Origin of the sequence: Aristaeella lactis, assembly GCF_018118585.1 — a bacterium.
Lineage (GTDB): Bacteria > Bacillota > Clostridia > Christensenellales > Aristaeellaceae > Aristaeella > Aristaeella lactis.
The window spans coordinates 3,337,604-3,395,274 of the sequence record NZ_CP069421.1 but is presented as its reverse complement, the minus strand read 5'-3'; the positions used below and the strand labels follow the sequence as shown (position 1 = coordinate 3,395,274).

Sequence of the window (57,671 nt, the reverse complement as noted above, 5' to 3'; positions counted from 1 at the left end):
ACGGACAGAACGTGGGCGCCGAAGTGGCCGCCGCAGCCCGGATCGAAACCAAGAGCGCCAAGCACGATGAGATCCTGAAGAAGGTTCGCACCATGTACGCCGAAGCGCTGGAGATCAGCGAAAGCGAGATCACCGATAACGCCAACTTCATTGAGGACCTCCAGGGCGACAGCCTGCAGGTGCTGTCCATCGCGCTGAAAGCCGAAGAGGAATGGGGTATCACCATTCCCGCGGAAGAATACGGCTCCTGCGCTACCGTGGCCGGCATGGCCCAGGTGGTGGAAACCCTGCTGGAAGGCCCCGCTGAAAGCGACAAGCCGAAGGAACGCGTTCCTGTGCGGCCCATCACCCGCTTCGAAGACACGCCTGAATACAAGCATTTCCTGGAGCGCCAGGAAGCGCTGGTCGGCAAGGGTGACAATCCCTACTTCGTAGCCCATGAATCTCCCCTTCTGGACACCGGCATCATTGACGGCAAGGAAGTGCTGGAGTTCGGTTCCTACAACTACGTCGGTATGTCCGGCCGCAAGGAAGTCAAGGACGCCGCCAAGGCCGCCATTGACAAATACGGCACCAGTGCCAGCGGCAGCCGCCTTCTGGCCGGTGAAAAGCAGATCCACAAGGACCTGGAAAAAGAGATTGCTGACTGGAAGCACACCGAAGACGCCATCGTCTGCGTCGGCGGTCACTCCACCAACGTCACCTTCGTGGGCAACTTCTGCGGCAAGAATGACCTGATCCTGTACGACGCCCTGGCCCACAACTCCATTGAGCAGGGCTGCAAGCTGTCTGACGCGACCTCCAGGCCGTTCCCCCACAGCGACACCGCTGCCCTGGAAACCATCCTGAAGAGCCAGCGCGCTTACTATGAAAAGGTCCTGATCGTCATCGAAGGTGCTTACAGCATGGACGGCGACATCGCTCCCGTGCCGGACTTTGTGCGGATCAAGAAGGAATACGGCTGCTTCCTCATGGTGGACGAAGCTCACAGCGCCTGTGTTATCGGCAAGACAGGCGGCGGTGTGGATGAATACTTCGGCCTCAACGGCGATGATATCGACATCAAGTATGGTACCCTGTCCAAGGGCCTGGGCACCTGCGGCGGCTACCTGGCCGGCAAGAAGTGCCTGATCGACTACCTGCGCTACAACATGCCCGGTTTCGTCTTCAGCGTTGGTATCTCTCCCGCGCTGGCGGCCGGTTCCCTGGAAGCCATCCGCACCCTGCGGACCCATCCGGAGATCATGGAGCACCTGCGCACCGCCATCAAGGCCTTTGCGGACAGTGCGCGGCGCCGTCACCTGGATATCTGCCTGGCCGGTGAAACCGCGGTTCTGCCGGTGCTGGTCGGCAAGGATGAGGACGCCTGGTTCCTCTCCAACGAGCTGAAAAAGCGGGGCGTCAGCGTACCGCCCGCCATGTATCCCGCCGTTCCCAAGGGCAAGGCAAGGCTGCGCTTCTGTGTCATCAGCGAGCACAAGCCCGAGCAGATTGAAAAGGCGCTGGATATCCTGGAAGCCACTGCCCGCGAATATGGTATCGAGCTTCCCCGCCGCAACTATGACAAGGCGGAAGATCCGACTCCGGTGCTGTAATTCTACAAATGTAAAACCAAACGAGGCTGCTGTATAGCAGCCTCGTCCTTTTTGCGCTTTCTTTCGCATCCGTCGCAACGGATAATTCTGAATTAGGTTCACTTTTCCTGATTATGCTTATGCAGCCATACCTGCAGCACCGCCACATCCGCGGGATTCACGCCGGGAATCCGTCCCGCCGCTCCCAGAGAAACCGGCTTCTGCTTGTCCAGCTTCTGTCGCGCTTCCAGCCGCAGGTGTTCGATCTCCGCATAGCAGATATCCTTCGGCAGCAGGGTTTCTTCCATCAGGCGCGCCTGGCGGATCATGTGCGCTTCCTTTTCCAGGTAACCCGCGTACTTTACGGATATCTCCGCCTGCTCCGCAACAGCGGAAGATACCTCCTCCCACTCCGGCTGGAGTTCTGTCAGATCCTTCAGAGTGATCTCCGGCCGTTTCAGCAGATCTTCCGCCTTCAGGGATCCGGCCGCCTCCGGCTGGCCCTTTTCCGTCAGGAAGCTGTTCAGCTTCTCTCCGGGGGCAAACCGGGTTGTTTCCAGCTGCCGGATCAGTTCCGCCGTTTCCTCCCGCTTCCTGATGGTCCTCTCCAGTCGTTCCTCTGAAGCGAGTCCGACCTTGTAGCCGATCTCCGTCAACCGCAGGTCCGCATTGTCCTGCCGCAGGTACAGCCGGTGTTCCGCCCGGGAAGTCATCATCCGGTAGGGCTCATCCGTTCCCTTGGTTGTCAGGTCATCCGTCAGTACGCCGATGTACGCCATATCCCGGGTCAGGATGATCTGTTCCCTGCCCTGCAGTTCCAAGGCCGCGTTCATCCCCGCCAGCAGGCCCTGGCAGGCCGCCTCCTCATAGCCGCTGGTGCCGTTGATCTGTCCGGCAAAGAACAGGCCGCCGATGCGCAGGCTTTCCAGTGTCGGGCGCAGTTCCAGCGAGTCAATGCAGTCGTATTCAATGGCATAGCCCAGGCGGGTAAACTCGCAGTGACGCAGGCCAGGAAGTGTCCGGTACATAAGCCACTGCACATCCTCCGGCATGGAGGTGCTCATGCCCTGCACATACCATTCGCGGCTTTCCTTTCCTTCCGGTTCCAGGAAGATCTGATGCCGGTCCTTATCGGCAAACCGGACCACCTTGTCCTCAATGCTCGGGCAGTACCGCGGACCGATACCGTGGATCTTTCCGCTGTACAGCGGCGCCCGGTGGAGGTTATCCAGGATGATCTTATGGGTTTCAGGCGTAGTCCAGGTCAGGTAGCAGCTGTAGGTGTTCTCCAGCTTCCGGTCTGTCAGGAAGGAGAACGGCGTCACCGGGTCATCGCCCTTCTGCTCCTGCATCTCGTCAAAATCGATGGTTCGCACGTCTACCCGCGCCGGGGTGCCGGTCTTGTATCTGCGCAGCTGGAAACCCAACTCCGTCAGGCTGGCGGAAAGCTCGGAGGCGTTCATCAGGCCCTGGGGACCGCCGTCATGCCGGTGCTCACCGATGATGATGCTGCCCTTCAGGTATACGCCGGTTGCCACCACCACCGCCCTGCAGGGGATCCTTGCGCCTGTGACTGTTGTCACCGCTGTTACCCTGCCGTTTTCGGTTTCAATGGAAGCCGCTTCTCCCTGCCGTACCGTCAGCCGGTCCTGGGTCATGAGGGCCCGGCGCATCCGGTTCTGGTACTGCTGCTTGTCCGCCTGTGCCCGCAGGGAATGAACCGCGGGGCCTTTGCCCGTATTCAGCATACGGCTCTGCAGGAAGGTATCGTCAATGGCAAGGCCCATTTCCCCACCAAGGGCATCCAGTTCACGAACCAGATGCCCCTTGGCGGATCCGCCGATGACCGGGTTACAGGCCATCAGCGCGATACCATCCATATTCAAAGTTAAGAGAATTGTGTCAATACCCATTCGCGCGGCGGCAAGCGCTGCCTCGCATCCCGCGTGCCCCGCGCCGATAACTACCAGTTCTGCCATGTCTTATCCCACACCCTGATCCGGATTATTGTAATAGTTGTACCTTGTCCACTGCGTCCGGATCTGTTCACTTTCCGGAATGTACCAGGTGATTCCCTCGGAATCCCGCCAGCTGGTGATGGTCAGCAGCACCATGCCCAGTTCCTGGTCGATCACGTAATCGTGGAACCGGAACCCGCCGTGGACCGACCGCTCCAGCGGCTGCAGTACGAAGGGATAATCCGCTTCGAAATACGTGCTCTGTCCGTCCTTGTTGCAGATCATGGGATTGCCGCTCTTGTCGTAGCATTCGATCTTGCAGTGGACGTTCTCGATCGTGATATCCTGGCTCATGTTCCGCATGGTGATCTTGATCTGGTTGTTCGCGTTCACATCCAGTTCTTCGGTCATCACCGCTTCGTTGAAGTTGTCCACCCTGATCCGGGTCGATGCGGAGAAGCCACCGTCCTCGGTATAGGTGTAAACCGTGGTCACGCCGTTATTGACGCCCTCAACCCGTCCGGTGCTGGTGCCGTTGGAACGCACCGTCGCGATCCACTCGTTTTCAGAGGACCAGTACACCGCCTGGTTGTTGGCGTTCTTCGGTTCGATGACCGCCTTGATGGAGGTTCCGTCTCCCTTCTGCACATAGTACAGGTCTTTCTGGACCGATACGCCGGTCACAGGCTGGATGACGTTCACCCGTATGGTTGCCTGCCGCTTGGACGCGTCCTTGGCCGTCACGGTAATGGAAGCCGTGCCGCGGCTCAGGCCCGTCACAAGGCCGTTCTCATCCACCGACGCGATCTTCGACTGCAGGCTCTTGAAGATCACACTCTTGTCCGTGGCATCCTCGGGAAGCACGTTCACTCTCAGCTGTACGGTCTCACCGGTCTTGATGCTCAGTTCATCCTTCGAATTCAGGCCTTCGATCCTGGTAACCAGCTGGCTGACGGTCACCGTTGCGGAAGCCGACACAGAGGGGTTGGAGTTGCTCGTGCAGGTGATTGTGCAGGTACCCGCTTTCTTGCCGGTTACCTGGCCGCCCCGCACTGTGGCGATCGACTCATCGGAGGAAGACCAGGTCACCGACCGGTCGTTTGCCTCTGCCGGGAGGATCTGGATCTTCGCCTGCACAGTCCGTCCGGCCACCACCGGGATATTGTCCTGCGCAAAAGTAATGGAGGTTACCGACTGGGTAACGGTCAGGAAAGCCGTCGCGGAGATCTTGGATCCGTCCGCTGCCGTGGCGACAATGTTCGCGCTTCCCTTTTTCAGGCCGGTTACCACACCATATTCATCCACCGTGGCGATGTTCGGGTTCTTGGATGTCCAGGTAACGTTGGTGATGGACGCGTTATCCGGGGAACAGTTTGCGGTCAGCTGAAGCGTAGAGCCCGCAGCGACCTTTTTGGAGCCTGCGTCGATCGTGATCTTCTTGACGGGCTGGATTACCAGCACCCGGAAGGTCTCCGTAACCTCGGGATTCTGCACGCTCGCGACAGTCAGGTCGCACTCGCCGCGCTGCACAGCCCGCAGGGAAGTGTTCGTCACCTTTGCGACGCCCGCGTCAGATGAAGTATAAGCAATCTGGCGGTTGCTGGCGTCCTCGGGGGTGCAGGTTGTGGACAGATTGACGCTTGTGCCGGCCGGAATCACCAGCACCTGGTGATCTGTCGCCTCCCGCAGCAGGGAGGTGACAGCCGGATCATCCGGGTTGTATACGGAAAGCCTTGTCGTGTTCAACGTCACCTTCTGAACCGCGCGCAGCACCTTGACCGTGGCGCGTGCCTGTCCGACCCGCTTGCCGTTGCGCATCAGGGAGGCGGTGATTTCAGTCTGGCCCTTATTCACGCCGGTGATCGTTCCGTCTTCGGCAACGGTCGCCACGTTCGTCCGTGCGCTGGAGTAAGTGATCTCACCGTCGCCGGCATAGTTTCCTTCCCGGCGGAGCGCGGTCTGGACAGACGCACCTTCGAACACGGTGATATTCTTTTCAGTGAATAAAAAAACATTAGCCGCCAGTGCCGGAGCAACCGTGCTCAGGCATAAAGCCAATACCAGCGACCAGATCAGGCACTTTTTTCTCATCGTTGACTCCTCTCTCCGGTTCGTTCTCCGGTTTCACAGTTTCTTCCCCTGTCTATAGAACGAAAGACGCAGGCTGCTCCCTGCATGTTTTCCCGCAGCATATGAAAACGGTGCCGTTACACGACACCGTACATCACCGGATTAATGCGTGTCCAGGTAGGACCGGACCAGCTCTTCCAGTATTTCATCTCTTTCCAGGCGGCAGATAAGGCTCCGGGCGGAATTGTAACTGGTGATGTATGTCGGTTCTCCGGTCACAAGATAACCCACCAGCTGGGTGATCGGATCGTAGCCCTTTGTCTGCAGGGCTTTATATACATACATCAGGATATCATGCGCCTCATTGCCTGTTCCGACGATAGGGTCCATTTTATGGGTATTGAACAGTTCTTCCACAATGTATCCCCCTTTACCTGCTCTGTTTAAAGTATTATACAACATCCTGTATCTGAAAGACAATACTTTCCTTTATACTACAGTAAGGAACTTTTTCTTGCTTAACCCTTGTAATTTCATATATAATGGAACATACATTCGCAATGCGAATTGTTCTGAATTCTGAATCCTGAATTCCGGATCGACTAGAAGGAGTCTTTATCATGGAAGAAACAAATGCCCGCAGCAATTTTATCTGGGACGCGATCGAGAAGGACCTGGAGGAAGGCCGGTACACGGAGATCCATACCCGGTTTCCCCCGGAACCCAACGGCTACATGCACATCGGTCACTGCAAGGCCCTGATCATGGACTTCCTGACCGCGGAGAAATTCGGCGGCAAATGCAACCTGCGTTTTGACGACACGAATCCCGCGAAGGAAGATACCGAATATGTGGAGGCCATCAAGCGCGATATTCACTGGCTTGGTTTCCACTGGACCGGCGGGGAATTCTATGCTTCCGACTATTATGATAAATGCTATGAGATCGCCGAGGAGTGGATCCGCCGCGGCCTGGCCTACGTGGACGAGCTCAGCAAGGATGAGATGCGGGAATACCGCGGCACCCTGACCGAGCCCGGAAAGAACAGCCCCTGGCGCGACCGTCCTGCAGAGGAAAGTCTGGATCTCTTCCGCCGCATGAAGGCCGGCGAATTCCCGGAAGGCAGCAAAACCCTCCGGATGAAGATCGACATGGCTTCCCCGAACATTGTCATGCGCGATCCCGCCATGTACCGCATCCTGTACAAGGAACACTGGCGTACAGGCACCAAATGGTGCATCTATCCCATGTATGACTTCTCCCACCCCATCGGCGATGCGCTGGAAGGCATCAGCCATTCCATGTGCTCCCTGGAGTATGAAATCCACCGTCCCCTGTATGACTGGGTGGTGGAAAAGAGCGCGGATATGCTTCCCGCCCGTCCACGCCAGATCGAGTTCTCCCGCCTCAACATGACCGGCACGGTCATGAGCAAGCGCTACCTCCGCCAGCTGGTGGAGGGCGGTTATGTGGCAGGCTGGGACGATCCCCGGATGCCCACCCTGTCCGCCATGCGCCGCCGCGGCTATCCCGCCATGGCCATCCGCAATTTCGTGGATACCATCGGCATGAGCAAGGCGGATTCCACCGTGGATTATGCCGTGCTGGAGCACTGTGTCCGCGATGTCCTGGGTGAAACCTCCCTCCGCGCCATGGCTGTGCTCAATCCCCTCAAGGTGGTCCTGACCAACTGGCCGGAAGGCGAAACAAAGACCGTGACCCTGGAGAACCATCCGGATCATCCCGAGATGGGCGAACGCACCCTCACCTTCGGCCGGGAGCTGTACATCGAGCAGGATGACTTCATGGAAGTCCCCGTGAAGAAATACCAGCGGATGTTCCCCGGCAATGAAGTCCGCCTGAAGGGCGCCTACATTGTCCGCTGCGATGACTGCATCAAGGATGCCGACGGCAACATCGTTGAAGTGCACTGCACCGTGGATATGGATTCCTTCTCCGGCAGCGCCGGCGCCGACCGGAAGATCAAGGGCAAGACCCTGCACTGGGTGCCCGTGAACGACTGCATTCCCTTTGAAGCCCGCCTGTATGAGCCCCTGCTCAATGACGATGTGGCCGATGAGGAAGAGGAAGAGGTCGACAAGAAGGACTTCATCTCCCGCCTGAATCCCGAAAGCCTGAAGGTCTGCCGCGGCTATGCCGAGAATGTCATCGCCCAGGCGGAAACCGGAACCAGCTTCCAGTTCCTGCGCACCGGTTACTTCTGCAAGGATCCCGACTCCACTGTCGGCCTGCCGGTGTATAACAGGACCGTAGGACTGCGTGATACCTTCGCGAAGCAGGCGACCCAGCAGGCATGATGACCAGGATGCCATTCCGGGTAAAACCGGAGGATTTCCTTTCAGTCAAAGGACGGTCCCCCGTCCGCAGACGGTTATCATTATTCAGTATTAAATTTTCCGTTTTTAGTTTTCATTATTATTTCCGGAGGAAGATACCAATGACTGTACGCACTCGTTTTGCCCCGTCTCCCACGGGCTTCATGCACCTGGGCGGCGTACGCACCGCCCTCTATGCCTATCTTTTTGCCAAACAGAATAACGGCCAGTTCATTCTGCGCATCGAAGATACGGACCAGGAGCGTTTTGTTCCGGGTGCTACCGAGGTTATTTATGACACGCTCCGTGCCTGCGGCCTGAATTGGGACGAGGGTCCCGATGTGGGCGGCCCCTGCGGCCCCTATATCCAGTCCCAGCGCAAGGACACCTACCTTCCCTACGCGAAGCAGTTGGTCGAGTCCGGCCATGCCTATTACTGCTTCTGCTCCAAAGAGGAGATTGACGCGCGGAAAAAGGCAGTGGAGGATGCAGGCGGCACCTGGAAATACGACAAGCACTGCCTGAGCCTGACCAAAGAGGAAGTGCAGCAGAAACTGGACGCCGGCATTCCGTGGACCATCCGCATGAACGCACCCACCGAGGGCGAGACCAGCTATACCGACGCGGTCTTCGGCGAGATGACCTTCCAGAATTCAGAGGCCATGGACGACATGGTTCTGATCAAGCAGGACGGAATGCCCACCTATAACTTCGCCAACGTCATCGATGACCACCTCATGGGCATCACCCATGTTATGCGCGGTATGGAGTATCTTTCCTCCACGCCCCGCTATAACTACCTGTACACTGCCCTGGGCTGGGACATCCCGACCTACATCCACCTACCCACCGTTATGCGGGACGCCACCCACAAGCTTTCCAAGCGTGATGGCGACGCCTATTATTCCGACTATATCGGAAAGGGCTTCCTGACTGAGGCGCTGATCAATTACCTGGCGCTGGTTGGCTGGAATCCCGGCACAGACCAGGAGTTCTTCACTCTGCCGGAGCTGGTGGACGCCTTTGATATCCACCGCATCAACAAGTCTCCCGGCATCTTCGACGTCAACAAGCTGGAGTGGATGAACACCCAGTATGTGGCGAAGATGGATTTCGACAAGTACCTGGCCATGGCTACCCCGTGGTTTGATAAGGTCCTTGCCGGAAAGAACGTGGATTACCGCCGCCTGGCGGAGCTCATGCAGAGCCGCACGGATATCTTCAGCCGCATCCCGGAGAAGATTGCCTTCCTGGCGGAGCTGCCGGACTATGACACTGCCATCTTCTTCAACAAGAAGCAGAAGAGCGATGAGGCTGTAGCCAAAGAGGTCCTTCCCCAGCTGATTCCCGTCCTGGACGGCATCAGCGACTGGACCGAAGCCAACATCCACGATGTGGTCATGGAGAAGATCCAGGCCTGGGAGCGCAAAACCGGCTCCGTTCTCTGGCCCATGCGCATCGCTATTTCCGGCCAGGAATCCACTCCCGGCGGCGCCTTCGAGATCGCTTACCTGCTCGGCAAGGACGAGACTCTCCGCCGTATGCAGGCCTCTCTGGCCAGGCTCTCCTGAACATCAACCATAACCCTTCCCGGCTGAATCTTTTCAGCCGGGATTTCCTTTTTTTGAACAGCCGTCAGTTGCCTTCACATTCGACGAAGTCGAATATTTCACATCTGCGCAGCAGATATTTCACATTGGCCATCGGCCAATATTTCACGTTGACGAAGTCAACATTTCATTCAAGCACAATTTCTGAAAACAATTCAGAAATTGTGCTTGACACGCCCCCTGCCCTCTGTTATAATACCGCTTGCGGCTAACGCCGATGGGGAATGGTGTAACGGCAGCACCTACGACTCTGACTCGTATTGTCTAGGTTCGAATCCTAGTTCCCCAGCTTTCTTTTTTCTGGCTCCGTTGTCTAGAGGCCTAGGACGCGGCCCTCTCAAGGCTGAAACACGGGTTCGAATCCCGTCGGAGCTGCTTTTTTATGTCCTTGCACATGAATGGTTGCAGGGTTATTTTTTTGCCCAAAAACAGGGCTATACCTCAATTGTACCGCATTCCGACAAAACTTCAGCCGGTATGTTTTTTTATGCAATGCCTATTTCAATGTTTACAGCATGTTCACATTCATCCATTGCCCCCTTTTTTCCTTTTGTGTATAATATTGGAGTTGGGTAATATACCCTTTCACTCTTTATCACGGAGGAATAAATCATGATGAAACGTCTGTTTTGTATCCTGCTGTCGCTGATGATGCTGACTGCAGCGTCATTCGCCCTGGCAGAGGATGCAGCTGTTGAAACCGCCGCTGAAGAAACCGCTGTTGTGGAACCCGCGGCCGAAGAAACAAGCGAACCCGTTCTGCTGGTTACTGTCAATGGAGAAGAGATCTGGTCCAACAGTGACTATCTCCAGATGATCCTTTCCTACTATCTGGATGTTGCTGAATCCAATGGCTATGACATCACGGACCAGGGGATGCTGGATACCATCAACTGGTACTCCCTGCAGTACACCATGCGTACTACCGTACTCCGCCAGAAAGCTGCCGAGCTCGGCCTGGATCAGCTCACCGATGAGGAAAAAGCTGAAATGGAAGCTGCCGGCAAGGAGCAGTGGGCTGCCCTGATCGACTATTACATTTCCAGTACCGGTGCGATCACAGACACCGCCACCGATGACGAAAAAGCGGCCGCCCGTGCTGATGCCGAAGCGGAACTTCTGAAATACGGCTACACTGAAGAGATGATGATCTCCCAGTATACGGAAGAAGCATCCGAGCAGCTCCTGACTGACCGTCTGAAAGCTTACCTGACCGCTGATAAGACCGTTACCGATGAAGAAGTCCAGGCATACTTCGATGACCTCGTCAAAGACGATAAGGAATCCTACGAGAATGATGTCGGTTCCTATGAATTCTACAGCCGGTATTACGGCCAGCCTTCCTATTACACCCCCGAAGGCTACCGCGGAGTCACCCATATCCTGCTGAAGGTGGATGATGAACTGCTGAACACCTGGAAGGACCTCAGTGCCCGCCTGGAGGAGCAGAAGTCCGACGCGCAGGCTGAAACCGTTGCCCCCGCAGAAACGGCTGCAGACGCTGAACCCACTGCCGAACCCGAACCCACCGAAGAGCCTGTTACCGAGGAAATGGTCAAGGCTGCCGAACAGGCTATTCTGGACAGTGTCCGTCCCACCGTGGACGAGATCAAGGCCAAGCTGGCCGGTGGTACTTCCTTTGATGACCTGATCAAGGAATATGGCCAGGATCCGGGCATGGAAGATGATGCCACCCGCGCTGAAGGCTATGCTGTCCATAAGGACAGTATTCTCTGGGATCCGGCCTTCACTGAAGCCGCAATGGCCCTGGAAAAGATCGGTGATGTGGGTGAGCCCGTTGTCGGCCAGTACGGTGTGCACATCCTGCACTACCTGAGGGATATCCCCGGCGGAGCTGTTGAACTGACAGACGAGATGAAGGAAGAATTCCGTTCCACACTGCTCAACGAAATCCGGAACGAAGCGCTGAACAGCGCGCTGGATCAGTGGATGGAAGAAGGAACCATCGTCTACACCGAAGCCGGTGAAGACTGGAAACTTTCTGATCCCGCCCCCGCAGCTACCGAAGAAGCTCCTGCGGAAGAAACCAGCGAAGCTGCGGAAGAAACCGCCAATCCCTGAATCATAGATAGCAAAACAGGAATCACCGGCAATCCATATGGATTACCGGTGATTCTTTTTATCATGAAGCAAATGACTCCTCCGGTTTACCAGTCGGAGCTCCAGTCCGTATCGCCGGAATCCCAGCTGCTGTAGTCGGAAGAAGAATAGCTGGAACTGGAATCCGTATTATTTCCGGAATAGGAATTGTACTTGCCCGCATGATAGTCCTTTCCGGCCTGCGGCAGATCACCATCGGCCAGCCCCAGGCTTATCCCGGCCTGGCAGGCCTTGTGGAGCAGAAGATGGGAACCTTCCCCCGTCCCGGAAGCATGCCCTTACGCTTCCCTTGGCGCCACCTTTCCTTCTTTACGGAAAACCTTGCAGGAAAAAGAGCTGTGAGTTCAATCTCACAGCTCTTTCTATATCATTCTGAATTAGTTTCAGGCTTCTTCTCCCCGGCTGCGTGCCTTGGCCCGCAGGGCGTGATCCAGCTGGCGTTTCCGCATACGCAGGCTCTTGGGGGTGATCTCCAGCAGCTCATCGTCATCGATGAACTCCAGGCATTCCTCCAGGGACAGGGGATGCACAGAGATCAGGCGCATGGCATCTTCAGAGGCGGAAGCGTTACGCATGTTGGTGACGTGCTTAGCCTTGCAGACGTTGCACACCAGGTCGCCCGGGCGGGCGTTCTGGCCGCAGATCATGCCGGCATAGACGTTCTCACCGGCGCCGATGAACAGCGTACCGCGCTCCTGGGTGTAGAACAGGCCGTAGCTGGTGGAAACGCCCGTCTCGAAGCAGACCAGGGCGCCTGCGTTCCGGTGCGGAATATCGCCCTTCACGGGCTCGTAGCGCTCAAATACGGAGGACATGATGCCCTCACCGCGGGTGTCGGTCATAAACTCGCTCCGGTAGCCGAACAGGCCGCGGGACGGAACCAGGAACTCCAGGCGGACCCGTTCCAGGCCGCTCATGTGTTCCAGCGTGCCGCGGCGGCGGCCGATCTTTTCAATAACGGCTCCGGCGGACGCCTGGGGCGTATCCACGATCAGGCGCTCAATGGGCTCGCACTTGACGCCGTCAATCTCCTTGTAGATAACCTTGGGCTTGCTCACTGCGAACTCATATCCCTGGCGGCGCATGTTTTCGATCAGGATGGACAGATGCAGTTCACCGCGGCCGCACACCTCGAAAGAGTCTGTTGTCGCGGTATCATTTACCCGCAGAGAAACGTCTGTCTGCAGTTCCTTCATCAGGCGGGCCCGCAGGTGACGGCTGGTCACAAACTGGCCTTCCCGGCCCGCGAAGGGACTGTCGTTGACGGAGAAGGTCATGGTCACGGTAGGCTCGGAGATCTTCACAAAAGGCAGGCCTTCCACCTTGGACGGATCGCAGACCGTATCACCGATGGAGATATCCTCCGCGCCGTACAGGGCCACAATATCGCCCATGCTGGCTTCGGTGGCGTTCACCCGCTTCAGGCCGTCATACAGGAACAGGCCGCCCAGCCGCCACATGGGGCTTGTTTTGCCGGTTTCCAGGTTGGTATGCACCACGTTCATGCCTTCGGTAAAGGTACCGCGCACAATACGGCCCACGCCGATCCGGCCTACATACTCGCTGTAATCCACGGTGGAGATCAGCACCTGGGCAGGGCCCTCCGCATCGCCTTCCGGAGCGGGAATGTACTTCAGGATCGCGTCGAACAGGGGGCGCAGGTCCGTTCCGGGCTGCTCCAGGTCCAGGGTGGCCGTACCCTTCCGGGCGGAAACGTAAAGGATCGGATTCTCGATGGTGCTCTCGTCCGCTTCCAGGTCGATCAGCAGATCCAGGATCTCGTTAACCACCTCGTCGCAGCGGGCGTCGGGACGGTCGATCTTGTTGATGACGATCAGCACCTTCAGCTTCAGTTCCAGGGCCTTCTTCAGCACGAAGCGGGTCTGGGGCATGGGGCCTTCAAAGCTGTCGATCAGCAGCAGCACACCGTCCACCATCTTCAGCACGCGCTCCACCTCACCGCCGAAGTCGGCGTGGCCGGGAGTGTCAACAATGTTGATCTTGTGGTTCATGTAGTGAACAGCTGTATTTTTGCTCAGGATGGTGATGCCGCGTTCACGCTCCAGGTCGTTGGAGTCCATAACGCGGTCTACGGTCTGCTGGTTTTCGCGGTATACGCCGCCCTGCTTCAGCATCTGATCCACCAGGGTGGTCTTGCCGTGGTCAACGTGCGCGATAATTGCTATATTTCGAATATCTTCCCGAATCATATTTATCTCCCTGATCGCCCTGCGATCAATCTGTCTCCTTGTTTAAACCATTAATTGTTCATTGTTAATTGTTAATTGTTCATTGCGTGTCAGCGCTCCGCCGTTTCCTTCAGTTCCAGGCCCTCGTTGTTTTCAACGGCCAGCCGGATGCTCCACTCGTTTTCAAACAGCAGCACATCCCGTCCGTGGCTGTCCTTGGCCCGGCCGGAAGTGGATGTAAGCTTCAGGTCTTCCACGGGCTTCGGGGTCTTGATGACCCAGCGGACATGTCGGAAGGGCATACCTTCCATCACGATCTCTGTCTGGTACTCGGTTCGCAGGCGGTGTTCCAGCACTTCAAACTGCAGCACGCCGACCACGCCCACCATGAACTCCTCCAGGCCCGTTTCCGTACGGATGAAGGTCTGGATGGCGCCTTCCTCAGCCAGCTGGCTGATGCCCTTCTGGAACTGCTTGCGCTTCATGCTGTCCAGCGGACGCACCCGGTTAAAGAACTCCGGCGCGAATACCGGAATGTTGGCGTAATGCATCTTCGGGCCGGTGGAAAGCGTATCGCCCAGCCGGTATATCCCGGGGTCGAACAGGCCGATAATGTCGCCTGCCCATGCCTCCTCCACGGCTTCACGCTCATCCGCCATGAACTGCTGGGGCTGTTTCAGGGCCACAATCTTGTTGGTACCGGAGTGCCAGACTTCCATGCCCTTTTCAAAAGCGCCGGACACAATGCGCATGAAGGCGAGCCGGTCCCGGTGAGCCGGGTTCATGTTCGCCTGGATCTTGAAGATAAAGCCGGAGAAATACGGTTCTTCCGGTCCGATGATTCCGGTGTCGCTTTCCCGGGGCAGGGGCGGCGGCGTGAAGGACAGGAACCTGTCCAGGAAGGGTTCCACACCAAAGTTGGTGACCGCGGATCCGAAGAACATGGGAGTCAGTTCACCCGCCCGGACCTTTTCCAGATCAAAGGCGTCGCCAGCCTCGTCCAGCAGTTCGACCTCCTCCATCAGGCGGTCACGGTAGTGCTTTTCCAGCACCTTTTCCAGTTCCGGGTCATCAATAGCGATGTCCGTCTTCTCAACCATCTTTTTGCCGTGGTCACCGCCGGTGTACAGTTCCACCGTACGGGTATCCCGGTGATAAACGCCCTGGAAGTCACCGTCAATACCGATGGGCCAGTTGATCGGGCAGGAACGGATGCCCAGCACCTGCTCCAGCTCCTCCATCAGGGAGAAGGGATCCTTGGCCGCCCGGTCCATCTTGTTCACGAAGGTGAAGATCGGGATGTTCCGCATGCGGCAGACCTTGAACAGCTTGATAGTCTGCGCTTCAACGCCCTTTGCGGCGTCCAGCAGCATGACCGCGGCATCCGCTGCGACCAGCACCCGGTAGGTATCTTCCGAGAAGTCCTGGTGGCCGGGAGTGTCCAGGATGTTGATCCGGTATCCGTCATAGACAAACTGCATGGCGGAGCTCGTCACGGAAATGCCGCGCTGTTTTTCAATCTCCATCCAGTCGGAAGTGGCATGCTTGTCCGTCTTCCGGGCCTTCACGCTGCCTGCGCTGCGGATCGCTCCGCCGTACAGCAGCAGTTTCTCTGTCAGCGTTGTTTTACCCGCGTCAGGATGGGAGATGATGGCAAAGGTACGCCGCTTTTCCACTTCCTCGTGCAAAAGCGACTGGAATTCCTTGGAATCTCTCTCTGGCAGCATAATGTCCTCCCCCTGAACAGGCCGTAAAAGTACGCCTGCGCGGGCCTTCCGGCCCGCGTGGCACAAAACACTGTATTTTATATCTGATAGGCCTTATTTGTCAAGGTGTACCGCCCCCGGCACCCCTCAAAACACAAATAATTCTGAATTCTGAATTCTTAATTCTTAATTATTCAACGACGCTCCAGTTATCCGCGTTGAAAACATCGTCTCCGCGGAAGGTGATCCGCAGCGGATCGGAGTAGGTATTGCCGCAGTTGGTCACAATATGCCAGTCTGATTCAACAACATGGTGTTCCGGCAGGCTCTGCGCTTCCCGGGTGATCCGGTTGCCTGTAAACGGATTCACAGGATCGGTTACGGTGTTTTCAAACGCCAGCCCGGGTGTTTCGGCGTTCGTCATGAAAGTCATGTCCGTTGTGAATCCGGAAGAGCCGAAGTCCTTCACCATCAGCAGCGGGTTATAGCATGTGGTGTCTGTCCATTCCTCCGCCTGGTAGCGGGAAAGTGTGCTTTCGTTCGTAACCTTTTCCCCCAGGTTCACGCCGGTCAGTCCCAGGTAGCACCCGTGGTCGGATACCACGATGATCTTTGTGTTGTCATATACACCCAGCTCCCGCAGCTCGTCAAACCATTTCCCGAGCTGGATGAACGCGGCCATATCGGACTGGTAATGGATCCGCACGATCTCATCGGCGTTTGCCAGGTCCAGTTCCTTTCCGTCCTCTGTGCGGCGGATTCCGTGTTCCGCTTCGTATGCGCTGTTGTCGATATTGTTGCCCGGTGTATAGTCCGGCTCCTGCAGCTCAATAACATCGTGGGTCATCTCATTGGCGAACATCAGGAAGGTGTTGGTCCCGTCCGCTGTCACCCTGGTCAGTGTTCCCAGGTTTTTCATCACCATGTAGTTGTTCAGAAAATCCGGGGATACGCCGATCAGTTCAGAGCCTTCCCCTTTATCCGCCTTCACATCCATCTCCAGGTACCGTCCCTGGTCATACAGGGTTTCCTGAAGCAGCAGCGGTGCGGAGCGGAACAGGCTGTAGAAGAAGATATTCCGGTTGCGGTTCCGGTCCAGGTTTTCCAGCATCTGCACCTTATACTCATCAAACATCCCGATGGTGTTGTATGTGCGGATCTCCGGATACTCCTCATAGATGCTCATATCCGGGATCCACTGGTAATTGGCGTATGGCGCGTCGCACACCGTCACTTCCCAGCCGTTATCCAGGAAATTGAGCGGCATGATCTTCAGCGCCTCATTATGCTTGTCCTTCAGGGAAAGGTCATCCCGCGCCTCCAGGCCGTCCGGGGTATACTCGTATCCTCCGAAAACAGCGGACGCGGCGATATTGGTGTGGTAGCCGTAGGAAAGCGTGTTCGGATAATACGTAAAACCGTCAAACTGTTCCTTCAGTTCCGGTTTTTCATTCATGATATAGGGCACAAAGCTGCCGATGGCCCGGTCCATCATAATGACCACCACATTGCGGCCCTCGCTGTCCAGCCGGAAGGAGGCGTCCTCCGCCTTGATCCGGTCAGTAATGTCCCGGACTTCCCCCGCTTTCCGCTCCATGCCCGCAATGTTGATCACCGACATCACAACCAGGGCGATGCAGCCGTACAGGCACATGATCCGGAGGATCAGGGAGCGCCTTTTCCGCAGCAGGAGTACAACCGCAGCAACCGCAACCAGCACACAGCCGGTATTCAGCAGGGTCTTTTCCAGCCGGTTGGTGATGGCGGTTTCATACTGCAGGGCGGAAGAGATAAACCCGTAGTCTTTTCCGAAGAACATATAGTTCACGGCCGCGCTCGCCGCGCAGATCGCCATGAACATGGTAAAGCGTTTCCGGGCTTTGGGCGAAAGCAGCATTCCGTACAGGATACCCCAGAAGATAAAGGTGCCCGTGGCCAGCAGTGCGGAAGAAAGCAGGTACTGTGCCGGGTTATGGTAATAATGGGCATCCATGAACTCTGCCGGGGAAGCTCCGATCAGGGCGGAAGGGATCAGCAGTCCCGTCAGGACAGCCATATAAACACAGGCAAGGCAGAGCAGGATGATATTGTTCCGGTTCGTTTTCTGCTGCTTCACATTCAGCTTCATGGGCTGATATCCCAGCTTCGTGAAATGCCGGATCACGGCAAATACGACGTATCCTCCCCAGAAAAGGAGCAGTCCGCCCTGCCGGCCAAGATTCTGAATGGGGCCGAAAGCCACGCCGCGGAACGCCCGCAGGTTTGTAAACCACACAATGGAGCCGTACAGCACCAGCAGCTGAACCAGCCATCCCAGGGCCAGCCTGATCCATTCCTGCCGACAGTCCGGTTTTTTCCGCGGCCGCAGCGGCGTGGCAATCAGGCAGAAAAACAGGCTCATGCACATGATCGCAGCCCCCGGGCTGACTGAAAACCGCGTCAGTAAAGAACAAACCACATCAAATAACAATTCGACGGGTTTCACGGTCAGTGTGCCCAGGATGATCCAGATACTCATGCATTGCTCTCCTTACAAATAACACTACAGTTTTTTATGTTATCACAGCTTCCTGCTGCTGACAACTTTCCGGAATCCGTATTTGTCCCCTTTTGCCCGAACACGAAACGTGCTATAATAGTTCAGATAAAATCCTGTTTTGAAAAGGAGACAATATATGGCTGTATATCACCGGATCCTGCTGAAGCTGAGCGGCGAAGCCCTCAAATCCGGCTCAGATCTCTTTGATTTTGAAAAGGTGAACCAGGTGGCATCCATCATCCGCCGCATGCATGACATGGGGGTGGAAGTGGGCATCGTCATCGGCGCCGGCAACATCTGGCGCGGCCGCCAGGGTCCTTCCGCAAACATGGACGCGGTCACCGCAGACCAGATGGGTATGCTGGGCACGGTCATCAACTGCCTGTGCGTGGCGGATGCCCTCCGCAAGGCCGGCCTGGATGCCATCGTGCAGTCCGCGGTGGATATGAACCGCTTCGCGGAGCCCTTCAACGCCATGGCTGCCCGCCGTCATCTTTCCGAAGGCCGCATCGTGCTCTTTGCCTGCGGCACAGGTAATCCCTTCTTCTCCACGGATTCCGGCGTCGCCCTCCGCGCCATCGAGATGGAAGTGGACGCGGTCCTGATGGCCAAGAATATTGATGGCGTGTACACTGCCGACCCGAACAAGGATCCCTCCGCCACGCTGATCAGGGATATCTCCTACACTGAAGCGCTGGAAAGGGGCCTCAAGGTCATGGATGCGTCCGCCTTCGCCCTCTGCGCCGAGAACAAGGTTCCCATGGTCCGCGTCTTCGGCCTGGACGATCCGGAAAACCTGCTCCGCGTACTGGAAGGCAGCGACATCGGCACCTTCGTTCATCCCTGATAATACAACGCATGACAAAAGCGGTTCACTGCTGTGAACCGCTTTTTTTGATCTCTTTTCCTTTGTTATGCCGCTTTTCCGTGAAGCTGCATCTGACCTTCCTGCACGCTCTTCGCTTCAATCGCATGTTCCGTCTTCACCCAGTGCTGCTGGTCTCCGCAGCGCATCAGGCCGACGATTTCATTGAACAGGCCGACGATCAGGTTGGCAAAGAAACCGCCGATCATCACCGGAATGGTCCGGATGCTGAACTTGATGTGGTTGTCCATCCAGTCAGCCACATAGAACAGGAACAGGTAGGTGTAGCCGAACAGGAGACCGCCGACCAGCAGGCCGCTCAGGGAGATATCGAAGAATGGTCTTCCCGGCACCACCAGGCACAGTGCGGTGGTAACGCACAGCTGCACAGCCGCCACCACATAGGCCGCGATGCTGTACATATAGGTCAGCAGGCTCAGGAACTCCCAGAAGCTGATCCTTCCGGCGGAAAGCGCCCGGAACAGCTTGCCGGTGTTGTGCAGCGCCACATACCAGTGGCCCTGGCCCCAGCGGATCTTCTGCCGAATGGAAGCCAGCAGGGAGGTGGGCTTTTCGTCATACACCCGGGTATGATGGTTCCAGAGGATCCGGCGGCCTTCCAGTGTGGCCTCCACCTGGATCTCGAAGTCTTCGGTCAGGGACATGGTGGTCCATCCGCCCCGCTTGTACAGGTAGGATGTGGTCATCGCAAAGCCCGTGCCGCCGATGGCGCAGTTCAGGCCCAGGCGGTATTTTGCCAGATCAAAGAACCGGTTGGTCAGCGTATAGCCGGTGTAGTAGAACCAGGCCACAACGCCCTTCTTGTTCTTGGCGCCAAGGTAGCACTGGATGAAATCCGGCTTGCCCTTGTCCAGGTACTGGCTGTTGACTTCCCGGAACATGTTGGTATCCATCAGGTTGTCCGCGTCAAAGATCATCATCAGGTCGTAGCGGTCCTGGTAGTCACCGATAGCCTGCAGTGCCTTTTTCAGGGCGATGGGCTTGCCTGTCGGCGCGTCCGGGGATTCCTTGCAGGTTTCGATGACGTTGGCACCGAGGTTCCGGGCCACTTCCGCCGTATTGTCCGTGCAGTTATCCGCGATGATATAGAAATCGTACAGTTCTTTGGGATAATCCATATCGTTCAGGTTCTGGATAATATCCCCGATCACCTTTTCCTCGTTATGGGCAGGCACAAGCACCAGGAACCGGGATTCCGGATCATGGTCAGCATAGTCTTTCTTCGCTTTTTTAAATCCAAAGAAGCCTATCACAATCTGATAGACCATGATAAAAGTCAGAAAAAAGCTGCAAACACCCGCCAGCGTCTCCAGGAAAATCCTGATAAACGTCACCTTCGTCTCCTCCTCATACGGGGCACCGGCCCCGCGCACACACAAAACACGTAACAGGCCTAATTTAACATCACAATTCGTTATTTGTCAAGCCTTCCGGTGCGTTCTGAACGATATGTCAACGTTTACAGAATGGTTTTTCCGTTGAGAACAGCGGAAAGAAGTTTTTCGCCGCTGTATACAAGTTTCAGGGAAAAGAACGGGATTTCCTCATCCAGCAGCCGGTGGAAAATCCGGTCGCCTTCCCACTGGGGCATCTCGTTCAGCATTTTCTTTTTGATCCAGACCAGCTCTCCCTCGTCGCAGTCTGTCAGTTCCCCGGTAAATTCATCCGAGGTGAACAGGTGCATCCGTTCGGTCTCGTACTGATCGTTGACAAAGGTCACAAGCCCCCGGTACCGCCAGGAGGTCATGGTCAGTCCGGTTTCCTCCCGCACCTCACGGAGTGCGCAGTCCTCTGGGCTTTCCTTGTCCTCAAAGCGGCCGCCGACGGCGATCCACTTGTCATGATTCATATCGTTCTTCTTCCGCGTCCGGTGCATCATCAGCACCTCATCACCGCGGTAAAGATAGCACAGCGTCGAATCGATCACAGCAGTGCCCTCTGGATCTTGCCGGATACGGTCTTGGGCAGTTCATCCCTGAAGACAACGATCCGGGGATATTTGTAAGGAGCGGTATGCTGCTTGACGTAGTTCTGGATTTCCTTCTTCAGCTCTTCTGTAGGCTCCGTTCCCTTGGTCAGCACGATGCTGGCCTTGACCACCTGGCCGCGGACCTCGTCCGGAGCGGCGCTGACGCCGCACTCCAGCACGTAGGGCAGTTCCATGATCACGCTCTCGATCTCGAACGGTCCGATCCGGTAGCCGCTGGACTTGATCACGTCATCCGCCCGGCCCACATACCAGTAGAAGCCGTCTTCATCGCACCAGGCCACGTCACCGGTATGATACCAGCCGTCATGCATAACTTCCTTCGTTTTTTCCTCGTCCCGGTAATACTCCCGGAACAGGCCGATCGGGATTCCCTTGGAGATATCCACGCAGATCTCGCCGGAGGTACCGACCGGCACTTCTTTGCCTTCCGGATCCAGCAGCGTCACGTTGTAGATCGGCGCCACCTTGCCCATGGAACCCAGCTTGTGGTCCGCGCCGGCCAGGTTGCCGATGATCATGGTGCTCTCCGTCTGGCCGAAACCTTCCATTACCTGCAGGCCGGTCTGCTTCTCGATCTGCCGGAAGACTTCCGGGTTCAGCGCTTCGCCGGCGCTGGAAGCATGAGTCACGGAGCTCAGGTCGTACTTGCTCAGATCCTGCTTGATCAGCATCCGCCACATGGTGGGCGGCGCGCAGAAGGTGGTGATATGGTATTTCGCGAACAGCGGCAGGATATCCGCCGCGTCAAAGCGGTCAAAGTCATAAACAAAGATGGCAGCCTCACACAGCCACTGGCCGTAGATCTTGCCCCAGCCGGCCTTGGCCCAGCCGGTGTCGGAGATCGTCAGGTGCAGGCCGTTCGGGTTCACGCAGTGCCAGTATTTGGCGGTGTGCAGGTGACCCAGCGGATGCTTGTAGCTGTGGGCAGCAATCTTCGGATAACCGGTGGTACCGGAGGTGAAGTACATCAGCATCAGATCATCACCGCAGGGCGTATCTTCCGTACGATGGAAATGGGTGGAATACATCTGGTATTCTTCATCGAAATTATGCCAGCCTTCGCGTTCGCCGTTCACGATCAGCTTCAGTTCCAGGCCGGGCGCGTTCTTCGCGGCCAGATCCGCCTGGTGCGCGGTGTCGCCATCCGCGGTGCAGATGATGGCCTTCACCCCGGCAGCATTGAACCGGTATTCAAAGTCATGCTCCTGCAGCTGGGCCACGGCCGGGATCGCGATAGCGCCCAGCTTCTCCAGGGCCAGGATCGCGAACCAGAACTGATAGTGCCGCTTCAGCACCAGCATCACCCGGTCGCCTTTTTTGATGCCCAGGGACTTGAAATAGTTGGCACAGCGGTTGGAAGCGCGCTTCAGGTCATTGAAGGTAAAACGATGCTCGTTCTTTTCCCTGTCCAGGTGAAGCATGGCCAGCTTGTTCGGGATCTCGTCCGCGATGGCATCGATCACGTCAAAGGCAAAGTTGAACTTGTCTGTGTTCTTGAAAGTGATCTTCACGGGTGTTCCGTTCTCATCCTTCTCAACGTCCGCATAGCGGTGCCAGACACGCGTACGGCCGTTCTCCGCCGGGAACTCCTGCAGGGCAGTGCCGGGCACGGCCTTTTCCGGAGTCAGTTCCGGGATCGGGGCACCGGTGGGGTTCAGGACAATGGCATAGAACAGGCAGTCCTTGCCGCCCACAGCGATCATGCCGTGGGGCGTGCCGGAGTCGTAGTAGATGGAGTCTCCGGGGTTCAGCACGCTGATGTGCTCGCCCACCTGCACCTTCAGCTGGCCTTCGATGACAATATCGCATTCCTGGCCCTCATGAGTGGTCAGCTTGATATCTTCCTTTTCAGCCTCCGCGCTGTAGGCCGCCTGCACGTACAGCGGTTCCGCGATCCGGTTCCGGAAGGAAGCTGCCATGTTGTAATAGATCATGTCATGGGCTTCCTCAATCCGCTGGCCTTCTCCCCGCCGGGTAACGGTGAAAGAGTTCAGGTTCGGGCTGGAACCTTCGATAATGTCGCCAACGTCGACACCGAAAGCCAGCGCGCAGCGGTACAGGAACGCGAAGTTCAGGTCCGAACGGCCCATTTCGCAGTCAATGTACTCCTGTTCAGTGACGCCGGTCTTGTTCGCCATTTCAGCGATCGTGAAGTTCTCAATCTCCCGCAGCTCGCGAATCCGGTGAGCCATCTCCTGAATCTTGTAATTCAGTCCCGTCATCTGTGCCATGATCATGACCTCCTGATTTCTTCCTGAAACTCTTCTGAGTGAAACAAAAAGCTCGTCTCAAAGTGCTGCTTTGAGACGAGCTTGAAAACGCCCGCGGTACCACTCAAATTGCGGCTCATCACCGCCACTCTTGAACCCCAACAGGTTCTATGCCCTTACGCGGCAGTCACGGGAAGGTTCTACTTGCGCCTTCGCTTTCTTCCTTCCGGCTCAGGAGCTACAGCTGGCGGGCTCTTCCCACGGCTTGCACCAACCGCCGTGTCTCTGAAAGCCGATAACCCGTTGCCCTCTCCTTCAAGGCCTTTATCGGAAGTTTACGCTCTTCCCCTTTGCTTGTCAACACAAAATAATGTACGTCTTCTGTATCTCTGTCAAAAATGTTCGTTTTTTCTGTCAAAAATACACCCGTTTTCCGTGCTTTTTTGTCATCCGGAAGGTATTCCCCGAAAAAATCATTCTTTTATAAGAATTGCTTCATGTTTTTGTCATGTTTTCCGATTGACACTTTCCCCGTCTTTTTCTATTCTTTTGCATGTATTCCCTGTGGAATTGAACGGATCGATTGGAGGATAGGAAATGGATAACAACAAACGGCCCGAAAGCATGGAACGGATTACAACTCCCGCGCTTGCCCAGGCATTTATCGCCGAGCAGGTGGAAGCCGTCCGGAAACAGGTTGGTGACAAAAAGGTTCTGCTGGCTCTTTCCGGCGGTGTGGACAGCTCTGTTGTCGCTGCGCTGCTGATCAAAGCCATCGGACAGCAGCTGGTCTGCGTGCATGTCAACCACGGCCTGCTGCGCAAAGGTGAACCCGAACAGGTCATCGAAGTCTTCCGCAATCAGATGAAAGCCAACCTGGTTTATGTGGATGCGGTGGACCGCTTCCTGGATAAGCTGGCGGGCGTCAGTGATCCCGAGCAGAAGCGTAAGATCATCGGTGCCGAGTTTATCCGTGTCTTTGAAGAAGAAGCCCGCAAGCAGGACGGCATTGCCTTCCTGGCCCAGGGTACCATCTATCCTGATATTACCGAGAGCGTCGGCGTGAAGGCCCACCACAACGTAGGCGGCCTGCCGGACGACCTGCAGTTTGAACTGGTCGAGCCCGTCAAACTGCTCTACAAGGACGAAGTGCGTGTTGTCGGTAAAGAGCTGGGCCTGCCGGACGGCATGGTCTACCGTCAGCCCTTCCCCGGCCCCGGCCTGGGCGTCCGCTGCGTCGGTGCCATCACCCGTGACCGCCTGGAAGCGCTCCGCGAGGCGGATGCCATCGTCCGTGAGGAGATCGGCAAGCTGCCCGAGGTTCCGTGGCAGTACTTCTGCACCATTCCCGATTTCAAGTCCACCGGTATTAAATACGTGGACGGCAAGGGCGAGCGCTACATGGGCTGGGCAGTGATCATCCGTGCGGTCAACACCGTGGATGCCGTCACCGCCACCGTGCCGGAAATCCCCTTCAGCGTGCTCTGCACCATGCGGGACCGGATCATCTCCACCGTTGACGGTGTCAACCGTGTTCTGTGGGACATCAGTGAGAAGCCTGTCGCAACAATTGAGTTCGAATAAGCGCATAATCTTCCCGGGTATCCTTGTTCTTTAAGGTGCCCGGGTATTTTTTTGTATTCCGGACAACTTTGCTGCGTCCTTTTTCCCGGGCAAAGTGCTCATTCCGGAAACAATGAACCGTCCTTCTTTTATCGGCACTCTATACGGAAAGGCAACCGCCCTTCTCGAATTAAAAAATCCCGGGATGAATTCCCGGGAAAGCATATATCGTTCATTTCAGTACTTTTTCCTTACTGTGAGAGACATCCATTGTCATCCCGCACCTCAGAAGCGGTCACTCTTCCATTTTCCGGGTAACATCCGAATACTCCGGAACGCTTGCGATTCCACCGTGCGTCTGCGTTGAAAGGCTTGCAGCGGTACAGGCAAAACTGACAATCCGGCGGAGTTCTGTTTCTGTCAGATCTGCCGGCGTTTTTTTGCACCTGATAAACTGACTCATTGCGCTGCCGCCGAATATATCGCCGGCGCCGGTTGTGTCGACAACATGAATACCGGACGGACTTTGCACTGTCACGCGGTTCGTGCCATTTGCAGCATAGCAGCCCTTGGGCCCCAGCGTGGCATATACCAGTGAAACGCCGTATTCCCGCAGCAGTTTTTCAGCGCCTTCCTCCGGGGAAAGGCCCCACAGCCAGTCAATCTCCTCATCACTGATCTTGACAATATCCGCCTGGTGCAGGCTCCACTCAATCGCTTCCCTGGCATCTTCCTCCCGCTTCCACAGGGGCTTGCGCAGATTGGGATCCAGGCTGATCAGCGCGCCGTGGCGCTTTGCCAGTTCAATGGCATGGCGGGTAGCCCCGGCTGCAGGCTCATCCGTCAGGGAGAGCGTGCCAAAGTGGAAAACTTTCGCGTCCGCGATAAGCGCTTCATCCACTTCTTCCGGCGTCAGGCAGGTATCGGCGCCGGGCTTCCGGGCAAAGCTGAAATCCCGGTTCCCGGATGCGTCCAGGGAAACAAAGGCCAGCGTTGTAAACACGTTCGGGTCAATCCGGATTCCCCCGGTGGCTATCCCGGCATCCTCCAGCGTTTTCACCAGTGCTTTCCCGAAGGCGTCATCACCGACTTTTCCGATCATGGCTGTCCTGCAGCCGTACTTTGTCAGCGCCGCCAGGAAATTGCCCGGTGCTCCGCCCGGATTGGCGGACAGGATCGGATATCCCGCCTCGTTGGTGGAATAGGGAGCAAAATCGATCAGCAGTTCCCCGAGTGCAATCACATCATATTGTTTCATTTTTTATACCCCGTCAAATATTGCGTATTTTGTGATATCCATAACGGCTTTCCCATCTGTCTCAAAGGAGATTCCCCTTGCGTCAGACCCTGTCAGAATGGTCGCCGTCATAACCTGCTCACCGTCGTTGATAAACACTTCCACACTGAACCGGTCCAGGATCACATGCAGCCGGATCTCTCCGTGCCGGTCGGGAACCAGGCACCTCCGCTGATGAATATATGCCCTTCTGGACCCGGAGAATTTCCGGTCGATCTGCAGCCAGGATTCATGGGGCCGGTAGCTGAGAATGGAATGATATTTCTCATTCCGGGCAAAATACATGACAAAATTCCGGAAAGGATTGTCCGGATCCGCGGGGCGCACCCGGATATCCAGCTCCGCCACCCGTCCTTCAATACCCTCCAGTGTCTTTTCCCCGTCCAGCAGGACATTCTCGTATGTGGTTTTTCCGCTCCTGTACTGCGCAAGTTCCCGGACCGGCTGCTGATACAGGCGCCCGTTCTTCAGGAACAGTTCACGCGGCAGGCTCATCTGGCCGAACCAGGGTCGTTCCTCATAACCGGTCGTTTTGCAGGTGTCCCAGTTTTGCATCCAGCCAATCATCACGCGCCTTCCGTCAGGAGTCAGGATGGTCTGCGGGGCGTAAAAGTCAATCCCGTAATCAATTGCCTGGTTATGCTCCTCGACAAACCGGTCCCCGTCCATTCTCCCTGTGAGGCAGACAGTACCGTTGCCGTTATGGTATTCAAAACCTTCCGGGAGCATATCCTGCGGGCTGACAAACAGCACCTGCTTTCCGTCCAGCGGGAAGAAATCCGGGCATTCCCACATGAGGCCGAACCGGCCGTCATTCTCGGCCAGTACGCCGATATACCGCCATTCAAATCCGTCCCGGCTTTCATACTGGAGCAGGACGCCGCGCTTATCCTGCCTGCGGGCTCCCACTACGCACCGGTACCCGCCGTCCTCCGTTCGCCAGATCTTCGGATCCCTGAAATCATAGGGGCTCAGGCCCTCCGGAAGCGCGCCGCTGCCCAGAACCGGGTTCTTTTCATATTTCTTATAATCCGTTCCGTCTCCGACGGCAATGCACTGGGTCTGGTACTCCTTTGCCTTGTCACCGCTTTCCTGCCGCACGCCGGTATACATCAGCAGGTGCCTTCCGTCCGGCAGTTCAGCCGCGCTGCCTGAAAAGCATCCGTAGGAATCATACGAAGCGTCCGGAGCCAGCGCGGCAGGCAGATAGGTCCAGTGGAGCAGGTCATGGCTGACTGCGTGTCCCCAATGCATGGCGTCCCATTCCGTATCATACGGATTGTACTGGTAGAAAAGATGATACTGGCCGCGGTAATAGCAGAAGCCATTGGGATCGTTCATCCATCCGGTCAGGGGCGTCAGGTGGAATGCCGGACGGCTTTCCCTCGAGATTTTTCCGCCTTCAGCCTGCTCGTACGCCCGCGCGAACAGCAGGCTGTGATTCACCGTCTTCTTCATCGTTTTACCTCGTGTATTCTCTCAGGTCAGTCCAGGTGATGGTATTATTCTCCGCAAACAGCCGGATTGCCTTCCCGCTGACACCGTACAGCCGTACCGTCAGGGACGCTTCGTCTCCAAGCCAGAAGATCCCGGCGGATCCTTCCTGGATATAGGTGAAGCTGTATTCCTTTCCAGCTTCCAGTGGTACGTCTGTTTCAGTGATCAGGGTGCTGCCCTCGTTAAACGTGAGCTGCAGTTTCTGCTCTTTGGGATTCAGGCAGATAATCTTCGTTTTGTCATCCTGTCCGTTATAATCGAATGCAAGCCCGAAGCTTCCTTTTCCGGTGTACGTCAGTTTTCCCTTCAGCATAAAGCTTTCATAAGCCGTAAATGCGTCTGTGTAGCTGTAGCGGGATCCGGCGCGGGTCTCAATCTGATCCTGATCGATCAGTAATTCCCGCCTTTTGTCAAACTGGGCTTCCACGGCCTTTACCGGAACCAGTGCCAGATCCCCGTTTTCTTTCTGCTTCAGCTGCTGTACCGCCAGGTTGCCCGCCCAGCCGGATACCTCCGATGTGGAGGAGGGCGATTCGCTCCGGCGTGCCCAGCCGACCATGTAGGAGCCATCCGCATTTTCCACGTGCTTCGCGGCATAGAAGAGCTTTCCGTCCAGCCGCTTTGCTTCCCCGTACGGGCCGTAGGGAGTGTCAGACATCGCGTACCAGAGGGTATCGTCCTGTGCGGAATAGGTCAGGTAATACTTGTCCCCGATCCGGAACGTGTCGCTGCACTCCAGGTTCCAGAAGTTTTCCGCCGCCGTATTCGTGAATATGATCCCGTCGTAATCGGCTTTCTGCAGATCGCCGCTCAGGGTATATTTGAGAATCCGGGCTTTTCCGTCCTGTGCGGCAGTCACCGTCATGTGGATCACGTCGTTCTCTGCGTCATAGTATGCCTGCGGATCCCGGAAATCCCGCTTCTGTCCCAGTTCAGCCGGCGGTGTGATCTCCCAGCCTTCCACCTTCTCAAACTTGTCCGGAGCGGTTCCCTTCGCTACCATGATTTTTTCCATATACTCATAGATATCGGAAGAGGCATGGCCTGTATAGAAGAAATAATAGGTATCCTTTACCTTCACAACAGACCCCGTACCTGCCCATCCGTCCTGCCCGCCGCTGCGGCTGCTCTCCAGGATGGGATCGTCGTATTCGGTATAGGTCACAAAGTCCTTTGTCGTCGCCAGGTAAATGGAGTGGTTGTATGAGTCTCCGCCCTCTTTCAGGTAATAGATATACCAGGTCCCGTCCTCATAATAGGGCATCGTGTCCCCTACATAAGGCTGGTTGATTCCGTCGACGGCAGGCCTGAAAAAGGTTCTGTATTCATAAGCTTCCTCCTGGCTTCCGGGTGTCCGCAGCGCGGAAAAATCCTTGTCATTATCAACGACGGCAAACGGTTCCCCATTCTCCGGGGCAGCGATGTCAGCAGCCGCGGGAGCTTCGGTGGCAGCGACCGACGGAACCCCGGTAGCAGTGCTTTGCGCGTTCTGGTTCTGTGTGTTCTGGCATCCCGCCAGCGTTATGCAGGCCAGGAGCAGGGCCAGCAGAAGGGCCAGTCTTTTCTTGTTCATCATAAACCTCCTGAAAGAAGGACAGGGAGGATGAACGGATCCATCCTCCCTGCGGTTCGTTTACTGCTTACTGAACGGACATCTGGTAGATCGTCATGTTCTGGAATTCAATCGTGACCTCGCCCATCTTGGACAGTGCTTCAGAGCCGAACTGGAACAGCAGCTCAAAGTCCATGTCCACCACAAACGTATCCTTTGTGGAGAAGCGGAAGGTCTGGAATTCCGTCGTCAGGTCCATGCCCTCAGAGAAGCGGGGATCCCAGCCGCCCATCGGGTTCAGGAACACGCCGCAGGATACCGGCTGGGTCGCTCTGGCGGTGATCTCCACGGTGTAGTAGCTGTCGGAGGCCAGTGTCAGCGGGTTGCCGCCGAAACCGCAGATCAGCTTGTCGTGCCAGTCGACGGTACCGCCGTTGTCGATCCGGTAGAAGAAGCTGCCATTGTCCGCCCAGATGGTGCCGACACCGCGCTCGTTCTCCTCATCCGTTCCGTTGAAGGTTTGCCACGGACAGGCGGGATTTGTCGCGTTGGCCGTATTCGGGCCGAAAGGCATGAACGCATCTGTTGTCTTATGGGTTTCCTTGTCTCCCTCCACATGGCCGAAGACGACGTCGCTGATCACGATGCTGTTGCTCGTGGCGCCTTCCGGAGGATTACCGATCTGCAGGCGGATCACGGGATCATCCACGTCTGCTTCCGCGGTGAAGACGCTGGAGATGACGGCTTCCTCCCCGGCACCGGCACTGATGCCATTGAAGTTTGCCCGGTTTTCCCAGCCTTTTTCCGCACTTTCCACAAGTGCTTCGCCGCCCTGGCCGTTGGCCGCCGTCATTTTGAAGCTGTAGAAATACTTCTTGCCCTTCTCGACCTTCGTGTCGCCCAGCAGGATGTCAGCCTTGACGCTCCATACGCCGCCGTCCGCATTGGGATAGGTGTCGATGGTCACCGTCGCTTTGCCGTCAGCGAAGCCGACGCTTCCCGTCGCTTCTTCACTGGTCGTGACTGCCACGCCTTCGCCGGCGGTGAAGTCCGGGGTATAGTCCGGAACCTGGGTCTCCTCGCCGGAGATTTCATACAGTTCGATCTTGTCAATGGTGACTTTGAAATCTTCCGGTGTGGTGTCTTCCGCGTTGTCCGGATTCGGGGTGATCTTGCCCAGGTTGAACAGCAGTTCCGCGCTGCCCTCGCCGGGGGAAGTGAAGTTCAGCTCCAGGGGAGCGATTTCCGGTCCGATCTCCACATTGAACGCGCCGCCGAAGGTTTCCCAGCCTTCCGCCTGCTCATTCCGGGCCAGGATATGTGCATAGGTCTTCTTGGTGGATTTTGCCCAGATCTTGATCTTGTAGTCCGCTGCTTTCAGCGGATATCCCGCCTTGGCCAGCTGCACGTCTCCGTCTCCGTTTCCGGGATTTTTGATCTCGATGATATAGGAACCTTCCTTCAGTTCCGCTGTCGCATCAGCTGTTTCGGCGTTGATCTTCGCTTCCCATCCACGGTTGTCCGTCACGGCGGCGGTGCTGAAATCGAAGGTCCTGTACACCGTTTCTTCACTGGTCTTTTTGGTAACCGTCAGGGTGGCGTAATCCTCTGCGGTTTCGCCGTTCGCGTTGGTTACGGTATAAACCAGTTCATAGTCGCCCGGATTTTCAGGGGTCGCTTTGCCGTTTTTGAAATCCAGCGACGGAGTGGATTCGATCACAATCATATCCGTCAGATCGGCGCCTGACGCGTCAGTCGCGGCAATACCGGCCAGGGCGTCAAATTCCGTTCCGGCCATCACGCTCTGGTCATGCACGCCATCCAGCACAGGAGCGCCGTCCGCGAAAGCCAATCCGGCCGTCGCCAGCATGCACACAGCCAGCAGCAGGGAGATGATTTTATGCAGCCTGTTTTTCATCACGGTTTCCTCCTTCATCACTTCGCAATGTAGCGATCATAGGCATCCTGATATACCTTCTGAATGCCTGCCAGGTTGACTTTGCCGTTCAGGTCATTCTGGAACGCGGCCCAGGCGTCGTCGCTCACGCCGCCCTTCATCAGCCAGCTGATCAGGTTGGTGCGGATATAGTCGTTCAGGTTCGTCTCATAGTTGCTCAGCGTGTTCAGCTCTTCCAAAGTAAACTGCAGGTTCGGGAAAGGCGTTACGTTTTCGGGCACAAAGGGCTTTGCGCACTGCTGCAGGCGTTCCAGGCGCAGCTGGGCGCGGGGTTCCATATGAACCACATTGTTCCATGCGTATTCACCCAGGTAGATGATGCCCAGCGGCGCGTTCTGCAGCCGCAGTTCATCCGTCGTGACGCCTTCCGGCAGCGGCTTCTGCACCAGCATGCCCTTGTCGTCCCGCTCTTCCTCATACACGATGCCGATAGGACCGTAGTTGATCTGGGCGGAGATCACAGGATCGTAATACCGGTCAAAATAAGCCAGCAGGATTTCCGGATACTTGCAGCTGGTGAACAGAATCACTTCGCCGGTGCTGACTTCCGGATTGTTGGAAACGCAGATGGTCTGGTCCCCGTTCGGTCCGATCATCGGGCTGCACACGATGTAGTTCTCGGGATTGGAAACAACGGTCTCGCTCTCCCACCAGTAGAAGGCGCCATAGGTTTCCAAGCCTTTACCGTTGGCCAGGAAGTTATCCTGGCTCTGCTCAAAGCTGACCTTGTCAATCAGGCCCGCGTCCACCCACCTGGAGATGAAGTTCGTCGCTTCCTTGAAGCGGTCGTCCTGGACACTGTACGTCACTTTGCCGTCCACCAGCACCCGGTGCTCCAGGTTGTCGTTCAGACCGAACATGCCGTACAGGTCGCACTGGTTGCCCTGCCAGTTGTTATACACGAAGCTCAGAGGCCGTTCGTCGTCTGTCTTGCCGTTTCCATTCATATCATGATCCCGGAAATAGGTCAGGATTTCTTCCATCTGGCTGCTCTTCAGCGCCAGACCGTCCTTCAGCTGATCCGCCGTCAGGTCGCTGACCGCGCCGGCTTCAATCGCTTCCTTCGTCCAGGCAATGTTCAGGAACAGCAGGTTCGGGCTCTGCAGCAAGCCCATCTCTTCAATTCGGGGCAGGGAGTAGATCTTTCCGTCCTCCACGTTCAGCAGCTGGTTCCTGATGTCAGGCCGCTCCTCCAGCAGTTTGGAGAAATTCGGCATATACTCCAGGTAATCGCTGATCGGTACCAGCACCTTGCGCTTGGCGTATTTGATGATTTCGCCGGCACCCATGCCCGCGTGGTAGATCGCGTCAGGACGGTTGTCCTTGTTGCCGAAGATCAGGTTTTTCTGCTGGGAGTAAACGGATTCGGATACGTTTTCCCAGTTGACCTGCACATTGGTCTGGGCGAACAGGTCAGCCATAATCTTCATATCGTTGTAATCCTTCGCGCTGGCGTTCTTGGAAGAATACACCCTGAAGGCGATGTCCTTCGCGCCCTGTTCGTTCAGGATCGGAGCGGAAGCGTCCTGCCACTGGAATCCATAGTTGTCCACCAGAGGATTTCCGGTAGCGGCCGCCGGCGCGGCAGCGGGTTCTTCCTTCTTCTCCTCAGCCGGTGCGGCAGCAGTCTCCTCCTTCTTTTCTGCGGGAGCCGCATCCTTGTTGCCTCCGCTGCAGGCCGTCATGGTAATCACCATGACAGCCATCATCAGGACAACCAGCCATTTTTTCAGGTTTTTTTTCATTTTGTTTTCCTCCTTATTAACCCTTCAGGGAGCCGATCATGACGCCCTGTGCAAAGTATTTCTGGACAAACGGGTACAGGCACAGCACCGGCAGGCTGGAGACGATCACGGATACGTACTTCAGCTGGTTCGCCAGGCGGTACTGCTGCAGGATCGTTTCGCCGCTTCCGCCCACCGTGCTTTCGCTGGCGATCAGGATTTCCTTCAGCACCAGCTGCAGCGGATATTTGCTTTCATCCTGCAGGAAAATCATAGCGTTGAAGTAGCTGTTCCACTGTCCGACAGCGTAGTACAGCGCCATAACGGCGATGATGGCCTTGGAGAGCGGAAGCACGATGGAGAAGAAAGTCCTGAATTTCCCGGCGCCGTCGATCCGGGCCGCTTCAAGCATGCCTTCCGGTATGGATGATTCGAAGAACGTCTTGCTCATGAACAGGTTCCAGACGCTCAGGATTGCCGGCAGGATTACCGCCCAGGGCGAGTTGATCAGCTTCAGGCTGCTCATCACGTTGTAGAACGGGATCAGTCCGCCGCCGAAGAACATGGGGATAATGAAGTAGATCATCCAGAATTTCTTGCCGGGCGTGGTTTTCCGGCTCAGGCCCCAGCCGGCGGGAATGGTAACCACCAGGGACAGGATTACCGTCACCACGGTATAAATGATGGTGTTCAGGTATCCCTGCCAGATATCGCCCCGCTGGAACACCTTTTCATAGCCCTCAAACGTGATATTCACCGGGGCCAGCACCACCTGTCCGCCCAGGACCGCGTCCGGATCGGAGAAGGAGGCGATTACGATAAAGTAAAGGGGATAGAGAATAATCAGCGCGAGCAGTCCGAGAATGAAAGCGTTGATGGCAAAGAAGATCTTGTCGCCCCTCGTGTCTTTCAGCGCGTTGTTCTTGATTTTGATAGCAGGTGCTTTCTGCGTCATTTTCGTTCCCCTCCTTACCACAGCGAGTTCTCGGAGAACCGTTTGGATGTCGTGTTTGCAATGATCAGCAGCACAACGTTGATCACGGAGTTGAACAGGCCGATGGCCGTCGCGTAAGCCTGGTCCGGAACGCCTGTCAGGCCGCGTTTATACACATATGTGGCGATCAGTTCACTGACTGCCAGGTTTCCGTCGGTCTGCATCAGCAGGGCCTTTTCATAGCCAACGCCCATCAGACCGCCGATAGACATAATCAGCATCACGCTGATCATCGGCATGATCGCGGGAATGTCTACATGGAGCACCCGCTGGAACCTGCTGGCGCCGTCGATCATCGCCGCTTCATGCTGCACCGGGTCCACGTTGCTCAGGGCAGCGATGTAGATGACCGCGCTCCAGCCAAAGTCCTGCCAGTTGCTGGACAGGATATACAGCGGGCGGAAGGCGGAGCTTTCCAGAAAATAGGAAACCCGTTCTCCGCCCAGGTGGGCGGCAATGTTGTTCACCAGGCCGTAGCGGCCGAAGAACAGCTGCAGCATACCGACCAGAACAACCAGGGAGATGAAGTGAGGCGCGGTATAGATTGTCTGGAAAACCTTTCCTGCCTTTTTCCGCTTCAGCGCGTTGAGCGCCAGGGAAACAAGGATAGGCAGCGGGAAACCGATAACGAAGCCGACAATACACAGAATGAAAGTGTTCTTCATCAGCGGCCAGAACTGCACATCGTTGAAGAATCTCGTGAAGTTTTCAAAGCCGACCCAGATTGTGGTGTCTGACAGGATCGCGTCACCGGGCATAAAATCCTGAAAAGCGATCAGGACACCGTAGATCGGAAGATAGTTGAACAGGAATACCACCAGGACCGCCGGCAGGATCATCAGAAGATACGGACTGTTCTCCCTGAAAGTCCGCAGCCTGTAGCCGGGGGTCGCGTTTTTCTGCCGCTTTCGGGCGGCAGGCAGCTGCTTCACGCCTTGCATTTTTCCCCTCCTCGCCTGTTTGCAATGTCGTGTCGTCTATGTGATTGTAACGTTCCCTGTCCGGAATACCGGATATCGGTTACATTTTACATTTTAATTTACATTCTGTCAATCTTTTTTGTGCACTTTGTATATTTTTATTTTTTTCTTTTTATATTGTTGCCAATATTAACAAACATCCGGCAGCTATCGGATGTTGATGTTTACATTATGTAAACTTGCCCAGCCCTCCCTCCTGTGTTACAATATGTAAACAACCGGTCGGTTTGTCACATCGATCAAAAGAAAGGTCCGAAACGATGCCTTCCAGAAAAATCACCATGCAGGACATCGCGGATGCCTGCGGTCTTTCCCGGAATACGGTTTCCAAAGTTTACAATGGTCGCGGTTCTGTCCCCCAGAGCACCCGGAATCTTGTTTTACAAAAAGCAAAGGAACTGGGATATGGATTCCCTGCTGAAAATGTCTCCGTCCCCCACCAGCCCATCGGGAATATCGCCCTGCTGACGCGCTATCTTCCCAGTCAGTTCCATTTCGGCACCCTGTTCCTTTCTTCTTTTACCGATATGATCAGCCGCGCCGGCTACACGCTCAGGATTTATGAAGTATCGCAGGAAGAGCTGGATAAAAAGCAGCTCCCGCCGCATTTTGCTCCCGCGCAGATCGCCGGGATCGTCGGGATCGAGCTTTTTGATCAGGATTATGTGGGCATGCTCTGCCAGCTGGGTATCCCGCTGGTCCTGTCAGACAGCTCGGCTGATACGATCACCTCGCTGATCGAGTGCGACTATGTGACCATGGAAAACATCGCCGGTGTCATGGCGGTCATCAGGCGTCTCGCGGAAGCAGGCGCCCGGCAGATCGGATTCGTTGGGGATTATAACCACTGCGGCTCCTTTCGGGAACGGTGGTACGGTTATCAGCAGGGACTGATGGTGAACGGTCTGCAGTATGATAAACGTTTTTGTATCTGTGAGCCGGACTCTCCGTCTTATGCTGATTCCGCCTGGCTGCTGTCCCGGCTGGACCGGATGTCCTCCCTGCCGGATGCCTTTGTCTGTGCCAATGATTTTCTGGCGATCTCACTGATGCAGGCTCTGAAAAAAAAGGCTTTGTCCATACCGGAGGATATCATGGTGACCGGTTTTGACGGAACAACGCAGTCGGCATTCACCGATCCTCCGCTGACAACTGTCAGGATCCAGGGTACAGAGATCGGGCGCCTGGCAGCTGAACTGCTGCTCAACCGGATTCGTATCCCTTCCTTCCCATACAGCTGGACACATGTGAAATCAACCCCAATCTGGCGGGAAAGCATCCGTAAAACCTGACGCTTTGCGTATCGTTTTCTTCAGCGGGAAGTTCCGGGCATCCCGGAGAAACCCGTGGCGACCATCGAGTTCGAATAATATCAATATCCCGGGGACCTTATTTACAAAAGTCCCCGGGATGTTTTTTATCTCGCGGCAGGTCAGTAAGACGAATGGCATTGAAATACAACGTAAGCCGGGCATGATGCCCGGCTTACGTTTTTCCAGAAAGTGCGTCCTCAGAAGGAGGAAACGCCGTGGCTGTTGACCAGTCCTGTCAGCTTTTCCCCTGCCTTGCACATCGGGCAGTTGTGGGAGGAGCAGCTGACATAATCGGGGAGGTTCTCCTTTACGGTGAAAACACTCTTGACCGGGAAGCCTTCACATTCATCAATCGCGGAGAAGATGGCTGAGACACCTACGGGCACACCGCTGTAATACCGGATAGCCTCGATGGCAGAACGGGCGGTATAGCCGGTGGTCAGGGAGGCTGCCAGCACCAGCACATGCTTGCCCACAATCATCGGAGCGATATTGTCCCGGAAGATCAGCTGGCTTCCGGAGGTATGTTCCGGAGTCACCACGTAAATCGTCTGGTGCGCATTCATGCTCCGGAACCCGGCCCCGGACAGTGCTGAAGCCATGCAGGCGCCAAGCACCTCCGTTCCGTCCAGGCAGAGGATGGAGTCCACGATCGTGGAATTCTTGTACATGCCGCACAATTCTTCCGCGGCAATCCGGGCTTCTGACAGCCGGTGCTTGGTCATGGTCAGGTCAATGTAATAATTGATGTGGCTGTGGCTTGTGGCAAAATGCCCGTGGGCGACGCGCAGACGTACCTTGTTCTGGTGATTCGGAATCTCAACAATCTGGATAGCCATGATTCGTTCCTCCTCCTGTATGAAATTCTGTAAAACGGTATTTCTGTAAATCTACTATAAACCTTTTCTCTCCTGAGAGCAAGTGTGCCGGCGGAACAGCCTGTCCTGATCAACAGGCAGTGATATAAATCCCGGTTTGTCTGTGCCTTTTGCTTCAGTCTTATTTAAGGACACTTGTGGTTATTCTTAAGTTGTAACTATTACGGTCTTGTACCTGCTTCGAGGATTGAAAGCTTATTGCAGCTGCAATCAATCTCGCACAAAGCGCCTGTTGGAAGGACTGTCATCGGAATACGATGAACAAAGTCAACATTTTCCAGAACAGGTGAATGGCTGTCTGTCAATTCTGTGAGTACAACATGAGTAAAAGCAAAGTATTCGGAACCTGTTTCCGGAACGATCCGGACCGGACCCGGACGGGAAAACGGCACGATGAGTGAATCGTCTCCATCGTTCCTTTTTTACGATGAATATGGTAAGATGGAATCAGTCGGGATCCGCTGCAGACAGGAGGGAAACCAATGGCTTCAACCTTGAAGGATCTTGCCCGTGAAACCGGGCTCGGACTGGCTACTCTATCCAAGTATTTCAACGGCGGCGCCGTGCGGGAAAAAAACCGGGTGCTGATTGAGGCCGCGGTCAAAAAACTCCACTATGTGCCCAACGAGGTGGCACGGAGCCTTAAAACAAAGCATTCGCGGGTCATCGGGGTTGTAATTCCCGAACTCAGCAACGCTTTCATAACGTCCATTATCTCCTCCATGGAGGATATACTGCGCAAGAAAGATTACGCGGTCATTGTCTGTGACTGCCGCAGCGATCCGAAGCGTGAAAAGGACGCGGTGGATTTTCTGCTTCACCGCCGGGTAGACGGGCTCATCAACATGGCCACCGATATGTCCGGGGCGCACCTGAAATCCGCCCTGGCCGCGAACATTCCTATTCTGCTGATCGACCGGATCATCGACAGCCTCCGGGGCAGGGTCAGCGCCGTGGTGATTGACAACGCCCACGCCGCAAGCCAGGCGGTGCGGAAGCTGATCAGCCTTGGCCACCGGCGGATCGGCATCGTGCTGGGCATTCCGAACCTGTATACCACCAACCAACGTCTGAACGGCTACCTGAATGTGCTGCGGGAGGCGGGCATTCCCCCGGAGGAGGAATACATCCGCTATGGCGACTATACCATGGACGGCAGCTACCAGGCGGTTCAGGAGCTGCTTCAGCTGAAGCGCCGCCCCACCGCCCTGTTTGTGACGAACTTTGAAATGACCCTGGGGGCTATGCTGGCCCTGCAGCATCACAACATCCGGGTTCCGGAGGATCTTTCCGTGATCGGGTTCGACAAGCTGGAACTTTTTGGTGAAATTTTTCCGAACCTGACCTTGATCCGCCAGCCCCAGGTGGGCATCGGCCGGGAGGCCGCCAACCTGATGCTGGACCTGCTGGGAAACAGGGATAATCCGACACACCGGATTGTAACCCTGTCCACTGAACTGACTGAGGGCACCTCCGTCCACGCGCCGGAATAAGCACCTCATGAGCAAAGCCGCGCCGAAGCGCGGCCTTTTTTATTCCTTTACCTGGTTGATGACGCCGCCGGATGAAAAGAAGTCCGGAATGATGCCGCAGATTACCACCTGGAAAATAAAAGGAGGCAGGTAGGTGACCGTCTGCACCATGCGCTTGTATTTCCGGTTCCGCAGTTCGTTGAGCAGCAGCGCCGGAATGATGGGTGCCGGGAAACCGAAAATCGGATCCGGCACATTGATCAGCAGGGTGTTGCGCAGCAGCCGCCAGAAGTAGCAGCCGTTGAAAAACTGATCAAAGTATTTATACCAGGGAGTTGCCCATTTGCTGCCGAAAATGTCCCGGGCCGGTCTGAAGTCCCTGCTCAGGCGCTGCCTGAATGTTCTTCCCGGGATCGCTTGCGTGGTCATGCTTTCCCGCCTTCCCTTCCTGCGTTACATAGCGTTTTTCCCTTATCCGTAACATTGCGGTTTTGAATTGTCCAGGTTGGCTGATCCGGTACCGGGGCACCGGATCAGCCAAAGATACAGGCCAGGAGAATGACTTCCGGGAAAGAAGAAATTCTTTTTCAGGGTGCCGTATCCTGTTTCTTTCCCTCCGTGCGTGTCGCCAATCTGAAACGTTACTGTTTGTGAAGGAATCATGGCACAGTTTCAGGGTTCTGTGAAGGGGCTTTTATGCATTTCTATTGCCGGTCAGCACATACTTCCACCTATTATAATTGTACGTCTAATCCCTTTAAAAAAAGGTATTCCCCTGATACGGAAAACGTGTATAATGTTTTTGGATAAGTTTTGGCTTAAAATGCGAAACGTTTTTGTTTCAGCTGTCCCCACGGAATGGGGATGGAAATTCACCGCAAAGGCAGGAGAAACCTACACTGTGTTGGGCTCTCCCGCCGGCGGCAGAGCAGCGGAGGACTGAAGCATGCATACAGGCAAAATCTACGGAACCTGTTTCCGGAACGATCCGGACCGGCCCCTGGTCTACGGGGAAATGAATCTTATCAATCCGCCCCGCCAGCGGCTCAGGGGAGAGCCGAAAAAGGAAGGCATCCCCGTTGAGCCGGTCATCGTTGGTTTTTGCGGCACGGACCACGAGCTGATGATGATGGGAAAGCGCGGGCTGCTCGGCCCGAAATTCCCGGAAGGCCAGGACCGGCTCATCAACGGCCATGAAGGTGTTGTCTGGGTGCCTTCACAGAACCGGTTCGCCATCGTGCTTATCCGGGGAGGTGACAGCATCGACCCCACCCGGTACACGGAAGACGAAAGCTACTTTGAATACGGCTGCGACCAGGCGGACGGTCTTTTCTGCGACCGGATGTATGTCAATCCGGATATGCTCCTGGAGATTCCCGACGGCCATGTCCATAACGGCCTGCTGGACCTGAGCTTCGCGAAAAAGATGGTTTTTCCGGATCCTTTTGCCTGCATGCTTTTCCAGCTGGAGCGCATGGAGGACCTGGGCTCTGCTCACCTGTTCCGCCAGACTGCCCGCCGTCTGGGCTGCGGAGAGGAGCAGGCCCGTGCCGCCGCGAAGGATGAAATTTTTGAGCGGACAGTGATCTTTGGCCTGGGAACCACCGGCATGTTCATCGGGGATATCATCCGCCGGGCCCATCCGGACGCGAAGATCGTTTTTGTCGCCCGCAGTCCGGAGGACAGTCCCAAGGTACAGTTCGCCCTGAAACAGGCCGGCGGGATCTATGTCCGCAACTGCCACGGCAAACCGGAGGAACTGGCTGCGGATATCTGCAAAGCTCTCGGCGGCAGGGCCACCGTCTTCATCGGGGTCAGCGGTTCCACCGCGGAGCATGAAATCGCGTTCACTCACCGGGTTCTCGGCTGCAACGGCCTATACAACAGCTTTTCCCTTGGACCGAAAATCACCTTTGACACCATGCCCTTCGGCTTTGAAAACCATCTGATCTTCGGTTCCATCAATTTCCGCCAGGATCACATGGAAAAAGCCATCCGGATGCTGGCACAGAGCCCCTACGACCGGATTGTGGAGCTGATCAGCCGGGACGAATTCGCCGCCGATCCCATCGGTGCCTATGAAAACCGGATCTACTGTAAAAACGCTCCGATGAAAACTGCGGTCATCTGGAATCAGGACAAAATCAATATGGAAGGCTGAGGAGGCATTCTTTCATGAAAGCGATCTGCATTACCCAACCCTTTGAAACCGAAATCCGGGATATTCCGATGCCCGTTCCGGAAGCCGGAGAAGCTCTGCTCCGGATCCTTTACTGCGGGATCTGCGGAGCGGATGTGGCCAGTTTCACCGGCAACCAGCCCTTCACCACCTATCCACGGATTCCAGGCCATGAGTTTTCCGCCCAGATTGTTTCCATTCCGGAGAACGACCGGGGCCTGAAGCCCGGGGATCTGGTTACCTGCAACCCGTATTTCAACTGCGGCACATGCTATGCCTGCCGGAAAGGCCGGGTCAATGCCTGCATGGACAACCAGACCATGGGCGTCCAGCGCGACGGTGCTTTCTGTGAATATATCCGCATGCCCCTGGAGAGGATCATTCCCGGCGGCGGGCTCAACGCCCGCCAGCTTGCCCTGATTGAACCCTTTGCCATCAGCCGTCATGCGGTCAGCCGCGGTGATATTCATCCCGGAGACCGGGTGCTGGTGGTCGGTGCCGGACCCATCGGCCTGTTTGCCCTGCTGGCTGCAAAGGCCAAAGGCGCTGAAGTGACTGTCTGCGACCTGTTGCAGGGCCGCCTGGATAAAGCGCTGCACTTTGGTGCGGACCATGTGGTCTGCTCCGGTGCAGCGGATGAATCGGAACAGCTTGCTGCCATCACCGGCGGAAACGGGTTTGATGTATGCGTGGAGGCCTGCGGCCAGTCCATCACCTTCCTGAAATGTATTGAACAGGCCTGCCACGGTGCTTCCGTCATCCTGATCGGCAACGGCAAAAAGGAAACCACTTTTCTCCATTCCATCCTCCTGAAGAAGGAACTGAATGTCTATGGCAGCCGCAACGCCTATACTGCGGATTTTGAGGCTCTGATCAGCCTGGTTTCCTCCGGCGCCGTTCCCGTCACGGATATGATCAGCGCGGAGTACGATTACACGGAGGCTGCCGCCGCCTTTGACGCCCTGTCCCATAACAACGGAAGCCTGGAAAAAGTGCTTCTTCGTTTCTCTGATCCTGCCTGACATCCGGAAGGAGGTTCCGCTCCATGATTGACGCGCATGCCCATCTCTGGCTGGAACAGAGCGGGGTTGTGGACGGCCTGCCCGTATATGCCCTGGGCGGCGGCCGCAGCCAGTTCGGCCGGGAAGTCCGCCAGATGCTGCCTCCCGCAATGACTGACGGTGTCAACAGTGCGGAGCGTTTCCTTTCCCATATGGATTTCTCCCGGGTGGGCGGAGCCGTCATCACCCAGGAGTATATCGACGGTAACCAGGACGCTTACCTCCGCGATATCCGCCGGAAATACCCGGACCGTTTCCGGGTATGCGCCCTGTATGAGGAAAACGGCGTTCCGGACACCGATGGAATGGACGGCATCAAAATCTGCGGAAGCCGTCTGAAAGATCCGGATCTGCTTCACCATTCCGCTGTCTTTGAGGCAGCCGACCGCCGCGGTCTGTTCATTGGGATCGATATGGCGGACGGCAGCCTGCAGACCGGCGCGCTGCGGGAACTGGCCATGGAGCATCCGTCTCTTCGGATCGCCATCGGCCACTTCGGCATGGTCACCCGTCCCGGATGGGAAGAGCAGATCCGCCTGGCCTGCCTTCCGAATGTATTTGTTGAATCCGGCGGGATAACCTGGCTTTTCAATGACGAGTACTATCCCTATCCGTCCGCGGTCCGGGCCATCCTCACCGCCCGGGATATCTGCGGGATGGACAAGCTGATGTGGGGATCGGATTACCCGCGCACCATGACCGCCATCACCTACCGGATGAGCTGGGATTTCATCGATAAATCCACGCTCCTGACAGACGGGGAAAAGAAAGAGTTTTTTCATGAAAATGCCGCGAAATTCTATCGTTTCGGAACACTGCCGGATCTGCCGGTGATTCATCACATGGCAGAATAAAACAAAGATTCAGTCCGGAGTCCCGGGACATTTATATCAAAAATCGGAGGAAATCAGATGAACAGTATCAACCTGGATCGCCAATGGACATTCCGGAAGGGACTGCTGGATTCAATCAGCCAGCTGAAGTCGGATCCGGGAGCCATCGTCAGCCTGCCCCATGACGGTATGATCGGCACTCCTGTCATGCCGGATGCTCCTGCCCGGTCGGATATGGGATACTTCACCGGCGGACTGACCAGCTATACGAAGATGGTGGAGATTCCCCGTGAGTGGAAGGACGGATGTGTCGGCCTGCAGATCGACGGGGCCATGATGAATGCTTCTGTGGAGATCAACGGCTGCAAAGCCGCCGTGCAGCATTACGGATATGCGCCGTTCTATGTGGATCTGACCAGCCTGGCAGAATACGGCGCCGAAAACCGGATTACGATCAATGTCAACACCAGCATGCAGCCCAATTCCCGCTGGTATACCGGTTCCGGACTGTACCGCGGCGTTAAGCTCCTGCACGGTCCGAAGGTCCATCTCGCTCCGGACGGAATCTATGCCTTTACCCGGGAAATCGCGGACGGCATTGCCTTTCTGGAGGTCCGGGCGGAGATCCGGAACGGCGGCAGCACCAACCGCCTTGCGGAGGCTGAGGCGATCCTGACGGATGAAAAAGCAGGCGTGAAAGCCGCCGGCGCAAAACAGGTCATCCAGGTCAACGCCGGAACCTGTGAAACCGCCCGGATCCGTTTTGCCGTGGAAAACCCGAAACTCTGGGACGCCGGGGAGCCAAACCTGTACCGGATCCGGGTGCAGGTACGTGATCTCGGGGAATTCCGCACCCATTTTGAGGCGGATCCTGTCCCGACCATCGATGAAGGCAGCACGCTCTTCGGTATCCGGACCATTACGGCGGATGCCCGGCGTGGATTGCGGATTAACGGAAAGGCCGTCAAACTGAAGGGCGGCTGCGTCCATCATGACAACGGGCTCCTGGGCTCTGTCTCCCTTTATGAAGCCGAAGCCCGGAAGGTAAAGAAGCTGAAAGAACTGGGATTCAATGCCATCCGGACAGCCCATAATCCGCCCTCTGCAGCGCTGGTGGAAGCCTGTGACCGGCTGGGAATGTATATCTTTGACGAGGCGTTTGACGTCTGGGGCATTGCGAAGCGCGGCGGCGATTACAGCCAGTTCTTTGCGGACTGCTGGGAGAAGGACCTGACGGCCTTTGTCCGCCGGGACCGGTCCCATCCCGCTGTGATCCTCTGGTCAACGGGAAATGAAATCCCGGAACGCGGCGGGCTGAACGAAGGTTACCTGTGGGCCGGACGTCTGGCGGATACCATCCGCCGCCTCGACGGTACCCGGCCGGTCAGCAACGGGGTCTGTTCCTTCTGGAGCGGCCTGGATGACAAGCTGGCGGAAGGGCAGAATCAGGCCCAGAACGCGGAAGGCGATGGGAATCTCCTGTGGGAGAACGGAACCGAACCTTTTGTCAACGGCCTGGACATTGTCGGATACAACTATATGGAAGGCTTGTATGAGAAGGATCATGCGCTCTATCCGGACAGAGTGATCCTCGGATCTGAAAACTTTCCAAAGGAGATCGGCTGCCACTGGCCGTTGGTGGAAGCGCTGCCGTATGTGATCGGTGAGTTCACCTGGACCGCCTGGGATTATCTGGGAGAAGCCGGAATCGGCAAAGCGGTCCGCTTTGCCGAAGATGATCCGGGCCTGCAGAAAGGCGCCTGGGCGCTGATGCCTCCGGATGGCTCTCCGTTCCCCTGGCGGACAGCAAACGATGCGGATTTTGATATCACCGGCCGGATGACGCCCCAGGGCGCGTACCGGAGCACGGTATGGGGAAATCCGGAAACCTTCCTGTATACCCGCAATCCGGAAGATTTCGGCCGGCAGGAGCTGATCACTCCCTGGGGCTTCCCGGTCCTGCTTTCCTGCTGGAATTACACCGGCCGGGAGGGAAAGCCCGTGGAGCTGGTTGTTTTTTCCGGAGCGGAGGAAGTCGAGCTCCTCGTGAACGGGGAAAACATCGGCCGCAAACCTGTTTCCCGGGACGGAGAAATGCCGGGCAGCGTCTGCTTTGAGACTGTATACCGTCCGGGCCGCGTGGAGGCCATCAGCTATACCGGCAGTGCGGAAGTCAGCCGGGCTGTGCTGGAAACCACAGGTGCCCCGGCGCGGATCCGCCTGCTCCCCGAAAAGGAGCAGATGCAGGCGGACGGACACGACCTGATTTATGTAAACATTCAGATCGAGGATGCGCAAGGCCGTGTGGTGCCCAACGCGGAAATCCATCTCTCCGCGGAAGCCGCGGGTTCGGGATGGCTCGCCGCTTTCGGCACCGGCAATCCGGTCACAGCCGAAAACTATACAGATGGAAACACCGTAAGCTGGCGCGGCCGCGCCCAGGCGGTGCTCCGTGCCGGATATGACCCCGGCAGCCTTTCACTCACGGTTTCGGCAGACGGCCTGGCGGCGGAAACCGTCCGGCTGGATGTAACCCTGTAAATCGGCCGTCCATCGGTTCCTGAATTGCAAAGCCCGGAGGCTCCTGAAAAAGAGCCGCCGGGCTTTTTTACGGTCCGGAATTGAGCCGGTACGGTATCAAACTGGAAAAAGGCAACTGAATCCGCTTATAAATTCTGTATTGGAACAGCCAAAGGTTTGTTGAGAATCAGAAACCCCGGTCAGCTTCCGCTGACCGGGGTTTCAGCATCACGGCTGTTTTCCGATATAGGCCAGGATTCCACCGTCCACATAAAGGATATGACCGTTCACAAAATTACTGGCATCAGAAGCCAGGAATACCGCCGGGCCCTGCAGGTCCTCCGGCGTTCCCCAGCGGGCTGCAGGTGTCTTGGCAATGATAAACTGATCAAAGGGATGACGGCTGCCGTCCGGCTGTTTTTCACGCAGAGGAGCAGTCTGGGGTGTCGCAATATAGCCGGGTCCGATTCCGTTGCACTGGATATTATGTTCCCCGTACTCGGAACAGATATTCCGGGTCAGCATTTTCAGTCCGCCCTTTGCTGCCGCATAGGCAGATACGGTTTCCCGGCCCAGTTCGCTCATCATGCTGCAGATATTGATGATTTTTCCGTGCCCTTTGCGGATCATGGACGGAATCACAGCCTTGGCGCAGATAAACGGTGCGTTCAGGTCCACATCAACCACCTTCCGGAATTCCTCCGCGCTCATCTCAATCATGGGAATCCGGCGGATGATGCCGGCGTTGTTCACCAGGATATCGATCACACCGATCTCCGCTTCAATCTGCTTCACCAGTGCCTGGACCGCTTCTTCGCAGGTGACGTCGCACACATATCCTTTTGCGTCAATTCCCTTTTCCGCATAGGCCTTCAGTCCCCGGTCCACCAGTTCCTGGCTGATGTCGTTGAATACAATGGAAGCACCTGCCGCGGCATATGCCTCCGCAATGGCAAACCCGATTCCGTAGCTGGCGCCTGTAATCCAGGCGATTTTCCCCTTCAGGCTGAAGCTGTTCATATCCATACGCCTGTTTCCTCCCTTATCTCAGTTCAGTGGTAGGAATGTTATCCATATCATCAAAAGCCTGGTTCTCTCCGCCCATCGCCCAGATAAATGTATAGTTGCTGGTACCGGCGCCTGCGTGTATGGACCAGGAGGGCGAGATGACCGCCTGCTCATTCTGCATCACGATGTGCCGGGTTTCCTGTCCTTCACCCATCATGTGGAATACCACATTGTCCTTCGGCACCTCAAAGTAGAAATACACTTCCATCCGGCGTTCATGGGTGTGGGCAGGCATTGTGTTCCATACACTGCCGGTTTCCAGCACCGTCATACCCATGCTCAGCTGACAGGTTTTCAGCACCGAAGGATGGATAAACTGATTGATTACCCGTTTGTTGCTGGTCGCCGCGTCGCCGCAGGGTTTCTTGGCCGCATCAGCGATCCTGATCAGCCGGTTCTCATAACTGCAGTGTGCCGGAGCAGACACGATATAAAACTTTGCAGGTTCCGCAGTGTCCGCGCTCTCGAAATACACTTCCTTCGCGCCCCGGGTCAGATACAGGCAGTCCTTGTAGCCCATCTCATATACCGTTCCGTCCGCGATCACCCTTCCGGAACCGCCCACATTAAACATGCCGCATTCCCTGCGTTCCAGGAAGTATTCCGTACCGAAGTTGTGCCAGACGTCTATTCCCTTGTCGATGGAAACCTTCTCTTTCACCGGCATCACACCCAGTGTCACCATCCGGTCCACATGACTGTAAACCGCTGTCACCTGATCCGCCTCAAACAGTTTTTCGATCAGGAACTCCTTCCGGATCTCATCAGTGGTGTAACGTTTAAAATCCTTTTGATTGCAGCTGTACCGGATATCCATGTCCTATTCCTCCGTTTTCTGTTTATTGGTTTTCGGTTCCTATCCGTCAGAATGTTTTCCATCTTTCCCTGAACCAGTGCGCAGCCATTTTCGGCCTCCGGTCCCGGGTAAACAGGCCCTTCCTGTTTCCGCCCACGCGCATGGGCCCCTGGCATGTGGCAAAGTCCGCGAAGTTCCAGGGCATCTCCCCGATCACGAAATCCCGTTCATCCAGGCATTCGCTCATAGCTTCATAATACGCCACCTGGTATTCTTCCGTAAACATTTCCGCCACAGCGCCGTGAAGTCCGGCGATCGTATCCGCGCCGTATTCGGAGAGAATAAGCGGTTTTTGCTGTTTTGCCCACCAGTCCAGTTCAATCCGGAACGCGTATTTCGCCGCTTCCAGGTCTCCCGACAGATTATACCACCCGTAGTACCGGTTAATCAGCACCACATCCATGGATTTGATAACTTTTTCCCGCTCATACCGGTTCTGGCAGCCCACAACCGTAACCGGCCTGTCCTGCGGGTCCAGCCTGTGGGCGGCTTCATACAGGGAATGCCAGTATTCATACGCCTTATCGGGCAGTGTATCCGTATCCGGTTCGTTTCCCAGGCTCCACATCACTACGCAGGGATGATTTCTGTCCCGGGCAATCATGTCCGCCAGTACCTGCAGATGATAATCCGCCAGGTTCCAGCCGTACTGTTCGCTCGCCCACATGCCCACCGCGGGAGTTTCATCCACGATCACGATGCCTTCCCGGTCACACAGCTGGTACATTTCTTCCGCATAGGGATAATGACTGGTCCGGAAACAGTTGGCATTCAGCCAGTGATAGAGGTTGATGTCCGTTACATTCAGGCAGGGATCTGTTCCCCGTCCGTGAAAAGGGCTGTCCTCATGCTTGCACGGGCCATGGAAGCGGAAGGGTTTCCCGTTGATCAGGAAGCGGGTTCCTTCCACCCGTACCTCCCGGATGCCAAAGGCCTGCTCATACAGGTCCTCACCATAGGTGATCCTGGCAGTATACAGGTATGGTATCCCCGGCCAGGGTTCCCACAGGCAGGGCTGTGAAATATGCAGAGTTCCTTCCCGGCCCTCTCCCTGCGCAGCACATCGTTCCTCCGCATCCAGGATTTCTACGCGGATCGTATCTTCCGGTCCGGCAGTTTCCACACTGTACCGCACATCGCCATTCAGGGAGGGCACCAGCGTAATGTCCCGGATGAATGACCGTGGTGTCGCGATAAGCCTTACCGGCCGCTGGATGCCGGTGTAATTGAAAAAGTCAAAAGCCGGACGATTGACTCCCCGCTCCTCCTGCAGTTTTTTACCAGCTTCCACAGCCGGTATGCCCGGGTTGTCGGATCCGAAAAAAGCTGTCTCACCCTCTGTGCCGATTGGCAGGGTGTTATGGTTGATCCTGTTGTCCGTTTCCACTGTCAGTTCGGCGGTTTCACCTGCTTCCATCAGGCCGTTCAGTTCCACCTCAAACGGCAGGAATCCTCCCCGGTGTGCCGCAATCTCCCGCCCGTTCAGCATAATCCGTGCACTGTGCGCCACAGCGTCAAAGCGAAGGCAGAAACGGAATCCCTTCCAGGCTGCGGGAACAGTGATCTTCCGGCGGTATTCCGTTATTCCGGCATAGTTTCGGAATCTGGGATCCGGATTCTGGTCATTATAGGAGGCAGGCACCGCTATCGGCTGCCAGCTCTCGTCTTCCTGAAAGCGGAAATCCCATATGCCGCCCAGATCTGTCATCATCCGTGACGCGTTATTCTGCGGATACAGAGTGCTCATTTTTTCTCCGTCCTTTCGGTTTCAGCTCCACAGCTCCGGGTCTTTACCGCAGAGCTTCATCAGTGCCTCCACCAGGAAATAGTCGCCGTACACAATGTTTGTATTCCGTCCGGCACCGTCATCATGGTAGCTTGCCGTGCAGCGTGTGAGGATGCCGCAGCGTCCCTTTCCCCAGTCCGCGCAGTGCTCCAGCATCCCGTCAACCAGCCGTTCCGCCTGGTGCCGCCAGGTATCTTCGCCGGTCTGTGCTGCCAGCTCCTGCAATCCGCAGGCTGCGATCGCACCGGCAATGTTGTCAATCCGTTCATCTTCCGGAGGCTGGCAGAAGTCACAGTCCGTAAGGCCGTCCTCCCGGATATGCGCCGTGAAATTCCCGGCGATTCTCTTCGCCGCTTCCGTATACTTTTCTTCCCTCAGGTGCCGCCCGGCCAGGGCAAATCCATACAGGCCCCATGCCTGTCCTCTGCTCCACTGGCTGCCCAGGGCATAACCCTGCCCGGCGTGTTCCCGGATTCTTTTTCCGCTTTCCGGGTCAAATTCGATGATATGGCTTACCGATCCGTCTTCCCGCAGGAATTCCCGCAGGGTTGTATCTGCATGGATCCCGGCTGTCTGCCTGAACCGCGGATCATCCGTGTCCCGGCTGGCGCGGTATAACAGGTTCAGGTTCATCATGCAGTCAATGATGGCATATCCTTTGCGGTCGGGCTCATTCCACGCCCGGATGAATCCCGCCGGGTTAAAGCGGCCCATCAGCAGGGAAGCCGCATGAAGCGTATCCGTTTCCGCCTGCGGGTCTCCCGTCAGTTTGGCGTCTGCTCCGCAGGACAGCAGGTACATGAATCCCACGTCATGATTCAGCAGCCGGAAGGAGCGGAACTCCTCCGTCAGCAGCTTTTCAGCCCGGCGCGCTTCCTGCCGGAAGAAACCGTCTCCCGTCAGCACCCACAGCTGCCACATCAGCCCCGGCCAGAATCCGCCCGTCCACCAGCTGTTTCCGTCATAGGGACTGGTGATCCATTTCCCGTCTGCACTCTGGTAGGGAATGATCCCTGCTTCAGCAGCTGTTTCCGCGGTTCTCCTGTATTTTCCGGCGATCCGGCTCAGTGCTTCTTCATAACGATCCTGCAAGTTTCTTTACCTCCTCGGGTATTCTGTCCGGCAGATTGTTCCCGGAATCTGCGTACACCGCGCACAGAAGTATATGCTCTCCCGGCTCCAGCCGGCTGTGCAGTGTCGGCAGCACACACCTCGGTTCCATCAGGTTTGTATTGGGTTCGGTCGCGATAACCTCCCCGCTGGTATAGCCTTTCAGGGCACAGATCACGCTCGTTCCCCGTTCGCCGGCAGCAGCCGCGCGGCATTCATTCGCTTCAGTTTGCGTGCAGACCCGGTCACAGGGTCTTGCTCCCGCCCAATCCCTCGGAATGGAAAACGCGCCTTCCGCCGCCTCCAGAGGCACGGTTGTCCGGATCACGTGCTTCCTGACGTGCCACATCCCCTTCGGGGCAATCACCGTATCAATCGTTACCCCGTTCATCGGGCTCCAGGTGAAGGATACCCGGTCTTCCGCCAGCCGGTACTGAGTACAGCCGCTGCGTACATGCCACAGATCCCGGCCTACAGCCCGCACCGCCAGCATGCTGTCATACGCGCCCCGGTTCAGTGCGGAATCCTCCTTGGCCACAGAGAATGCGAACTGAGTTGAATAAGCGAACTTTTCGTATTTCTCATCCTCGTGCATGTGTTCCCAGGCATGGTTGCCCGCCGTATAAGCCACTACCTGCCGGTTCTCCGGATCGCGGGTCAGCAGCAGCCGGACCTGTTCGTCCAGGAAGCTTTCCGGCGGCATGTACTCTTTTTCTTCCGCCTGCCAGAAGGGATGATCCTCCGGCATTGCCAGGATCCAGAAGGTTTTCAGTCCCCAGTAGGGGGATCCCTGCGCGTTGTAGCCTTCCGCAGCGCACAGGTTCGGATATCCGTATCCCACGGTCAGTGCGCCGCCCCGGTCAAAGATCGGCCGGTTCAGCCAGAACCGCAGGTTGTTCAGCAGCAGGTGTTTCATCTGTCCGATGTCCGGCGCATTGCATTCCACGCCGGCAAACGTTGCCGCCGCCCAGAAAGAACTCTGGCAGAAACGGTAGGTCAGGCTGCGCCCGTAAGGCAGGCCCCTTCCCTCCTTGTCAAACCAGCAGGCAAAGCGCGGTGCGATCAGTGCAGCCCTTTCCCGGATCCTCCGGCATCTTTCGGGTTCGTTTCCTTCCATAACCGCGGCATACAGCAGGCTGTAAAAATGGAAACCCCACAGCGTGTAATAGTCCCGTTTGGTCGGATAGTCAAAATACCAGCCGTCCGCTGTATAATGGCTTTCCATCATGTCCATGTCTTCCTGCATCCGGACTTCATCCACCGGCAGTCCGTTTTTCAGGAAGCCGATGTTCACCAGGATCCGGAAAAACCGCCAGTTGTTTTTCGGCATGTCATACAGGTTGATCTGATTCAGCCAGTCATACAGATGCTGCCGCTGTCTTTCGTTCAGCGGGTGCCAGAAGGATTCGGGCACAAAGCACAAGCCGCATCCGATGACCGCCATTTCCACCATTCGCTGATCATAGTCACGGATGTCTCCCCAATACTCCTCATGTTCCGGATCCGTTCCATGGATCATTCCTTCCTGCCACAGCGGCCAGAGGGCTTCGGCTTCCGGGCACCTGCCCATCAGCATCGGAACCAGTGCCCACAGTGCCCGGCTCCAGCATTCCATACCGGATACGTCTTCAGCGTAATGGGCGGATCCGTTTCCGACATAGATGCGGGCTTTCCCCGGCGTCATGCAGGATGTCAGGGGCTGCAGGATTGCCGCTGCCGCCCTCACGAGGTCCTGCCGCGTACGCAGGGATCCGGTCATACCGCTCATTCTTTATGCCTCCCGATCTGCTTTCACAAACTCAAATATCATTCGGAAGCGATCCAGTTTACCGCTTTTCAGCCTGACCCGCCACAGGCTTCCCTGCCAGCTGCGGGCCATACGCGGATCTTCCACCGGTTTCTCCTCCGCGGTAAATGCCAGTTCCTCCGGGCAGCGGATCATCAGGTTTCCGGCCCTGATCCGCCCGTTTTCCCACACAGGCTTCCGGCGCAGCAGGAATATCCATGTGATCTCCTGCCCGTTCTGAAGGGTCCCTTCATCCGTCAGCCGCAATCCCTTCTCCGCCAGTGAAAAGCTGCGTTTCAGTTCCCGGATCCCGGCTGTCTCGTCATAAGCAGCTTCCAGGTTCATTTCCAGCCCGTCCGGTGTCATGTGCACCTTCTGTGCCGCATGCTCTGAGCCTTCCCGTTGTTCATGCCCGCCGATGATCGGCAGGTTGTGCCATTCTGCCCTGACGTTCCACAGTGTATATCGCTCCGCCGAGAAGGTTTTGGCGGTATAGACCATATTGCCCGCATCCACAACCGCCGGTTCCCCTTCCAGGAACAGGATAAATGAGCCGGTATCATTATGGTTGTGGCTTTCACCGTTGTGTCCGCCCTTACAGGCGAGCGTCCAGCCGCCGCGGCGGATCATCCGCAGCTGCAGATCCGGCAAATACAGATCCCCGGCATTCAGGAATTCCGGTTTCGGTTCCCCTGCCGGCGCGTGAAAAATCAGATCAAGGGCCCGTGTCAGGTGCGGTACATCATTCAGCTGATCCGCAACGGTTCCCCGCATCCGCGTCCCCAGCGCGGTCAGGGCTGGATCATTCAGCATCCGTCCTGCTGTTTCCATCCGTTCTCCGCTGATGAACGGGCGTGCGTCGCAGTCTGCGAAGTTGGCAAACCATCCGTTTCCCATCTCCACCGTCAGCGGGAATCGCAGGATATTCCGGATCTTTTCATTATCCCGGAAGGTCATCCGGCCTCCCGTAACAGTTTCCAGCAGTATCAGGCAGTCCAGCAGCGCGCCGCCTGCCATATTCCAGTAGCCCGCGCCCTCGTCGCATCCGCCGTCATCCGGCAGGATCGCGATATACCGGTCCAGCATTTCACATGCGCGGGTCAGCAAAACCGCAAGCTCCCCTGCAGGCATCGGGTCCAGCGCCGCGCACACCATAATGTTGGACAGGATCCATGGTGTCCAGTTGTTCAGGTCTTTCCGTCGGATCCCCATCCACCAGAAATCATCCGTCTTCATAAACGGGCGCAGGATCCGCCTTCTGATCTCTTCTGTGATCCGTTTCCGGATCATTGGGGAAACCGCGTCCAGCCGCTGCCCCAGCAGAGAAGCTGTCAAAGCCAGGATCATCCCGGTCTGGGCACTGAACAGATCAATATAAGGCTTTCTGACGTCCGGCAGCGGATACTCCGCAGCCTTCGGCGCTCCCGGAATCGGATTCACGTTATGCGCGCTGATCACCCAGCTGCTTTCTTCACACAGGAGCCAGATTCCGTCCACAACGTCATCCGTTTCCGCATCCGGAAACACGCAGCAGTTCAGTATCGAGGCACACAGCTTCCGCCGGCGGGTGAAGTAGCCCTTTTCATCCGCCTGCCGGTCACCGTTCCGGACAAAGGCCAGGAATCCTGTCGCGGTACGCAGCGGATAAGGTGCCGCCGCGTATTCCTCCGCCATTTTCCGGATCTCCTGCCTGTATACTTCCGGGATTTTCTCCCATGCCTGCCGGTTTTCAGCCGGCGGATACAGCTTGCGCGTTCCGCCCTTCAGCAGTTCGCGCATCGGATGCTCCCGCAAGAAAGCTGTCAGCATTTTCTCCTCCCGGGTCAGCCCTTCAGTCCTGATGTGGCGATCCCTTCAATGAAATACCGCTGCAGGCACAGGAAAACCACCGATACCGGCAGCAGCGAGCACAGTGAAGCCGCCATGATCAGGTGATAATCACTGGAGTTTTCCTGGATAAAGCGCCGCAGACCCACCTGCACGGTTTTGTTGATGTCCCGGGTCAGGTAAATCATCGGCCCCATGTAGTCGTTCCAGGTATTCACAAACGTGAAAATAACCAGCGTCGCGATAGCCGCCTTGGAAAGCGGCAGCATAATCCGCGCCCAGATACCGTATTCGCTCAGTCCGTCCAGCCGTGCCGCCTCGCACAGTTCAGTGGGGATGGAGCGGTAGAACTGCCGCATCAGGAATACGCCGAACGCGGAGAATGCCTGCAGCACAACCATAGCCCACAGTGTATCATACAATCCTATGGACCGCATCATAATAAACTGGGGCAGCATATAGGCCTGCCACGGTACCGCGATCGTGCCGATATAGCAGAGAAACAGTACATCCCTCCCGCGGAAATTCAGCTTCGCGAACGCGTAAGCCGCGAAGGAGGATGTCAGCGTCTGGAGAAGGGTAACCACAATGGCGATAAACGCCGTGTTTTTGAAATAGGTCACCAGCGGCACCTTCTGCCAGATCAGGGAGTAGTTTTCCCAGTGGAAGTTCTCAGGAATCCAGCGCATCGGGAAAGCAAACACTTCCCGGTCAAGCTTCAGCGAGGAGGAGATCATCCACACAAAGGGAATCAGTGTAAATACAGTCAGCAGAATCAGCAGGATCCAGAGAATGCTTCTCAGGATTCTGTGCAGGGCCGGGTTTTCCTTCCGGATTCCCCTGCTGTGAACAGCCGTTTCCATGATTTATCTCCTCCTTTCTCAGTCGTTTGAGAATTTCTTCTCTGAACCGAACTGGATAATCGTCACCAGCAGCACGATCACCAGCAGCACCATGGAGATCGCGCTGGCCTGTCCATAACGGACTTTGATGAACGCCTCATCGTAGATATAGGTGACCAGCATCTTGGTGGCTCTCCCGGGTCCGCCGTCTGTCATGATAGCTACCACATCATAAATCTTGAAGCAGGAGATCACCATCATCACGGAAACAAAGAAAGTGGTGGGCTTCAGCTGCGGCAGCGTCACATGCCAGAACTGCTGCCACTTGTTTGCGCCGTCCACCGTGGCTGCTTCCATCAGCTCCCGCGGAATCCCCTGCAGGGCGGCCAGGTAAAGAACCATATAGTAGCCCATGTTCCGCCAGACGCTCACCAGGATGATGGACCAGATGGCCATCGTGCTGTCTGCAGTCCATCCTTTGTTGAAGTTGATCCCCATTGCCATGATGATCTGGTTCACAGGGCCGTCCTTCATCAGCATGAAGGACCAGCAGACGCAGATTGCCACCATCGATGAAACATAGGGAAAGAAGAAAACCGTCCGGAAGAATACCGCACCCCTGATCTTATTCAGCAACAGGGCCAGTGCCAGTGCGCAGACAATCGTCAGCGGCACGGTGACCACGGTGTAATACACCGTGTTTTTCAGTGCGATGCCCAGGTCTGCGCGGTTGAAGAAGTAGCTGATTCCCTTCTCCGCGACCTTTTTCGCGGCGAAGATCGTGGCATAATTGTCCAATCCGACAAACTTCAGTTTGGAGATATCTCCGCCGTTCCACTCAAACAGTGACAGGGCTATGGCGCAGATCACCGGCACCAGCGTAAAGACTGCAAAACCGATAAAGTTGGGCGCCAGGAAAGAATATGCCACCAGCGTATTCTTCCTTTCCATCCTGCCCATCCTGTACCGGGCTTTTCTCACTTCCGACTGGCTCATGTATCATCTTTTCCTTTCCCGTGTTCTGAAAAAAGCAGGGAAGGCAAGCAGCCTTCCCTGCCTGGGGGTTATATCTGATCAGGGATTATTCGAACAGTTCAGCCACGCGCTCATTCATCTCTTCAACGCCCTCTTCGGGGGTGATTTCACGGGCCATGATCATGCTGTGTTCTTCATTCACGATCGTCTTGATATCAGCGACTTTCTCAGCCACCGGCCATTCCATAGCCACGGCAGCGGGCAGCAGCGCAGCCTTGCTGGTTTCGTCAGCCGGGAATCCCGCGACGGAAGACATGCTGGCAGCCACTTCTTCGGAAACCCAGGCGGGACGTGCGCCGACAGAAGCTGTAGCCTTGGCGCCTTCCTCGCCGCCCAGCCAGGAGATGTACTCCCAGGCCAGATCCTTCTTCTCGGACTTCGCGTTGATCATCGCGCCGGTCAGGTTGCCGAAGGAAGAACCCGCGGCCACGCCTTCCGCGTGCGGAACAGCGGTGATGCCCCAGTTGAAGTTGCAGGTACCGTCATTGTTGTAGCCGATCAGCGTGGAAACATACCAGTAGCCCATGGGCATCATGGCAATATTTCCGTTGGCGAAAGCAGCGGAGTAGTGCAGGCCGGAAGCCTTCAGGTCAGCAAAGCTCATGCAGGCGCCGTAGTCTTCCAGATCCTGGTACAGCTTGTAGAAGTAAAGCAGGTCATCATAATTCTTGTCGGCAAGCGTATTCACGCCGTCGCACACCGCCCAGTTCGCCACGGCGGACAGCCAGGTGTGATAATGGGTTCCGTAGATGCCCTTGTCCTTGTCGGTCATCTTCTTGGCCAGCTCAGCATACTGATCCCAGGTCATATCATTGGTGGGCAGCTCTACACCGGCAGCCTCAAACAGATCCTTGTTGTAGAACAGCACCCAGAAGTCGCTGCGGAACGGGATGGCATACTGCACGCCGTCCACGGCATAGTTCTTTTCGGTTCCCACGAATCCGGACATGTCATAGCCGGTGGTGTCCAGCGGGGCCGCGAAGCCCTGGGCCTGCCAGTTGATCAGGTTGTCAATCTCCTTGATCATGAACACATCGCTCGTGTCTCCGCCTTCCAGCATGGTGGTGGTCTTCACAGCGTAGTCCTGGGAAGCGACATCCACATACTCAATGGTAACGCCGGGATGGGATTCTTCAAAAGCTGTCTTTTGGGCATCCAGATAGGGGGTAGTGGTGGCATCCCAGGTCACCACGGTCAGCACCTGGTCTTCGGCCAGGGCGGGCACCGCCAGCAGTGAAAGCATCATCATCGCAGCCAGCAGCACAGACAGGATCTTCTTCATGTATGGTTCCTCCTCTATAGCATTTGTCCGGGAAATGTTACCGGTTACACGACGGAAGGTTCATAAATAGCATGTTCCTGTGCCGTATTGCCGCATCTTTCCCTGTATTTGTCTTTATTCTATTGTTTGCCGCCCTTTTTGTCAAGCATTTCTCCAAAAGTTTTTCTTCGAAACGCTGACAAAAATAATGTTATCGGTAACATTTTCTCTTGTTTTTTTCATTCCGCCGTGCTATAGTATCCGCAGAAAAAGGCACGTCAGGAGAGATACTGCCATGAACCGAAAAGCCACGATCTATGATATTGCCCGGGAAGCCGGTGTTTCCACTGCCACTGTTACCCGCGTTGTCCGCCGGGATCCCCATGTAAAGGAAGCAACCCGTCTGAAGGTGCAGCAGATCATCGACGCCCATGCTTATACACCCAGCGTCTCCGCCCAGAACCTGGAGGGCGGCGGCAGCCGTACCCTGGCCGTGGTGCTTCCCGTGGTGTCCAACCTGTATTTCAACCGGATCTTTGATGCGGCTTACTGGGAGGCCGAAAAAAACGGATGCAGTGTCCGTCTCTTCCAGACCATGGAAAACCAGGCTATTTCTCCTGAAATTGTCAGTGAACTGCTCCGCTGCCGCATGGACGGCGTTCTCTTTGCGGGAAGCATCTGGTCCGCGGACCGGGATGACCTGAACAGCGCCCTGCAGAAGCTCGGCCGCTATATGCCGGTTGCGACCATCTGCCCTGATGATGTTTCATTGGAATGCATCTGCATCCAGAGCGATCTGGTCAACTGTTCCCGGCTTCCCATCCGTCATCTTCACACGCTGGGCCACCGGCGCATTGCCTTTCTGGGCGGTTCCATGCACAGCCGGGACACCTCCCGCCGGGGTGTGGGCTTCCTGGAGCAGCTTCGTCTGATGGATCTTCCGGACGATCCCGCCTATCATGTGGACGCCGGTTATGATATGGAAAGCGGCGAACGCGCTGTCCTACGGATGCTCTCCGGTCTCGATCGCAGCCGCTGGCCAAGCGCCATCGTAACCTTCAACGACCTGGTGGCTCTCGGCGTTATGAAAC

General features: G+C 56.2%; 40 protein-coding genes and 2 tRNA genes (2 of these 42 running past the window's edge). 15 read left to right on the top strand and 27 right to left on the bottom strand.

All coding sequences use genetic code 11. The annotated features are described in order from the left end of the window. On the top strand, positions 1–1,595 hold the final stretch of the coding sequence (locus JYE50_RS15275; RefSeq protein WP_084095838.1) for an aminotransferase class I/II-fold pyridoxal phosphate-dependent enzyme. It extends 1,702 nt beyond the left edge of the window; only the last 1,595 of its 3,297 coding nucleotides appear in the window; its start codon lies off the left edge, out of view; the stop codon is at positions 1,593–1,595. A gap of 98 nt (positions 1,596–1,693) precedes the next feature. On the opposite strand, the gene mnmG is transcribed toward JYE50_RS15275, so the two are convergent. The 3 genes from mnmG to JYE50_RS15260 form a co-directional block, all read right to left on the bottom strand. Next, the gene (gene mnmG, locus JYE50_RS15270) at positions 1,694–3,553 is read right to left on the bottom strand and encodes a tRNA uridine-5-carboxymethylaminomethyl(34) synthesis enzyme MnmG (RefSeq protein WP_084095837.1); all 1,860 of its coding nucleotides are present in this window, start codon (positions 3,551–3,553) and stop codon (positions 1,694–1,696) included. 3 nt (positions 3,554–3,556) lie between these two features. Continuing rightward, entirely contained in the window at positions 3,557–5,623 is a 2,067-nt protein-coding gene (locus tag JYE50_RS15265; protein ID WP_084095836.1) for an Ig-like domain-containing protein, read from the bottom strand. A 141-nt stretch (positions 5,624–5,764) separates the two neighbouring features. Further along, entirely contained in the window at positions 5,765–5,992 is a 228-nt protein-coding gene (locus JYE50_RS15260) for an IreB family regulatory phosphoprotein (RefSeq protein ID WP_084095994.1), read from the bottom strand. 230 nt (positions 5,993–6,222) lie between these two features. Between JYE50_RS15260 and JYE50_RS15255 the strand changes: the two genes are divergently transcribed. The 5 genes from JYE50_RS15255 to JYE50_RS15235 all read left to right on the top strand — a co-directional run bounded on the left by JYE50_RS15255 (position 6,223) and on the right by JYE50_RS15235 (position 11,630). Beyond that, on the top strand, positions 6,223–7,920 hold the full coding sequence (locus JYE50_RS15255) for a glutamine--tRNA ligase/YqeY domain fusion protein (protein WP_084095835.1): 1,698 nt from the start codon (positions 6,223–6,225) through the stop codon (positions 7,918–7,920). A gap of 140 nt (positions 7,921–8,060) precedes the next feature. Continuing rightward, on the top strand, positions 8,061–9,509 hold the full coding sequence (gltX, locus tag JYE50_RS15250) for a glutamate--tRNA ligase (protein WP_084095834.1): 1,449 nt from the start codon (positions 8,061–8,063) through the stop codon (positions 9,507–9,509). A 257-nt stretch (positions 9,510–9,766) separates the two neighbouring features. Next, positions 9,767–9,837, top strand: a tRNA-Gln gene (locus JYE50_RS15245). Positions 9,838–9,850: 13 nt separating this feature from the next. Beyond that, a tRNA-Glu gene (locus JYE50_RS15240) sits at positions 9,851–9,923 on the top strand. Positions 9,924–10,160: 237 nt separating this feature from the next. Then, a complete protein-coding gene (locus JYE50_RS15235; RefSeq protein WP_084095833.1) occupies positions 10,161–11,630 on the top strand; it encodes a peptidylprolyl isomerase in 1,470 nt (489 codons plus the stop codon). A 422-nt stretch (positions 11,631–12,052) separates the two neighbouring features. On the opposite strand, the gene typA is transcribed toward JYE50_RS15235, so the two are convergent. The 3 genes from typA to JYE50_RS15220 all read right to left on the bottom strand — a co-directional run bounded on the left by typA (position 12,053) and on the right by JYE50_RS15220 (position 18,082). Next, the gene (typA, locus tag JYE50_RS15230; protein WP_084095832.1) at positions 12,053–13,879 is read right to left on the bottom strand and encodes a translational GTPase TypA; all 1,827 of its coding nucleotides are present in this window, start codon (positions 13,877–13,879) and stop codon (positions 12,053–12,055) included. Positions 13,880–13,968: 89 nt separating this feature from the next. Then, the gene (locus tag JYE50_RS15225; RefSeq protein WP_084095831.1) at positions 13,969–15,585 is read right to left on the bottom strand and encodes a peptide chain release factor 3; all 1,617 of its coding nucleotides are present in this window, start codon (positions 15,583–15,585) and stop codon (positions 13,969–13,971) included. Between the two features lie 169 nt (positions 15,586–15,754). Then, positions 15,755–18,082, bottom strand: a complete 2,328-nt coding sequence (locus JYE50_RS15220; RefSeq protein WP_084095830.1) for an alkaline phosphatase family protein — start codon at positions 18,080–18,082, stop codon at positions 15,755–15,757. 157 nt (positions 18,083–18,239) lie between these two features. Here JYE50_RS15220 and pyrH point away from each other — a divergent pair, with 157 nt between their 5' ends. Beyond that, positions 18,240–18,950: a UMP kinase gene (gene pyrH, locus JYE50_RS15215; protein WP_084095829.1), complete on the top strand. Its 711-nt coding sequence runs from the start codon at positions 18,240–18,242 to the stop codon at positions 18,948–18,950. Between the two features lie 65 nt (positions 18,951–19,015). Here pyrH and JYE50_RS15210 read toward each other — a convergent pair whose 3' ends face one another. The 3 genes from JYE50_RS15210 to JYE50_RS15200 all read right to left on the bottom strand — a co-directional run bounded on the left by JYE50_RS15210 (position 19,016) and on the right by JYE50_RS15200 (position 23,210). After that, positions 19,016–20,323: a glycosyltransferase family 2 protein gene (locus tag JYE50_RS15210; protein ID WP_084095828.1), complete on the bottom strand. Its 1,308-nt coding sequence runs from the start codon at positions 20,321–20,323 to the stop codon at positions 19,016–19,018. A gap of 125 nt (positions 20,324–20,448) precedes the next feature. Beyond that, positions 20,449–20,916, bottom strand: coding sequence for an NUDIX hydrolase (locus tag JYE50_RS15205; protein WP_084095827.1), 468 nt, complete (start codon positions 20,914–20,916; stop codon positions 20,449–20,451). Further along, positions 20,913–23,210, bottom strand: coding sequence for an AMP-binding protein (locus tag JYE50_RS15200; protein WP_084095826.1), 2,298 nt, complete (start codon positions 23,208–23,210; stop codon positions 20,913–20,915). Before JYE50_RS15200 ends, JYE50_RS15205 begins: the two co-directional genes overlap by 4 nt. 603 nt (positions 23,211–23,813) lie before the next feature. On the opposite strand from JYE50_RS15200, the gene guaA reads away from it, so the two are divergent. Continuing rightward, positions 23,814–24,773, top strand: coding sequence for a glutamine-hydrolyzing GMP synthase (gene guaA, locus JYE50_RS15195; protein WP_366212289.1), 960 nt, complete (start codon positions 23,814–23,816; stop codon positions 24,771–24,773). 274 nt (positions 24,774–25,047) lie between these two features. Here guaA and JYE50_RS15190 read toward each other — a convergent pair whose 3' ends face one another. The 7 genes from JYE50_RS15190 to JYE50_RS15160 all read right to left on the bottom strand — a co-directional run bounded on the left by JYE50_RS15190 (position 25,048) and on the right by JYE50_RS15160 (position 34,714). Next, a complete protein-coding gene (locus JYE50_RS15190; protein ID WP_084095824.1) occupies positions 25,048–26,010 on the bottom strand; it encodes a carbohydrate kinase family protein in 963 nt (320 codons plus the stop codon). 3 nt (positions 26,011–26,013) lie between these two features. After that, entirely contained in the window at positions 26,014–27,507 is a 1,494-nt protein-coding gene (locus JYE50_RS15185) for a glycoside hydrolase family 32 protein (protein ID WP_143763606.1), read from the bottom strand. A gap of 4 nt (positions 27,508–27,511) precedes the next feature. Then, entirely contained in the window at positions 27,512–29,119 is a 1,608-nt protein-coding gene (locus JYE50_RS15180; protein WP_179138321.1) for a glycoside hydrolase family protein, read from the bottom strand. 67 nt (positions 29,120–29,186) lie between these two features. Continuing rightward, a complete protein-coding gene (locus JYE50_RS15175; RefSeq protein ID WP_143763605.1) occupies positions 29,187–31,016 on the bottom strand; it encodes a DUF5011/hyalin repeat domain-containing protein in 1,830 nt (609 codons plus the stop codon). 17 nt (positions 31,017–31,033) lie between these two features. After that, entirely contained in the window at positions 31,034–32,800 is a 1,767-nt protein-coding gene (locus tag JYE50_RS15170; RefSeq protein WP_084095821.1) for a type 2 periplasmic-binding domain-containing protein, read from the bottom strand. Positions 32,801–32,816: 16 nt separating this feature from the next. Beyond that, positions 32,817–33,734 (bottom strand): carbohydrate ABC transporter permease, encoded by a 918-nt coding sequence (locus JYE50_RS15165; protein WP_084095820.1) that lies wholly within the window; start codon positions 33,732–33,734, stop codon positions 32,817–32,819. 14 nt (positions 33,735–33,748) lie between these two features. Continuing rightward, on the bottom strand, positions 33,749–34,714 hold the full coding sequence (locus JYE50_RS15160; RefSeq protein WP_084095819.1) for an ABC transporter permease: 966 nt from the start codon (positions 34,712–34,714) through the stop codon (positions 33,749–33,751). A gap of 299 nt (positions 34,715–35,013) precedes the next feature. On the opposite strand from JYE50_RS15160, the gene JYE50_RS15155 reads away from it, so the two are divergent. Beyond that, the gene (locus tag JYE50_RS15155) at positions 35,014–36,045 is read left to right on the top strand and encodes a LacI family DNA-binding transcriptional regulator (RefSeq protein ID WP_084095818.1); all 1,032 of its coding nucleotides are present in this window, start codon (positions 35,014–35,016) and stop codon (positions 36,043–36,045) included. Positions 36,046–36,263: 218 nt separating this feature from the next. Here the strand turns inward: JYE50_RS15155 and JYE50_RS15150 are convergent, their stop codons facing one another. After that, complete coding sequence (locus JYE50_RS15150; RefSeq protein ID WP_084095817.1) at positions 36,264–36,905, bottom strand: type I phosphoribosyltransferase; 642 nt, start codon at positions 36,903–36,905, stop codon at positions 36,264–36,266. A 521-nt stretch (positions 36,906–37,426) separates the two neighbouring features. On the opposite strand from JYE50_RS15150, the gene JYE50_RS15145 reads away from it, so the two are divergent. Continuing rightward, entirely contained in the window at positions 37,427–38,437 is a 1,011-nt protein-coding gene (locus JYE50_RS15145; protein ID WP_084095816.1) for a LacI family DNA-binding transcriptional regulator, read from the top strand. 39 nt (positions 38,438–38,476) lie between these two features. Here JYE50_RS15145 and JYE50_RS15140 read toward each other — a convergent pair whose 3' ends face one another. After that, a complete protein-coding gene (locus JYE50_RS15140; RefSeq protein WP_084095815.1) occupies positions 38,477–38,845 on the bottom strand; it encodes an ABC transporter permease family protein in 369 nt (122 codons plus the stop codon). Positions 38,846–39,362: 517 nt separating this feature from the next. On the opposite strand from JYE50_RS15140, the gene JYE50_RS15135 reads away from it, so the two are divergent. From JYE50_RS15135 to JYE50_RS15120, 4 genes are read left to right on the top strand one after another with little or no spacing between them, the layout of a single operon-like run. Beyond that, positions 39,363–40,577, top strand: a complete 1,215-nt coding sequence (locus tag JYE50_RS15135; RefSeq protein WP_179138320.1) for an MDR/zinc-dependent alcohol dehydrogenase-like family protein — start codon at positions 39,363–39,365, stop codon at positions 40,575–40,577. Between the two features lie 14 nt (positions 40,578–40,591). After that, positions 40,592–41,617: a zinc-binding alcohol dehydrogenase family protein gene (locus JYE50_RS15130; protein ID WP_084095812.1), complete on the top strand. Its 1,026-nt coding sequence runs from the start codon at positions 40,592–40,594 to the stop codon at positions 41,615–41,617. A 23-nt stretch (positions 41,618–41,640) separates the two neighbouring features. Next, positions 41,641–42,510 (top strand): amidohydrolase family protein, encoded by an 870-nt coding sequence (locus JYE50_RS15125; RefSeq protein ID WP_084095811.1) that lies wholly within the window; start codon positions 41,641–41,643, stop codon positions 42,508–42,510. A 57-nt stretch (positions 42,511–42,567) separates the two neighbouring features. Beyond that, on the top strand, positions 42,568–45,030 hold the full coding sequence (locus JYE50_RS15120) for a glycoside hydrolase family 2 TIM barrel-domain containing protein (protein ID WP_084095810.1): 2,463 nt from the start codon (positions 42,568–42,570) through the stop codon (positions 45,028–45,030). A gap of 207 nt (positions 45,031–45,237) precedes the next feature. Here JYE50_RS15120 and JYE50_RS15115 read toward each other — a convergent pair whose 3' ends face one another. The 9 genes from JYE50_RS15115 to JYE50_RS15075 form a co-directional block, all read right to left on the bottom strand. After that, entirely contained in the window at positions 45,238–46,035 is a 798-nt protein-coding gene (locus JYE50_RS15115; protein WP_283399201.1) for a gluconate 5-dehydrogenase, read from the bottom strand. Between the two features lie 16 nt (positions 46,036–46,051). Further along, positions 46,052–46,894, bottom strand: coding sequence for a 5-dehydro-4-deoxy-D-glucuronate isomerase (gene kduI / locus JYE50_RS15110; protein ID WP_084095809.1), 843 nt, complete (start codon positions 46,892–46,894; stop codon positions 46,052–46,054). 46 nt (positions 46,895–46,940) lie between these two features. Next, positions 46,941–48,680: a beta-glucuronidase gene (uidA, locus tag JYE50_RS15105; protein WP_084095808.1), complete on the bottom strand. Its 1,740-nt coding sequence runs from the start codon at positions 48,678–48,680 to the stop codon at positions 46,941–46,943. Positions 48,681–48,701: 21 nt separating this feature from the next. After that, complete coding sequence (locus tag JYE50_RS15100) at positions 48,702–49,811, bottom strand: glycoside hydrolase family 88 protein (RefSeq protein WP_084095807.1); 1,110 nt, start codon at positions 49,809–49,811, stop codon at positions 48,702–48,704. After that, positions 49,795–51,597, bottom strand: coding sequence for a DUF2264 domain-containing protein (locus JYE50_RS15095; RefSeq protein WP_084095806.1), 1,803 nt, complete (start codon positions 51,595–51,597; stop codon positions 49,795–49,797). The genes JYE50_RS15100 and JYE50_RS15095 overlap by 17 nt, the downstream gene beginning before the upstream one ends. Positions 51,598–51,600: 3 nt before the next feature. After that, on the bottom strand, positions 51,601–53,424 hold the full coding sequence (locus JYE50_RS15090) for a heparinase II/III domain-containing protein (protein ID WP_084095805.1): 1,824 nt from the start codon (positions 53,422–53,424) through the stop codon (positions 51,601–51,603). 14 nt (positions 53,425–53,438) lie between these two features. Beyond that, entirely contained in the window at positions 53,439–54,305 is an 867-nt protein-coding gene (locus JYE50_RS15085) for a carbohydrate ABC transporter permease (protein WP_084095804.1), read from the bottom strand. Between the two features lie 18 nt (positions 54,306–54,323). Continuing rightward, positions 54,324–55,280 (bottom strand): carbohydrate ABC transporter permease, encoded by a 957-nt coding sequence (locus JYE50_RS15080; RefSeq protein WP_084095803.1) that lies wholly within the window; start codon positions 55,278–55,280, stop codon positions 54,324–54,326. An 85-nt stretch (positions 55,281–55,365) separates the two neighbouring features. Further along, positions 55,366–56,601 (bottom strand): ABC transporter substrate-binding protein, encoded by a 1,236-nt coding sequence (locus JYE50_RS15075; RefSeq protein WP_084095802.1) that lies wholly within the window; start codon positions 56,599–56,601, stop codon positions 55,366–55,368. A gap of 274 nt (positions 56,602–56,875) precedes the next feature. Here JYE50_RS15075 and JYE50_RS15070 point away from each other — a divergent pair, with 274 nt between their 5' ends. Beyond that, on the top strand, positions 56,876–57,671 hold the 5' portion of the coding sequence (locus JYE50_RS15070) for a LacI family DNA-binding transcriptional regulator (RefSeq protein ID WP_179138319.1). The gene runs 251 nt beyond the window's last position; 796 of the gene's 1,047 nt are visible here — the first part of the coding sequence; it begins with the start codon at positions 56,876–56,878; the stop codon falls past the right edge of the window.

Excerpts from the sequence above, each read along its gene's own strand:
- gltX (WP_084095834.1), top strand. The coding sequence starts at position 8,061 with ATGACTGTACGCACTCGTTTTGCCCCGTCTCCCACGGGCTTCATGCAC.
- JYE50_RS15165 (WP_084095820.1), bottom strand. The coding sequence starts at position 33,734 with ATGACGCAGAAAGCACCTGCTATCAAAATCAAGAACAACGCGCTGAAA.
- JYE50_RS15130 (WP_084095812.1), top strand. The coding sequence starts at position 40,592 with ATGAAAGCGATCTGCATTACCCAACCCTTTGAAACCGAAATCCGGGAT.
- JYE50_RS15160 (WP_084095819.1), bottom strand. The coding sequence starts at position 34,714 with ATGCAAGGCGTGAAGCAGCTGCCTGCCGCCCGAAAGCGGCAGAAAAAC.
- pyrH (WP_084095829.1), top strand. The coding sequence starts at position 18,240 with ATGGCTGTATATCACCGGATCCTGCTGAAGCTGAGCGGCGAAGCCCTC.
- JYE50_RS15080 (WP_084095803.1), bottom strand. The coding sequence starts at position 55,280 with ATGAGCCAGTCGGAAGTGAGAAAAGCCCGGTACAGGATGGGCAGGATG.
- JYE50_RS15120 (WP_084095810.1), top strand. The coding sequence starts at position 42,568 with ATGAACAGTATCAACCTGGATCGCCAATGGACATTCCGGAAGGGACTG.
- JYE50_RS15145 (WP_084095816.1), top strand. The coding sequence starts at position 37,427 with ATGGCTTCAACCTTGAAGGATCTTGCCCGTGAAACCGGGCTCGGACTG.
- JYE50_RS15260 (WP_084095994.1), bottom strand. The coding sequence starts at position 5,992 with ATGGACCCTATCGTCGGAACAGGCAATGAGGCGCATGATATCCTGATG.
- JYE50_RS15155 (WP_084095818.1), top strand. The coding sequence starts at position 35,014 with ATGCCTTCCAGAAAAATCACCATGCAGGACATCGCGGATGCCTGCGGT.
- JYE50_RS15140 (WP_084095815.1), bottom strand. The coding sequence starts at position 38,845 with ATGACCACGCAAGCGATCCCGGGAAGAACATTCAGGCAGCGCCTGAGC.
- JYE50_RS15170 (WP_084095821.1), bottom strand. The coding sequence starts at position 32,800 with ATGAAAAAAAACCTGAAAAAATGGCTGGTTGTCCTGATGATGGCTGTC.
- JYE50_RS15095 (WP_084095806.1), bottom strand. The coding sequence starts at position 51,597 with ATGAGCGGTATGACCGGATCCCTGCGTACGCGGCAGGACCTCGTGAGG.
- JYE50_RS15085 (WP_084095804.1), bottom strand. The coding sequence starts at position 54,305 with ATGGAAACGGCTGTTCACAGCAGGGGAATCCGGAAGGAAAACCCGGCC.
- JYE50_RS15150 (WP_084095817.1), bottom strand. The coding sequence starts at position 36,905 with ATGGCTATCCAGATTGTTGAGATTCCGAATCACCAGAACAAGGTACGT.
- JYE50_RS15255 (WP_084095835.1), top strand. The coding sequence starts at position 6,223 with ATGGAAGAAACAAATGCCCGCAGCAATTTTATCTGGGACGCGATCGAG.
- JYE50_RS15200 (WP_084095826.1), bottom strand. The coding sequence starts at position 23,210 with ATGGCACAGATGACGGGACTGAATTACAAGATTCAGGAGATGGCTCAC.
- mnmG (WP_084095837.1), bottom strand. The coding sequence starts at position 3,553 with ATGGCAGAACTGGTAGTTATCGGCGCGGGGCACGCGGGATGCGAGGCA.
- guaA (WP_366212289.1), top strand. The coding sequence starts at position 23,814 with ATGGAACGGATTACAACTCCCGCGCTTGCCCAGGCATTTATCGCCGAG.
- JYE50_RS15180 (WP_179138321.1), bottom strand. The coding sequence starts at position 29,119 with ATGAACAAGAAAAGACTGGCCCTTCTGCTGGCCCTGCTCCTGGCCTGC.
- JYE50_RS15235 (WP_084095833.1), top strand. The coding sequence starts at position 10,161 with ATGATGAAACGTCTGTTTTGTATCCTGCTGTCGCTGATGATGCTGACT.
- JYE50_RS15225 (WP_084095831.1), bottom strand. The coding sequence starts at position 15,585 with ATGCTGCCAGAGAGAGATTCCAAGGAATTCCAGTCGCTTTTGCACGAG.
- JYE50_RS15075 (WP_084095802.1), bottom strand. The coding sequence starts at position 56,601 with ATGAAGAAGATCCTGTCTGTGCTGCTGGCTGCGATGATGATGCTTTCA.
- JYE50_RS15125 (WP_084095811.1), top strand. The coding sequence starts at position 41,641 with ATGATTGACGCGCATGCCCATCTCTGGCTGGAACAGAGCGGGGTTGTG.
- JYE50_RS15220 (WP_084095830.1), bottom strand. The coding sequence starts at position 18,082 with ATGAGTATCTGGATCATCCTGGGCACACTGACCGTGAAACCCGTCGAA.
- JYE50_RS15185 (WP_143763606.1), bottom strand. The coding sequence starts at position 27,507 with ATGAAGAAGACGGTGAATCACAGCCTGCTGTTCGCGCGGGCGTACGAG.
- JYE50_RS15190 (WP_084095824.1), bottom strand. The coding sequence starts at position 26,010 with ATGAAACAATATGATGTGATTGCACTCGGGGAACTGCTGATCGATTTT.
- uidA (WP_084095808.1), bottom strand. The coding sequence starts at position 48,680 with ATGAGCACTCTGTATCCGCAGAATAACGCGTCACGGATGATGACAGAT.
- JYE50_RS15135 (WP_179138320.1), top strand. The coding sequence starts at position 39,363 with ATGCATACAGGCAAAATCTACGGAACCTGTTTCCGGAACGATCCGGAC.
- JYE50_RS15115 (WP_283399201.1), bottom strand. The coding sequence starts at position 46,035 with ATGGATATGAACAGCTTCAGCCTGAAGGGGAAAATCGCCTGGATTACA.
- typA (WP_084095832.1), bottom strand. The coding sequence starts at position 13,879 with ATGATTCGGGAAGATATTCGAAATATAGCAATTATCGCGCACGTTGAC.
- JYE50_RS15175 (WP_143763605.1), bottom strand. The coding sequence starts at position 31,016 with ATGAAAAACAGGCTGCATAAAATCATCTCCCTGCTGCTGGCTGTGTGC.
- JYE50_RS15090 (WP_084095805.1), bottom strand. The coding sequence starts at position 53,424 with ATGCTGACAGCTTTCTTGCGGGAGCATCCGATGCGCGAACTGCTGAAG.
- kduI (WP_084095809.1), bottom strand. The coding sequence starts at position 46,894 with ATGGATATCCGGTACAGCTGCAATCAAAAGGATTTTAAACGTTACACC.
- JYE50_RS15265 (WP_084095836.1), bottom strand. The coding sequence starts at position 5,623 with ATGAGAAAAAAGTGCCTGATCTGGTCGCTGGTATTGGCTTTATGCCTG.